54 protein-coding genes, 2 tRNA genes and 1 pseudogene (1 of these 57 only partly in view) are annotated in these 54,972 nt (G+C 66.6%); 29 read left to right on the top strand and 28 right to left on the bottom strand.

Going from position 1 to position 54,972, the window contains the following annotated elements:
• On the bottom strand, positions 1-133 hold the 5' end (the start) of the coding sequence (sdhC, locus tag AM590_RS15540) for a succinate dehydrogenase, cytochrome b556 subunit (RefSeq protein ID WP_004974453.1). 263 nt of this gene lie to the left of the window's left edge; 133 of the gene's 396 nt are visible here — the first part of the coding sequence; its start codon is at positions 131-133; its stop codon lies beyond the left edge, outside the window.
• A gap of 110 nt (positions 134-243) precedes the next feature.
• Positions 244-1,269 (bottom strand): succinylglutamate desuccinylase/aspartoacylase family protein, encoded by a 1,026-nt coding sequence (locus AM590_RS15535; protein ID WP_058828272.1) that lies wholly within the window; start codon positions 1,267-1,269, stop codon positions 244-246.
• A gap of 131 nt (positions 1,270-1,400) precedes the next feature.
• On the opposite strand from AM590_RS15535, the gene AM590_RS15530 reads away from it, so the two are divergent.
• The 6 genes from AM590_RS15530 (at position 1,401) to AM590_RS15505 (ending at position 8,293) form a co-directional block, all read left to right on the top strand.
• Complete coding sequence (locus AM590_RS15530) at positions 1,401-2,762, top strand: RimK/LysX family protein (RefSeq protein ID WP_058828271.1); 1,362 nt, start codon at positions 1,401-1,403, stop codon at positions 2,760-2,762.
• A 108-nt stretch (positions 2,763-2,870) separates the two neighbouring features.
• Positions 2,871-3,452: a DNA-3-methyladenine glycosylase gene (locus AM590_RS15525; protein ID WP_058828270.1), complete on the top strand. Its 582-nt coding sequence runs from the start codon at positions 2,871-2,873 to the stop codon at positions 3,450-3,452.
• 141 nt (positions 3,453-3,593) lie between these two features.
• A complete protein-coding gene (locus tag AM590_RS15520) occupies positions 3,594-5,570 on the top strand; it encodes a 3-hydroxyacyl-CoA dehydrogenase/enoyl-CoA hydratase family protein (protein WP_058828269.1) in 1,977 nt (658 codons plus the stop codon).
• 86 nt (positions 5,571-5,656) lie between these two features.
• Positions 5,657-5,731 (top strand) — tRNA-Glu (locus tag AM590_RS15515).
• A 375-nt stretch (positions 5,732-6,106) separates the two neighbouring features.
• Positions 6,107-7,468 carry an MgtC/SapB family protein gene (locus tag AM590_RS15510; protein ID WP_058828388.1) on the top strand — a complete coding sequence of 454 codons (1,362 nt, stop codon included), beginning with the start codon at positions 6,107-6,109 and terminating at the stop codon, positions 7,466-7,468.
• Between the two features lie 393 nt (positions 7,469-7,861).
• On the top strand, positions 7,862-8,293 hold the full coding sequence (locus AM590_RS15505) for a disulfide bond formation protein B (RefSeq protein WP_058828268.1): 432 nt from the start codon (positions 7,862-7,864) through the stop codon (positions 8,291-8,293).
• Between the two features lie 6 nt (positions 8,294-8,299).
• Here the strand turns inward: AM590_RS15505 and AM590_RS15500 are convergent, their stop codons facing one another.
• The 6 genes from AM590_RS15500 to AM590_RS15475 form a co-directional block, all read right to left on the bottom strand.
• Complete coding sequence (locus AM590_RS15500; RefSeq protein ID WP_058828267.1) at positions 8,300-9,802, bottom strand: DASH family cryptochrome; 1,503 nt, start codon at positions 9,800-9,802, stop codon at positions 8,300-8,302.
• 89 nt (positions 9,803-9,891) lie between these two features.
• The gene (locus AM590_RS15495) at positions 9,892-10,434 is read right to left on the bottom strand and encodes a hypothetical protein (protein ID WP_058828266.1); all 543 of its coding nucleotides are present in this window, start codon (positions 10,432-10,434) and stop codon (positions 9,892-9,894) included.
• A gap of 8 nt (positions 10,435-10,442) precedes the next feature.
• Positions 10,443-12,452, bottom strand: coding sequence for a SpoVR family protein (locus AM590_RS15490; RefSeq protein WP_058828265.1), 2,010 nt, complete (start codon positions 12,450-12,452; stop codon positions 10,443-10,445).
• Positions 12,449-13,768, bottom strand: coding sequence for a YeaH/YhbH family protein (locus AM590_RS15485; RefSeq protein ID WP_058828264.1), 1,320 nt, complete (start codon positions 13,766-13,768; stop codon positions 12,449-12,451). Before AM590_RS15485 ends, AM590_RS15490 begins: the two co-directional genes overlap by 4 nt.
• Positions 13,759-16,038: a kinase anchor protein gene (locus AM590_RS15480; protein WP_172795820.1), complete on the bottom strand. Its 2,280-nt coding sequence runs from the start codon at positions 16,036-16,038 to the stop codon at positions 13,759-13,761. Before AM590_RS15480 ends, AM590_RS15485 begins: the two co-directional genes overlap by 10 nt.
• A complete protein-coding gene (locus tag AM590_RS15475; RefSeq protein ID WP_058828262.1) occupies positions 16,035-18,107 on the bottom strand; it encodes a PrkA family serine protein kinase in 2,073 nt (690 codons plus the stop codon). Before AM590_RS15475 ends, AM590_RS15480 begins: the two co-directional genes overlap by 4 nt.
• A gap of 533 nt (positions 18,108-18,640) precedes the next feature.
• Between AM590_RS15475 and AM590_RS15470 the strand changes: the two genes are divergently transcribed.
• The 3 genes from AM590_RS15470 to AM590_RS15460 are packed head-to-tail and all read left to right on the top strand — an operon-like array spanning position 18,641 to position 20,200.
• Positions 18,641-19,021: a DUF5820 family protein gene (locus AM590_RS15470; protein WP_042661742.1), complete on the top strand. Its 381-nt coding sequence runs from the start codon at positions 18,641-18,643 to the stop codon at positions 19,019-19,021.
• Between the two features lie 24 nt (positions 19,022-19,045).
• Positions 19,046-19,495: a UPF0179 family protein gene (locus AM590_RS15465; protein ID WP_042661741.1), complete on the top strand. Its 450-nt coding sequence runs from the start codon at positions 19,046-19,048 to the stop codon at positions 19,493-19,495.
• 33 nt (positions 19,496-19,528) lie between these two features.
• Positions 19,529-20,200 carry an HAD family hydrolase gene (locus tag AM590_RS15460; RefSeq protein ID WP_058828261.1) on the top strand — a complete coding sequence of 224 codons (672 nt, stop codon included), beginning with the start codon at positions 19,529-19,531 and terminating at the stop codon, positions 20,198-20,200.
• A 27-nt stretch (positions 20,201-20,227) separates the two neighbouring features.
• On the opposite strand, the gene AM590_RS15455 is transcribed toward AM590_RS15460, so the two are convergent.
• Both AM590_RS15455 and AM590_RS15450 read right to left on the bottom strand, forming a co-directional pair.
• Entirely contained in the window at positions 20,228-21,094 is an 867-nt protein-coding gene (locus AM590_RS15455; protein WP_058828260.1) for a succinylglutamate desuccinylase/aspartoacylase family protein, read from the bottom strand.
• A gap of 120 nt (positions 21,095-21,214) precedes the next feature.
• Complete coding sequence (locus AM590_RS15450) at positions 21,215-21,700, bottom strand: DUF309 domain-containing protein (RefSeq protein WP_058828259.1); 486 nt, start codon at positions 21,698-21,700, stop codon at positions 21,215-21,217.
• Between the two features lie 89 nt (positions 21,701-21,789).
• Between AM590_RS15450 and AM590_RS15445 the strand changes: the two genes are divergently transcribed.
• The 3 genes from AM590_RS15445 (at position 21,790) to AM590_RS15435 (ending at position 22,836) form a co-directional block, all read left to right on the top strand.
• The gene (locus AM590_RS15445; protein WP_058828258.1) at positions 21,790-21,978 is read left to right on the top strand and encodes a hypothetical protein; all 189 of its coding nucleotides are present in this window, start codon (positions 21,790-21,792) and stop codon (positions 21,976-21,978) included.
• A 69-nt stretch (positions 21,979-22,047) separates the two neighbouring features.
• Positions 22,048-22,707, top strand: a complete 660-nt coding sequence (locus tag AM590_RS15440) for a high-affinity nickel-transporter protein (RefSeq protein WP_058828257.1) — start codon at positions 22,048-22,050, stop codon at positions 22,705-22,707.
• A gap of 45 nt (positions 22,708-22,752) precedes the next feature.
• Positions 22,753-22,836: transfer RNA gene (locus AM590_RS15435), tRNA-Leu, on the top strand.
• 781 nt (positions 22,837-23,617) lie between these two features.
• Here AM590_RS15435 and AM590_RS15430 read toward each other — a convergent pair.
• The gene (locus tag AM590_RS15430; protein WP_058828256.1) at positions 23,618-23,887 is read right to left on the bottom strand and encodes a hypothetical protein; all 270 of its coding nucleotides are present in this window, start codon (positions 23,885-23,887) and stop codon (positions 23,618-23,620) included.
• Positions 23,888-23,978: 91 nt separating this feature from the next.
• Here AM590_RS15430 and AM590_RS15425 point away from each other — a divergent pair, with 91 nt between their 5' ends.
• The 3 genes from AM590_RS15425 to AM590_RS15415 all read left to right on the top strand — a co-directional run bounded on the left by AM590_RS15425 (position 23,979) and on the right by AM590_RS15415 (position 26,596).
• Positions 23,979-24,776: an inositol monophosphatase gene (locus AM590_RS15425; RefSeq protein WP_058828255.1), complete on the top strand. Its 798-nt coding sequence runs from the start codon at positions 23,979-23,981 to the stop codon at positions 24,774-24,776.
• A gap of 94 nt (positions 24,777-24,870) precedes the next feature.
• Entirely contained in the window at positions 24,871-25,341 is a 471-nt protein-coding gene (locus AM590_RS15420) for an Lrp/AsnC family transcriptional regulator (protein ID WP_058828254.1), read from the top strand.
• A gap of 136 nt (positions 25,342-25,477) precedes the next feature.
• Entirely contained in the window at positions 25,478-26,596 is a 1,119-nt protein-coding gene (locus AM590_RS15415; RefSeq protein WP_172795824.1) for a DUF63 family protein, read from the top strand.
• Between the two features lie 228 nt (positions 26,597-26,824).
• Here the strand turns inward: AM590_RS15415 and AM590_RS15410 are convergent, their stop codons facing one another.
• Together AM590_RS15410 and tbsP are read right to left on the bottom strand one after the other, a co-directional pair.
• Positions 26,825-28,513, bottom strand: a complete 1,689-nt coding sequence (locus AM590_RS15410) for a YcaO-like family protein (protein WP_058828252.1) — start codon at positions 28,511-28,513, stop codon at positions 26,825-26,827.
• Between the two features lie 49 nt (positions 28,514-28,562).
• Entirely contained in the window at positions 28,563-29,390 is an 828-nt protein-coding gene (gene tbsP, locus AM590_RS15405; RefSeq protein ID WP_058828251.1) for a transcriptional regulator TbsP, read from the bottom strand.
• Between the two features lie 367 nt (positions 29,391-29,757).
• Between tbsP and glyA the strand changes: the two genes are divergently transcribed.
• From glyA to AM590_RS15380, 5 genes are all read left to right on the top strand, one after another.
• Entirely contained in the window at positions 29,758-31,005 is a 1,248-nt protein-coding gene (gene glyA / locus AM590_RS15400) for a serine hydroxymethyltransferase (protein WP_058568956.1), read from the top strand.
• A gap of 95 nt (positions 31,006-31,100) precedes the next feature.
• Positions 31,101-31,400 (top strand): DUF211 domain-containing protein, encoded by a 300-nt coding sequence (locus AM590_RS15395; RefSeq protein ID WP_008094865.1) that lies wholly within the window; start codon positions 31,101-31,103, stop codon positions 31,398-31,400.
• On the top strand, positions 31,400-31,969 hold the full coding sequence (locus AM590_RS15390) for a VIT1/CCC1 transporter family protein (protein WP_058828250.1): 570 nt from the start codon (positions 31,400-31,402) through the stop codon (positions 31,967-31,969). Before AM590_RS15395 ends, AM590_RS15390 begins: the two co-directional genes overlap by 1 nt.
• 98 nt (positions 31,970-32,067) lie before the next feature.
• Entirely contained in the window at positions 32,068-32,961 is an 894-nt protein-coding gene (gene folD, locus AM590_RS15385) for a bifunctional methylenetetrahydrofolate dehydrogenase/methenyltetrahydrofolate cyclohydrolase FolD (protein ID WP_004044681.1), read from the top strand.
• A gap of 15 nt (positions 32,962-32,976) precedes the next feature.
• Positions 32,977-33,483, top strand: a complete 507-nt coding sequence (locus AM590_RS15380; protein ID WP_058828249.1) for an NUDIX domain-containing protein — start codon at positions 32,977-32,979, stop codon at positions 33,481-33,483.
• A 24-nt stretch (positions 33,484-33,507) separates the two neighbouring features.
• On the opposite strand, the gene AM590_RS15375 is transcribed toward AM590_RS15380, so the two are convergent.
• Both AM590_RS15375 and AM590_RS15370 read right to left on the bottom strand, forming a co-directional pair.
• A complete protein-coding gene (locus AM590_RS15375) occupies positions 33,508-33,741 on the bottom strand; it encodes a hypothetical protein (RefSeq protein WP_058828248.1) in 234 nt (77 codons plus the stop codon).
• 59 nt (positions 33,742-33,800) lie between these two features.
• Positions 33,801-34,505, bottom strand: a complete 705-nt coding sequence (locus AM590_RS15370) for a hypothetical protein (RefSeq protein ID WP_058828247.1) — start codon at positions 34,503-34,505, stop codon at positions 33,801-33,803.
• Positions 34,506-34,647: 142 nt separating this feature from the next.
• Between AM590_RS15370 and AM590_RS20945 the strand changes: the two genes are divergently transcribed.
• Positions 34,648-34,794, top strand: coding sequence for a hypothetical protein (locus AM590_RS20945; RefSeq protein WP_172795819.1), 147 nt, complete (start codon positions 34,648-34,650; stop codon positions 34,792-34,794).
• A gap of 672 nt (positions 34,795-35,466) precedes the next feature.
• Positions 35,467-35,754, top strand: a complete 288-nt coding sequence (locus AM590_RS15365) for a PadR family transcriptional regulator (protein WP_004044685.1) — start codon at positions 35,467-35,469, stop codon at positions 35,752-35,754.
• Between the two features lie 14 nt (positions 35,755-35,768).
• Here the strand turns inward: AM590_RS15365 and AM590_RS15360 are convergent, their stop codons facing one another.
• On the bottom strand, positions 35,769-37,034 hold the full coding sequence (locus tag AM590_RS15360) for an AI-2E family transporter (protein WP_058828387.1): 1,266 nt from the start codon (positions 37,032-37,034) through the stop codon (positions 35,769-35,771).
• Between the two features lie 221 nt (positions 37,035-37,255).
• Here AM590_RS15360 and AM590_RS15355 point away from each other — a divergent pair, with 221 nt between their 5' ends.
• Positions 37,256-38,608, top strand: a complete 1,353-nt coding sequence (locus AM590_RS15355) for an aspartate aminotransferase family protein (protein WP_058828246.1) — start codon at positions 37,256-37,258, stop codon at positions 38,606-38,608.
• A 32-nt stretch (positions 38,609-38,640) separates the two neighbouring features.
• Here the strand turns inward: AM590_RS15355 and AM590_RS15350 are convergent, their stop codons facing one another.
• The 3 genes from AM590_RS15350 to AM590_RS15340 form a co-directional block, all read right to left on the bottom strand.
• Positions 38,641-40,008: a hypothetical protein gene (locus tag AM590_RS15350; RefSeq protein WP_058828245.1), complete on the bottom strand. Its 1,368-nt coding sequence runs from the start codon at positions 40,006-40,008 to the stop codon at positions 38,641-38,643.
• A 66-nt stretch (positions 40,009-40,074) separates the two neighbouring features.
• On the bottom strand, positions 40,075-41,055 hold the full coding sequence (gene fen, locus AM590_RS15345) for a flap endonuclease-1 (RefSeq protein ID WP_058828244.1): 981 nt from the start codon (positions 41,053-41,055) through the stop codon (positions 40,075-40,077).
• Positions 41,056-41,082: 27 nt separating this feature from the next.
• Positions 41,083-41,703, bottom strand: a complete 621-nt coding sequence (locus AM590_RS15340; RefSeq protein WP_058828243.1) for a GNAT family N-acetyltransferase — start codon at positions 41,701-41,703, stop codon at positions 41,083-41,085.
• Between the two features lie 58 nt (positions 41,704-41,761).
• Here AM590_RS15340 and AM590_RS15335 point away from each other — a divergent pair, with 58 nt between their 5' ends.
• Entirely contained in the window at positions 41,762-42,343 is a 582-nt protein-coding gene (locus AM590_RS15335) for a class I SAM-dependent methyltransferase (RefSeq protein WP_058828386.1), read from the top strand.
• A 21-nt stretch (positions 42,344-42,364) separates the two neighbouring features.
• A complete protein-coding gene (locus AM590_RS15330; RefSeq protein WP_058828242.1) occupies positions 42,365-42,781 on the top strand; it encodes a DUF3054 domain-containing protein in 417 nt (138 codons plus the stop codon).
• 60 nt (positions 42,782-42,841) lie between these two features.
• On the opposite strand, the gene AM590_RS15325 is transcribed toward AM590_RS15330, so the two are convergent.
• Positions 42,842-44,212: an MFS transporter gene (locus AM590_RS15325; protein WP_058828241.1), complete on the bottom strand. Its 1,371-nt coding sequence runs from the start codon at positions 44,210-44,212 to the stop codon at positions 42,842-42,844.
• Positions 44,213-44,440: 228 nt separating this feature from the next.
• Between AM590_RS15325 and AM590_RS15320 the strand changes: the two genes are divergently transcribed.
• Positions 44,441-44,689, top strand: coding sequence for a hypothetical protein (locus AM590_RS15320; protein WP_058828240.1), 249 nt, complete (start codon positions 44,441-44,443; stop codon positions 44,687-44,689).
• 72 nt (positions 44,690-44,761) lie between these two features.
• On the top strand, positions 44,762-45,760 hold the full coding sequence (locus AM590_RS15315) for an ornithine cyclodeaminase family protein (RefSeq protein ID WP_058828239.1): 999 nt from the start codon (positions 44,762-44,764) through the stop codon (positions 45,758-45,760).
• A gap of 97 nt (positions 45,761-45,857) precedes the next feature.
• Here the strand turns inward: AM590_RS15315 and AM590_RS15310 are convergent, their stop codons facing one another.
• From AM590_RS15310 to rqcH, 6 genes are all read right to left on the bottom strand, one after another.
• Complete coding sequence (locus AM590_RS15310) at positions 45,858-46,409, bottom strand: hypothetical protein (RefSeq protein ID WP_058828238.1); 552 nt, start codon at positions 46,407-46,409, stop codon at positions 45,858-45,860.
• 167 nt (positions 46,410-46,576) lie between these two features.
• Entirely contained in the window at positions 46,577-47,011 is a 435-nt protein-coding gene (locus AM590_RS15305) for a hypothetical protein (protein WP_058828237.1), read from the bottom strand.
• A gap of 62 nt (positions 47,012-47,073) precedes the next feature.
• Positions 47,074-48,144, bottom strand: coding sequence for an mRNA surveillance protein pelota (locus AM590_RS15300; protein ID WP_058828236.1), 1,071 nt, complete (start codon positions 48,142-48,144; stop codon positions 47,074-47,076).
• Between the two features lie 107 nt (positions 48,145-48,251).
• Positions 48,252-48,956: a DUF4013 domain-containing protein gene (locus AM590_RS15295; protein ID WP_058828235.1), complete on the bottom strand. Its 705-nt coding sequence runs from the start codon at positions 48,954-48,956 to the stop codon at positions 48,252-48,254.
• A gap of 67 nt (positions 48,957-49,023) precedes the next feature.
• Entirely contained in the window at positions 49,024-49,731 is a 708-nt protein-coding gene (locus AM590_RS15290) for a DUF4013 domain-containing protein (protein ID WP_058828234.1), read from the bottom strand.
• Between the two features lie 182 nt (positions 49,732-49,913).
• A complete protein-coding gene (rqcH, locus tag AM590_RS15285) occupies positions 49,914-52,019 on the bottom strand; it encodes a ribosome rescue protein RqcH (RefSeq protein WP_058828233.1) in 2,106 nt (701 codons plus the stop codon).
• 108 nt (positions 52,020-52,127) lie between these two features.
• Between rqcH and AM590_RS15280 the strand changes: the two genes are divergently transcribed.
• Positions 52,128-53,474 carry a hypothetical protein gene (locus AM590_RS15280; RefSeq protein ID WP_058828232.1) on the top strand — a complete coding sequence of 449 codons (1,347 nt, stop codon included), beginning with the start codon at positions 52,128-52,130 and terminating at the stop codon, positions 53,472-53,474.
• Here AM590_RS15280 and AM590_RS15275 read toward each other — a convergent pair.
• Entirely contained in the window at positions 53,441-53,857 is a 417-nt protein-coding gene (locus tag AM590_RS15275; protein WP_058828231.1) for a hypothetical protein, read from the bottom strand. The genes AM590_RS15280 and AM590_RS15275 overlap by 34 nt on opposite strands.
• A gap of 74 nt (positions 53,858-53,931) precedes the next feature.
• Between AM590_RS15275 and AM590_RS15270 the strand changes: the two genes are divergently transcribed.
• Entirely contained in the window at positions 53,932-54,375 is a 444-nt protein-coding gene (locus AM590_RS15270; RefSeq protein ID WP_058828230.1) for a GNAT family N-acetyltransferase, read from the top strand.
• Between the two features lie 7 nt (positions 54,376-54,382).
• Here AM590_RS15270 and AM590_RS15265 read toward each other — a convergent pair.
• A pseudogene (locus tag AM590_RS15265) lies at positions 54,383-54,883 on the bottom strand (mechanosensitive ion channel family protein); the annotation flags it as partial.
• Positions 54,884-54,972: the final 89 nt, after the last annotated feature.

Genomic DNA, 54,972 nt, shown 5'->3' with positions numbered 1-54,972 from the left:
CGATGTGGGTGAAGAGATAGCCCACAAGCACCCAGCCGGTGAACTTGTGGAATATCCAGGCCCACATGCCGGCCGAGAACTCCCGCCATCTGCTGAAGTCCTCGATGAGGCCCCGATTGTAAGACTGACTCATGCTCTTGTGAGTGTCGGGAAGGGGAGGGTATAGAACTTACGTGTATGGAGTTTCGTGAGGGTTGGCAAAAGTCGCCGGCCCCCGAATATCTCGGGGCGGGACGGCCGGTCTCAGAGCGTCGGCTCGGGGGTGCCGGACTGCTCGCGCTCGACGACGCGCCGCACCTTGTCTTTCAGTTCGACGAGATGGCAAAGCGGGTTCCCGGGGTAGACGACCGGATTCTCGAGGACGCCGACGAGCAGGCCCGTGAAGGGGGCGACGACGGTGACGTTGTCGTCCTTGAACGGGTTCGTAATCGTGCAGATGCGGTCGCCCTCGTGGACGAGCGCGCCGCGGTCGTGGTGCATGTCGACGATGCCGCCCGCGTCGGCGCGGAGCCACGTCTTCTCGTTTTCGTCCGAGATGACGGTCCGCCAGCCCGGCCAGTTGACCGTCGAGGTCTCTCGGAGGCCGTACTCGGCGAAGACGCTCTCGACGCCCGCGAGCGCCTCGTCGATGAGTTCGCGCTGGAAGCGGTGGGCCTCGCCCATCTCGACGGTGATAGCCGGCGTCCCGTTCGCCGACGACTCCGTTCGGAGCATCCCGCTGGACCCGGAACTGTCGATGATGACGTGCGAACCGAAGGCGTTGGCGAGTCGCGCGACCGCGGGGTCGGACATGTCCGCGCGGACGTGGAGCATGTTGGTCCGGCCCCGCGTCGACGTGTGGAAGTCGATGCCGAGGTCGCAGGGTGCGATGAAGTTCTGGTAGATGCGGTGGGCCATCCGCTTGGCCCCCGTGGAGGTCTCGGAGCCCGGGAACGACCGGTTCAGGTCGCGGTCGTAGATAGGGAGGTACCGCTGTTGGGCGAGGAACGCAGGGACGTTCATCACCGGCATGCAGACGAGCGTGCCCGCGAGGTCCGCGAGGTCCCACTCGTAGGCCACCTCGCGGACGACCTCGATACCGTTCAGTTCGTCGCCGTGGGCGGCGGCGGAGAGGAACACGGTCGGCCCCGGCTGCTCCCCGTTGATGATGGTGACGGGGATGCGAACCGGGTCGCCGAGATACGTCTCGGAGATGCCGTACCGGATGTCCTGTGTCTCGCCCGGCTCGACCTTCCCGCCGTTGTAGGTGAAGGCCTCGTTGTCGGCCATGTGATGCGATGGGAGGGCCGGGGTTATAAACGGTCGCGACGGACCGCCCGACGCCGCCCTCGCGGCCGCGAACCGCGGGCGGCCGGCTCTCGACCGTCATGTCTTTGAAACCGGGAGGATATCAACTGAGTATGTCCACCACAGACGACGCCGTGCGTGTCGGCGTGCTTTCTCTGCACAACAGTAAGGAGACGAAGGCAATCCTCAACGCGGTCGAAGACCTCGGTCACGAGCCGGTGTGGCTCCGTCGGGAGAACGCGGCGGTCAGCATCGAAGACGGCGAGGTGACAGTCGAGCCTGAGGTGGACATCATCGCGAACCGACTGCTCCTGTCGAACACCGAAGAGCCCGCCGAACTCCTCGGGCTGGCGACGACGTTCAACCGCATCCGGCCGATGCTCAACGAGCCGAACGCGGTCCTCGCGGCCATCCACAAGTTCGCCACCGCCGCGACGCTCGCCAACTGGAACATCCAGGTGCCCGACGCGCTGCTCGCGCTCTCGAACGACCGGCTGAACAAGGGCCGCGAGCGCTTCGGCGACGTCGGCGTCTACAAGTCGGCCATCGGCACCCACGGCGGCGGGACGTGGAAGGTCGACCTGACCGAGCCCGTGAACCCGAAGGTCGGTAACCGACAGGCGTTCCTGCAGAAGCTCATCGACCGCGACGGCGACCGCCACCGCGACCTGCGCGTCTACATCGTCGACGGCGAAATCATCGGTGCGATGTACCGCTACGCCCCGGACGGCGACTGGCGGACCAACGTCGCCCTCGGCGGCGACGTGCTCAACGCGACCGACGAGATGCCCGAGGAAGCGCGGGAAACTGCGCTCTACACGGCCGAAGTGATGGAGATGGACTACGTCGGCGTCGACCTCGTCGAGGGCGAAGACGGCTGGTTCGTCCTCGAAGCCAACCCGACGGCCGGCTTCAAGGGCCTGTATCAGGCGACGGGCAAGAGCCCCGCGCCGCACATCGCGAAGCTCGCAATCGAGCGCGCGGGCGGCGAGGTCGACGAGACGCGCGTCGAGGAACTCTCGGCGACGCTCGACGACTCCGTCCCCTCGTGTGCCCCCAACGAATCGCCCATCATCGACGGTGAAGCGCCCATCATCGGCTACATCGAGGAGGTCGTCGTCAACGGGACCAGCGGCTCCCAGCAGACCCTCGCCAAGTCCGACACCGGCGCGACCCGGACGAGCATCGACACGAGCCTCGCCGCCGAAATCGGCGCGGGGCCAATCAAGAGCATGACGCGCGTGAAGTCCGGGAGCCTCAAGGGCGGGAAGGCCCGCCCCGTGGTCGACCTCGTCATCGGTATCGGCGGCACCCAGCACACCGTGACCGCCAGCGTCGAAGACCGCTCGCACATGGACTACCCGCTGCTGCTCGGCCGCGACATCCTCGAACACTACCGCGTGGACGTGCGCCGCCGCGCCAACGCCGACCGCAACGACAGCGACGACGAGGAAGAAGAACTCCTCGAAGAGTAAGTCGGCCCGCCACACCACGGCCACCGGCGCGCTCGCCATCGGCGTGACGACCGACGGCCGCACCCGAGACACGCGCACTTTTCTCTTCGACGCCCCAACCACGAGTCGATGAGCGACGACGCCTACCGCGAACTCCGGGCGGATCCGCACCTCGGCGATGTGGTCGACGAACACGGCCCGCTCTCGCTCGACCCCGCCGACGACCCCTTCGAGCGACTGGTCGTCTCGATTGTCAACCAACAGCTCTCGACGACCGCGGCGGCGACGATTCGGGACCGCCTGTTCGACCACGTCGAAATCACCCCGGAAGGGATACTCGCCGCCGACGAGGACGTCCTGCGCGACTGCGGCCTCTCGAACCAGAAGGTCGGCTACGTCCGCAACGTCGCCGACGCGTTCCAAGACGGTCTGTCGGCCGAATCCCTCCGGGCGATGGACGACGACGAGGTGGTCGCGGCGCTCACCGAGATTCGCGGCGTCGGCGACTGGACCGCGAAGATGTTCCTCATCTTCGTGCTCGCCCGCGAGGACGTGTTCCCGGTCGAAGACCTCGGGATTCGACGCGGCATGGAACACGTCTTCGGGTTCGAACGTGACGCCGTCTCCCGCGGCGAGATGCGCGAACGCGCCGAGCGATGGGCCCCCTATCGAAGCTACGCCAGCCGGTATCTCTGGCGGTGTGTGGACTAACGCCGTCAGGGTGGAAAGCAACTGGGGGACGAATAATCGACAGACTGCGGCGATGTGTTCTGTCGATTGAATAAACGCCTGTTTCGTTTATATTTCATGCGAGGGAAACGTTGAAACCGCCGCGCACTATAACGTTCGTCCATGAACGTAGATGACGTCACCAGTATCACCGTTCTCGGAGCGGGCAACATGGGCCACGGCATCGCGGAGGTCGCGGCCCTCGCCGGCTACGACGTCGTGCTGCGCGACATCAAAGACGAGTTCGTTCAGAAGGGCTACGACCAAATCGAGTGGTCGCTGAACAAACTCGCCGAGAAGGACCGACTGTCGCAGGACGACGCCGACGCCGCGCTCGCCCGCGTCTCGACCGCAGTGGACCTCGGCGAGGCCGTCGCCGACGCCGACGTCGTCATCGAGGCCGTCCCCGAGAAGATGTCCATCAAAAAGGAGGTGTACACCGAGCTGGAGGAACACGCACCCGACAACACGGTGTTCGCCACCAACACCTCCAGTCTCTCTATCACCGAACTCTCCGAAGTGACGGAGCGACCCGAGCGCTTCTGCGGAATGCACTTTTTCAACCCGCCGGTCCGCATGGACCTCGTCGAGGTCATCTCCGGCGCACACACCGCCGACGAGACGCTCGAACTCGTCGAGGACCTCGCCGAGGCGATGGGCAAGACGCCCGTCCGCGTCCGCAAGGACAGCCCTGGTTTCATCGTGAACCGCATCCTTGTCCCCCTGATGAACGAGGCCGCGTGGATCGTCCACTCCGGCGACGCGACGATGGCCGAAGTCGACTCCACGACGAAGTACGACATGGGCCTCCCGATGGGGAGCTTCGAACTCGCCGACTACGTCGGCATCGACGTGGGCTATCACGTCCTCGAATACATGCACGAGGTGCTCGGCGACGCCTACGAACCCTGTCCGCTTCTCTCCGAGAAGGTCGAGGAGGGCGACCTCGGCCAAAAGACCGGCAAGGGCTTCTACGACTACGAAGACGGCGAGGGCGCCGAGGTCCCCCACGACGAGGGGAGCGAAGCGGTCAGGAACCGCCTGCTCGGCGTCATGGCGAACGAGGTCGCCGGCCTCGTCGGCAACGACGTGGCCGACCCGGCCGCCATCGACCGCGCGGTCAAACTGGGCGGGCGCTTCCCCGACGGCCCGGCGAAGATGGCCGACAACGCAGGCATCGCAACCCTCGTCGGCGCGCTCGACAACCTCCACGACGAGACCGGTGAGGAGCGCTACGAGGCCGTGCAGTACCTCCGCGACCTCGCCCAGTCCGGCGAGGGCTTCTACGGCGGCGAGGAGGAATCCGACGAGGCTCCCGCGTTCGACGACATCTCTGTCGAGGTGCGCGACGGCATCGGCCACATCACCCTCGACCGCCCGCACCGCCTCAACACCATCAGCATCGAACTGATGGACGAACTCTCCGAAGCGCTCGACGACCTCGCCGAGGACGACGAGGTCCGCGCCGTGCTCCTCACGGGGGCCGGCGACCGCGCGTTCTCCGCCGGGGCCGACGTGACGAGCATCGCCGCGGGCGGCGGCGACGCCGTCTCGGGCGTCGAAATCTCCCGGAAGGGCCAACAGACGTTCGGAAAGCTCGAAGAACTCGACAAGCCGGTCATCGCCGGCATCGACGGCTTCTGTCTCGGCGGCGGGATGGAACTCGCCATGTGCGCCGACCTCCGAATCGCCACGGAGCGGTCCGAACTCGGCCAGCCAGAGCACAACCTCGGGCTCCTCCCCGGCTGGGGCGGTACGGTCCGCCTCCAGCGCATCGTCGGCACCGGCCGCGCGAAGGAGATTATCTTCAGCGCCGACCGCTACGACGCCGAGACGATGGCTGACTACGGCTTCATCAACGAGGTCGTCGAGAACGACGACTTCGAAGAACAGGCCTTCGAGTACGCGAAGCGGTTCGCACAGGGCCCGCCGGTCGCCCAGCGCTATACCAAGCGCGCCATGCACAACGGCTGGGAAGACACCGACTCCGGGCTGGAAGTCGAAGCACAGGCGTTCGGCCTGCTGTTTACCACCTCGGATCTGATGGAGGGCATCGCAGCCTTCACGAGCGACCGCGACCCCGAGTTCACGGGCGAGTAAGCCGCCGTCGTGGGTGGGTTCCTCTCACTCACCCACGATGGAACGCAACGCTTAAAATAGTCCAACGACCACTCGTGAATGCAGACGCTCGGTTGGTGTAGTCCGGCCAATCATCTTGGCCTTTCGAGCCGAGGACCAGGGTTCAAATCCCTGACCGAGCACTTCTGTCGAACACAAATCTCCGAGAGACCTCCGTGTCTCTCAGTCTTGTGAGACTGGATGCACGACGGAGGATTTGAAACAGGGAGCGAACAGAGTGAGCGACTGAGGTTCAAATCCCCTCCCGAGCACTTCTGTCGAACACAAACCCCCGAGAGACCTCCGTGTCTCTCGGTCTTGTGAGACTGAATGCACGACGGGGGATTTGAAGCAGGGAGCGAACAGCGTGAGCGACTGAGGTTCAAATCCCCTCCCGAGCACTTCTCTCAACCCCGGCCGACTCGACTCCCGCCCACAGCAGTTAGCTTACACGTTTTTAACGATAGCAATTAAACTATACACGAGAGAATGGAACACGGACGTTCAGGGGTTCGATGATGCTCGAAGAGTTCGTCTCGCAAATCGACCCCGTCGTGGTCCGCCTGTTCGTCGCGGCGGCGTTGGGGATGTTCCTCGGGTTGGAGCGCGAGCGGTCGAAAAAGAGCGCCGGCGTGCGGACGTTCACGCTGACGAGCCTCCTCGGGGGCGTCGCCGTCGCGGTCGGGAGCGACATCCTCCTCGCAGTCGGCGGATTGTTGGTCGTCACGCAAGCGGTGTTGCTCGGGGGTCGCGGACTCGTCGAACGCGGGTCGCGCGAAAGCGAGGACGACCGAACCGAGTCGCAACTTGACTTCGACGCGGACGCTGACGCCGAAGCCAGCGACGGCCGCCGCGGTGACACTGAGGCCGCGCGGTTGGACGACCTCGGGGTGAGCCTCTCGCTCACCACGTCTACGTCGCTGTTAGTCGCCTACGCGGTCGGTGCGGCGGTGGTGAGCGGCTTCGTCATCGAGGGCGTCGTCGTCGCGCTCACGTCGTCGCTCTTGTTGGTCCTGCGGCGCGAACTCCACGGGTTCGCCCGGCGACTCACGACCGACGAGGTTCGGAGTGCCGTTGAGTTCGCCATCATCGCGTTCGTTGTCTACCCGTTGCTCACCGAGGGGCGAATCGGCCCCTGGGACGCCGTCAACCCCCGGACAGTCTGGTTGCTCGTCGTCGCGGTGAGCGCAATCGGCTTCGTCAACTACGTCATCATCCGGCGGTACGGCGAACGCGGCATCGCCATCACGGGCTTTTTCGGCGGGCTGGTGAACTCGACGGCCGTCATCGGCGAGATAGCCGGCCGGACCAGCCGGAACCCGTCGATTCGACCGCTCGCGGCCGGCGCGATTCTGATGGCCGACGCGGCGATGGCGCTCCGAAACCTCTCGCTCGTCGTCGTGTTCGTTCCGGAACTCGCGGTCGAGGTGGGGGTTCCCCTCGGACTCATCGCACTCGTGGGGATGAGCTACGCGCTGCACTCTCGCGAGTGGGGCGTCGACCTCGACGTGGCGTTCGAGTCGCCGTTCAGCCTCGAAAGCGCCCTCCGGTTCGGCGTGTTCTTCCTCCTCGTGTTGCTCGCCTCCGCGGCCGCACAGGAGTACTTCGGCGCGACCGGGTTCATCGTGACGAGTTTCATCGGCGGACTCGTGTCGAGCGGGTCGGTCGTCACGACCACCGTCACGCTCTACGGCGGCGGCAACATCAGTGGAACGACTGCCGTCGTCGGCGTCCTCGCCGGAACCGCCGCGAGCATCGGGGTCAAGGTCGCGCTTGCGACGAGCGTTGACCGCGAACTCTTCGGCCCGGTGGCCCGCCGAAGCGCGCTCCTCGTGGCCGCCGGCGTCGTCGGCGTCGTCATCGTCGTCTTTCGGCCGTGAGACGGGTGGTACGGAGCCCCGCGCCCGCGGAATCACCGCAACCGACACAACAGTCAGCGACACAACATTGATAACACCGTGCCGCGGCAATCAAATCGCACTGGTTCGGCGCGTAGCCCGTGACCGAACGACCCACGAAGAGTCGCCCGTCGGTCGTCCCCCGACGGGCGAGGGTCATTCCGCGTATCCGACGCTTCTGAGCGACTGCACTCGTCTAACTCGAGCGCCGAGCCGATGGCTTGAGGTTCACCGCCGTCTATCGTGGCTCCACGTCCAACAAGCGATGATACGCGACCCGACCCGACGAGACGGTGGTGCCGAACCGCACGCGGAGCGACAGCAGGTGAACGTGGTGCCGAACCGGACGAGAAACACCCATAGGAGCGCCTGACCGTGTCGGCCACGACGCGCGCCGCACTCGCCGCCGGAACGCTCGTCGCCCTCGCCGCGACGAGCGGGAGCCTCTACTTCAGCCTCGGCCTCGGACTGACGCCCTGCGACCTCTGTTGGTACCAGCGCATCCTGATGTACCCGCTCGTCGTGGTGCTCGGGGTCGCCGCGATCGAGGACCGACCCGGCGTCTGGAAGTCGGTGCTCCCCCTCTCGCTGGGTGGGCTCGCTCTCTCGGGCTACCACTCGTACCTGCAGGTCGCCCCGGGTGCGACCTGTACCGTCGGCGGCCCGTGTACGTCCATCCAGTATTCCATGCTCGGCGGCCTCCTGACGATTCCGCGACTCGCGTTCATCGGATTCGCGCTCGTGACGGTCCTCGCGCTCGCCGCCGCCCGCCTCGGCGGGTCGGCCGACGACGCGTGGGGGATGTAATCGCGGCTACTCGCTCGAACCGCCGAGTTCGACCATCGGTTCGGGGTAGTTCACGCCCAACTCGACCCCGTAGGTCGCCTGTTCTTCGTCGCTGAGTTTCCACGGTTCGTGGGCGTACTCGGCGGGCAAGGCGTCGAGTTCGGGGAGCCACGTCTTCACGTACTCGGCGTCCTCGTCGTAGCGGTTCGCCTGCCAGCGCACGTCGAACGAGCGGTCCCGCGAGTCGTTGCCGACGCCCGCGATGTAGGCCCAGTTGCCGTAGTTCGACGCGGGGTCGTAGTCGACGAGTCGCGTCTCGAAGTACGCCGCGCCGCGTCGCCAGTCCAGTCTGAGGTCGTTGGCGAGGAACGACGCCGCGTTCTGCCGCCCGCGGTTCGACATGTACCCCGTCGCGTTCAACTCCCGCATGTTCGCGTCGACGAAGGGGATGCCCGTTTTCCCCGCCGCCCAGCGCTCGAACTGCGCGTCGTCGGCCCGCCAGTCGATGTCGGTCCGCTCCCGGATGCCCTCGCGGCGGAAGAAGTCGCTCCCGTGTTTGGCGAACTGGAACTGGAAGAAGTCGCGCCAGCGGAGTTCGAAGACGAGCCAGTACGTCGAATCGTTTGCGACCCGCCGGTCCTCGTAGCGGTCCACCTCGGCCTTGACGTACCGCGGCGAGAGACAGCCCTCGTTCAGCCACGGCGAGAACTTCGAGGAGTAGTCGGCGCCGAGCAGTCCGTTTCGCATCTGCTTGTACTCGCGGAGGTGGTCGCCCACCCAGATGTACGACTCCACGCGGTCGAGCGCGGCCGTCTCGCCGCCATCGAAAGGGAGGACGCCGCGTTCGTCCGGGGCGCTCTGGGACTCGGCATCCGGGTTCCCGACGAGGTCGGAAACCGCGGGGAGGTCGCCCGCGTCGGGCGTGTCTCCGGGAAGCGGCGGGACGGTCGGTTCGAGAAGCGGGTCGCGACCGGCGGGGTCGCTGCCCACACCTACATCTCCCTGTTCGGTGCTTTCGGCGGCCGATTCGACCGCCTTCCGGAACGTCGTGTAGGTGTCTGGGAGTTCCGAGAGCGCCATCGGGAGGTCGTCGAGGTGGGTGAGCGTGTGGCCCCAGAAGCGACGGAGTTCGACGCCGCCGTCTCGAAGCGCTCGCTCGACCGCCGACTCGACGCTCGACTCCTCGGGGGTCGGTCGCGTGTGGACCGTCACGAAGTCGGCGTCAACGGTCGCCGCCAGCTCCGGGAGGACGGATTCGGGCCTCCCCTCACGAACGACGAGGTCGCTCCCGCGGTCGCGGAGCGACGATCGCAGGTCGGACAGCGATTCGAGGCGGAAGCGAGCGCGGTGCGCGCCGGTCTTCTCGAAGTCGAAGGAGTCGGGGCCGCCGAACGGTCGGTCGCCGTACTCGCGGGGGTCCACGCAGTAGACGGGAACCACGCGGTCGGCGTCGCAGGCGGCCGCGAACGCCTCGTTGTCGTGCAGGCGGAGGTCGCGGCGGAACCACGCGAGCGAAGTTGGCTCGGACATCGTCGGCGGCGCTTAGGATGGGGGTGACTTGAGTCGAACGGCGGATTCGGGGTGACACAATAGGTCGACACCCGGCCGCGCCGCCCGACCTACGTCCGGCTTCGCGTCTGCAACCGGAGTTCCGCGCCGGCGACGACGGCGACGACGGTGAGCGCGAGTCCGGCGACGAGCCGCGGGTCCACGCGGTCGATGACGGGGACGCCCATCCAGCCGGCGAAGAGGAGCGCGAGTCCGGCCAGACAGGTCGCAAGCGTCAGGAGCGCGAGGGGGGCCTGCGTCGGTTCGGCGGCGGCCAAGAAGTGGTCAAGCTCCGCCGCGCTCGACCCGAGCGAGACGGTCTTCGCCCGCGAGTCGTACGCGACGATGCTGAGTGAGTCGAGTTTAGGGAGGTGAGTCTGGTGAAGCGAGATGTAGACGCTCTGGCGAACGTTCTTCGGGGGCGGCGACTCGCCGGACTCTATCTCGGCGATGTGCTCCGCGAGGTCGCCGACCGACTCCGGCCCGTCCCCGTCGCGCAGTCGTTCGAGTGCGAGCCGCCGCCGCTCGTTTCTGAGCACGTCGTGGATGTCGGCCTCATCGAGCGAGCCGTCCGCCTGCTCGCCGGAGACGGTCGGCGAGTCAGGCTCGGCCATCGCCCCGTTCAGAGCCAATCATCGGGCTTCGTGTCGTAGTCGATCTCGCCGGCGGCGATGCGAGCTTCCAGTTCGGCGTCGAGGTCGTGTTCCTCGAACGACTCGCCGTCGTAGCGGATGCGGATGGCTCGCTCTTCGGGCGTCGGCTCTCGGCCCCGCCGCCGGGCGACTTCGACCTCGTGCTCGTCGAACTCCTTCGTGATGGTCATCAGGTTCACCGGGCGGCCCCAGAGGTGGTAGACGCGCTCCAAGACGCCCTTCGCCTGCTTCATGTCGAGGATGACGCCGTTGTACTGGTGGCCCAAGAGGAGCTCCCCGCGGTTGTCGAAGTTCCCGTCGTACACCGCGATAGTCGGCTTCCCGAAGTTGGTGAACTGGAACAGGAGCTTCTTTTTCACGTCCCGGTACGCCGACGAGGAGACGCGGAACTGCTGGGACGACTGGGAGTACTCGTAGGCGAAGTAGTGGTTTGAGCGGACGAACTCCTCGGAGAGGAACGCGTCGAGGAACGTCACGTCGTTGTGACTCTCGCGAATCTCGCGCATCCGGTCCCAGCCGGCAGACTTGTCCACGTCGGCGACGGCCGCCTCGACACTGTCGTACACCTCGTCGTCGAACATGTACCGCGAGAGCTGTTCGAGTTCCGAGCGCCGAATCCGACTGAGGAACCCGCGGTTCTGCGCCTTGACGAGCGAGTAGTGTCGCTCCGCGAGCCCCTCGTAGGTGAGGAGCTTCCACGGGTACGCTTCGAGGTCGAGCGACTCGTCGCCCGACAGCGCCCTGTCGAGGGTCTCGTGGTCGACTCTGGGGTCGTCGGGACCGAGTTCGGACAGTTCGTCGAGGGAGTCGGCGCTGACGCCGTCGATAGCTGGGTCCGCCCGGAGGAGCGTCTGCACCTCGTCGAAGTCGACCGTCTCGTGGAAGTTGCGCCACGTGACGCCCTTCACGCGCAGGAGCTTGTCGGCGACCTCCGCGCGGTTCGTCGAGTTCTCGATGTACTCCCACAGCTCCTTGCCGAGCTTGTAGGGGTTGAGCCCGGGCGACCCGAGGACGCGCGACTGGTGGTCGGCGTAGGTGATGAACTCGTCCGTGCCCGCGAAGCGCTCGTCGCCCATCATGAGCGACTCCCAGTAGGCCGCCCAGCCCTCGTTCATCACCTTCGTCATCTTCTGGGCGGCGAAGTAGTACGCCTCCTCGCGGAGCATGTCGAGGACGTCCTTCTGCCACGGCTCCATCTCTTCGGCCTTGCCCGTCTCCTCGTCGTACCGCATCCCGTGTTCGCGGACGTACGCGAGCACGTCCTTCCGGGGGTCGGTGAGCTTCGCGGCCTCGCGTTCGGCCTCTTCGACCTGCTCGAGCCACGCGTCGTCGAACACCTCACGGCGCACGTCGTCGGAGATGTCGAGGCTGTCCAACTGCGCGCGGATGTCCTCGGGGATGCGGCCGTCCTCGTCGGCGGCGGCCTCGCGGATGGTCCGGTGCTGGTCGATGGTGTCTTCCAGACAGAGGACGGCGTCGATGAACTTCTCCACGTCGTCCCGGCTGATTTCGGGGTTCTGGACGTACCGGTCGATGGTCTGGGCGTGCTGTTCGAGCATCGCCGCGGCGGCGAACTGCCCCTCGTCGGAGAACAGCCCGAACCACTGGTTGTTCTTGAAGAAGTCCGAGTGCGCCTCGACGTGGGTGATGACGGCCTTCTGGTCGGCCAGCGAGTTCGACTCCTGAAGGAAGGCGTTCGCCGGGTCGTCGTTGTTGACGATTTCGAACGCCTTGCCCATGCCGAACTGGTCGGTCTTCCGCTGGCGGTCGTAGGTCATCCCCCACCGCCAGTGCGGGTAGCGCTCTTGGAACCCGCCGTAGGCGATGAGCTGGTTCATCTCGTCGTAGTTGACTACCCAGTAGTTCACCGGGTAGGGATCGAGTCCGAGCTTCTTCGCGAGCGCGCCGGCCTCCCGGACGGGCTCATCGAGTCTGGCGGCCTCGCGCTGTGCGTCTCTGCGGTGTCGTCTGAAACTCATTCTGCTGTCGCCTCCGTGCTGAGGATGGTGTAGATGGCGTCGATGACGTCGTCGGGCTCCGAGACGTACGCGACCACGACGTTACCCTGCTCGCCGAGGCTCCGTTCGACCTCTTCTGCGTGGGTGGCGTTGATGGCGGTCCCGCCGGGCTGGGTCTCCACGTAGGCGTGGAGGTTCGCGTCTATCTCCTGCATGAGCGGGACGACCCGCTCTTTGGTGTCGTTCGAGGAGTTCTCGGAGTCGCCCGCGGCGAAGACGTAGCGGTTCCACTCGCGCCACGGGTAGCGCTCGTCCAAGACCTCCTTCGCCAGTTCGTAGGCGGACGAGATTCGCGTCCCGCCGCCCGAACGGATGCCGAAGAACTCGTCGCGTTCGACCTCCCACGCCTCGGCGTCGTGGGCGATGTAGACGAACTCGGCGTGGTCGTACTTGCCCGTGAGATACCAGTCCAGCGGGGTGAAGGTGCGCTCGACGAGTTCGCGCTTCGTCTCCCGCATCGACCCCGACACGTCGCGGATGTTGACGACCACGACGTTCGACTGCTTCTTCTCGATGACTTCCGGGTGGCGGTAGCGCTCGTCCTCGCGGCGGAACGGAATCTCGCGGAGCCCCTCGCGGCGGATGCGCTGGATGGCCGTCGTCCGCTCGACGTTCTCTTCCATCTCCTCGAAGGAGGCCCACGTCCCGCGTTCGTCGTCCGGGATGCGGCTCCACTCGTCTTCGATCCACGCCATCGAGACGAGGATGTTGTTCTCGCGGCACCACCGGAACACCTCGCGGGCCGAGGTGCCGTCGACTTTCATCGCCTCGCGGACGAACTCCTCGTCGAAGTCCATCGCGAGCTTGCGCTTCAGGCCCTCCTTGAACAGGCGCTCGAAGTCGAGGGTGCTGTGGGGGCCGCTCCGGGTGATGTCGGTGAAGTCACCTTCGACCTCCTCGATGACCTCCTTGCCCTTCGGTTCGAGTTCGAGGCCGAGTTCCTCGTCCAACGCCTCGGCGAACTGCTCGGGGTCCATCTCGTAGTACTCGTGTTCGGCTCCCTCCTCGCCGGGTTCGCCGTCTTCGCCCTCGCCGTCACCGGGCTCGGGCTGGCCGAGCGGCTGGCCCACGTCAGGCGTGCCGCCTTTGCCCTGTCCGACGCCGCCCATGTCGAGGCGGTCGTACTTGAACTCCGGCAGGTCCACGACCTTGATGGGTATCTTGATGTCTTTCGAGCCGGACGCGCCGAGGTCGCCGTAGGAGATGAACTCCTTGAGGTCTTCGCGGCGCTCTTCGCCCACTTCGCGGAATCGTTCGAGGTCGTCTCTCAGTCCCATGTGTGGCTCACCTCCTTCATCACGGCACGGCTGGTCAGTTCGGCCGACGCGGCGGTGTAGCCGCGGTCGACCAGTTCGTCGATGGTGCGCGCTTTCACGCGCGCCGTCTCGGTGTTCGCCGGCGGGTCGTCCCACTGGCGGGGGTCGAGGTCGGAGAACAGCCGGCGCACGTCCTCCCAGTCGTGGGTTTCGAGCACCGTCCGGATGACCGGAATCTCGGTGAGGTCCACGTCGGAGACGGTAAAGCCCTCGTCGCGGTTCTCCCACGCGTAGCGGTTGAGCGCGGTGATGACCTTCTCGTTGCGGAAGTCTTCGACCGTCTCGGAGGGGTCGTTGCCCTCGTAGTCGTCCGGCGAGAAGCGCCCGAGGTGCTCGGTCTCGAACAGCTTCATGAGAAGCGGGTCGGGGTCAATCGGCCCGCGCTCGGTCTCTATCTGCCCGTCGGACGCCCACGCGTAGACGTGTTCGACGTACTCCTCGACTGTCTCGCGCTCGACGCCCTTGTCGGCGAGGAGCGCGTCGAGCACGTCCGCCTCCTGCTGGTCGAAGATGTACGCTTTGACGATGGCGATGCGGCCTTCGTACTCCGAGGACTCCGCCCGCGAGAACACGGGCGCGTCCGACAGTTCGGCGACCATCTCGTCGAGCACGTCGGTCGGCATCACCACCGACGACACGTCGAGGTCGGGGTGTCTGCGGTCGATGCGGTCGTGCAGCAGGTCCGCGATGACGTCGCGGGTGAACGTCACGGGAATCCCGTGGGTCCCCTCCGAGTCCCCGACGAACTCGAACGCCGACACCTCGCGGCGCTGGTCGCCGACCTGCAGGTAGCCGCGGTCGAACAGCAGCGCCTTGTCGACGAGGTTGAACTCGATATCCGGGTCGCGCGGCACGTCCTCGCCGTCGAGGCGGGTCACGACGCTGTAGAGCGCCGCGGCCTCGACGGCGTGGGGCGCGAGTTCGCGGGTGCGAACCTCGCCCGGTCCCTCGCGGACGTCCAGCGAGACGGCCTCGGCGACGCGTTCGGCCATCGTCTCGGGGTCGTCGGTCCAGACGCTCGTCTCGTTTGTCAGCTCTCGGCGGATGAGTTCGGCCTCGAGCGAGAGGTTCGTCAGGTAACGGAACTCGTGTTTGTTGAGCCGGCGCTTGAGCGCCTTCAGCGGGTCGCGGCCGTTCCTGTCGGCGTACTTGTCGAGTTCGGCGTCGAGGTCCGGGTTCGAGATGATGACGAGCTGGGTGTCGATATCCATCCCGATTCCCTTGTCTAGTTTGACGTGCCCCTCGTCGGGGACGTTCAGGAGCTTCTGGAGCAGGTCAGCGTGCTGGGTGGCGTCCTCGACGATGGTGAGAAGGCCGTTGCCCTGCGAGAGCACCCCGTCGTAACTGAACGCCTGCGGGTTCTTGCGCCCCCGGGAGTTCAGTTCGCGGAGCATGCTCGGCATCCACGACCCGACCAGTCGCTCCTTTGGCGAGCCGTCGTCCTCCGAGTGGAGGACGCCGACGCCGCGGCCGACGTCGACGACGTAGTTCTTCACCCGGAGGTGTTTCGGGTCGGTGACGGCGCTGAAGAGGTCTTGCTTGCCCGCTCTGCGGAACTCCTCTTCGAGGTAGGTGTACGCCTCCAGACAGAACGGGTCGAGGTCCTCGTCGACGTCGACGGGGATGTGGTCACCGTTCCTGCTGTTGAGGTCGGCGAGCAGTCGCTTGCGAACCTCCGCGGGGAACACCGAAAGCGGGTGCGACTGGACGGGGCTTTCGTACCAGTCTTCGTCGGCGGCGTCGACCTCGCCGCCGTAGGACAGCCCGCGGGTGTCGTCGGCGTTGGCGACGTTCCACTCGACGGTGTAGCGCCGCCCCGCGTCGGTCTTCGAGTACTCCCGAAGCCCGTTGATGAGACAGCGTTTCAACTCGGATTTCCCCGTGGCAGTCGGGCCGTCGAACCAGACGATTTTCTCGGCTTTGCCGCGGTCGGCGGCGATGGTCCGCAGGTCGTCGACGAAGGCGTTCAGCACCTCCGTGTTGCCGAGGACCGCGTGCTCGCCGTCGTTGGCGGGGTCGTCGAAAAAGCAGTAGCGCTGTTTTTCCTCGCCCTGTTCGACCACCTGTCTGGTCCCCATCGACTCGATGGCTTCCAAGAGGTACTTCGACGCGTGGGAGGCGATAGAGGGCGACTCGAACGCGGCGTCGACGTACTCGCCGAGACTCATCGGCTCCTCGTAGGTGCCGCGGAGCGCCTCGTCCGCCTCGCGGATGTAGTCTCGCATGGTCACCCTTCGAGCTCGGTCTTCGCCACCTCCGCACCGGCGAACTCGAGCACCTCCCGTGCGCCGTCGCGCGAGTAGCCCTGGTCGACGAGCGCGTCTATCCACGCGTTGCGTTCGTCGTCGTCAAGCTCGTTCGCGCTCACGAGCGCCGAGAAGTTGATGTTGTGTTTCTTGTCCTCCCAAAGTTTGCGTTCGAGCGCGCGGCGGAGGCGGTCGTTGTCCTGCGGGTTGAACGACGTCCCCTCGCGGGCGCGCCGGGAGACCCAGTTAGAGACCTCCTGTCGGAAGTCGTCCTTGCGGTCCTCGGGGATGTTGAGTTTCTCCTCGACGGCGCGGAGGAACTTCTCGTCGGGGTCTTGGTCGCGACCCGTCAGTTCGTCTTCGACCGTCGCGTCGTCGATGTAGGCCATGACGTGGTCCATGTACTTCTCGCCCTGCCGACGAATCTCGTCGATGTCGTAGGCGAGGGCGTGGCGCACGTCTTCGATGGCGCGCTCTTTGTACTCCTCGCGGACCATCTCGAGGTAGCGGTGGTAGCGTTCGAGGTTCTCCTCGGGAATCGACCCGTGGTTCTCGAGGTTCTCTTCGAGGTGAGTGAACGAGGACAGCGGCGAGAGGTAGCCGCGGCCGCGGTGGGTCGCGTCCATGATGGCCTCGGCGATTTCGTCGCCGATGAACCGGGCGGAGACGCCGTCCATGCCCTCGGCGATGTCGGCTTTCTTCTCGCCCTCCTCGCGGAGTTTGCGCACGTCCACGTCGTCGCCGTCGTCCAACTCGCCGTTGTAGGCCTTCGCCTTCTGGACGAGCGAGATGGTGTCGGAGTCGGGTTCGACGATGCGGGTCAGGACGCCGAACAGCCCGGACATCTCCAGCGTGTGCGGCTCGACGTGGATGTCTGGCACGTCGGCGTTCCGGAGCATCTTCCGGTAGATTTCGGCCTCCTGTTCGTATTCGAGGACGTACGGGAAGTCGATGCGCTTCGTCCGGTCGTTGAACGCCTCCATCTTCTCGTCGCCCTTCTTCTCGCGGTATTCGGGCATGTTCGTCCGCCCGACGATGACCTGGTCGATGTCGATTCGGGGGTTGTTCTTCGGCTTGATTGTCTGTTCCTGCGAGGCGTGCAGGAAGTCGTAGAGGAACTCCCGTTGGAGCTTCAGCAGTTCCTCGCCGGAGAAGATGCCGCGGTTTGCGTTACAGAACGCGCCGGCGTAGTCGAACGCCCGCGGGTCGGACTCGCCGTACACCGCGAGCTTCGAGTAGTTGACGTCGCCGGTGAGTTCGGTCTCGTCTTGGTTCTTCTTGTCCTTCGGCTCGAACGTCTCGATACACTGGCGTTTGTTCTCGGAGGCGACGAGTCGGATGACCTCGATGTGGTTCGCCACGACCTCCTCTAAGTCGTCGTCGTAGTGGGCCAGCAGCCGGTCCATGTAGAACTCCGAGGCGGGGTCTAACGCCTGGTCGTTCCGGATGGTGTACGGCGCGTCGAGGTTCTCGTTCAACTGCTCGATGACCACGTCGCGCTGTTCCTGCGGGAGCAACACGAGCGGGTCCTGATTCATCGGCGACTTGACCACGTCGTCGGAGGGGTCTTGGTCGCGGATGACGTCGCCGAGGTTCGTCCACCGGAAGGTGTACATCCGCCCCTCGTCGGACATCGTGTAGTCCTCGAAGTAGCGACGGGAGATCCAGTCGAAGTGGGACTTCCCGGAGCCGACGGGGCCCAAGAGGAGTTTGATGCGTTTTTCGGGACCGAGGCCGCGAGCCCCCGATTTCACCTTGTTGACGAACTCGTGAATCGACTCGTGAACTTCGCGGCCGTAGAAGACGTTTTCACCGTCGTGAAGGGGGTCTTCGGAGGCCATGAGGTACTCCACGACGCCCGCGTCCTCGTCGTAACGGGTGCCGTAGAAGTCGAACATGTCCGCCACGCGTTGGTGGGCGTTGCGAGCGATCTTTGGGTGAGCGTAGACCTCTTCCAAGTACCACTCGAAGCTCTTCGCCTCGCGGAGGTCCGCGGGCACGGAGTCTTTGTAGTGCTTGCTCAGGTCTGCGAGTGTTTCAATTTCGCCGGTCATTGTTCGTGGAGCCTCGTCGGACCAGCCGTCCGGAGACGACCGAGGGCGACGCGCCCGCGTTCGCGGGTCGCAGACGACACACCGCGAGCCACGGACCCGCGGCGACAGACCGCGGGCGGTGAATCGAAATGCGTCGCCGCCGCTGCGCGCTCACGACGGGTCGGCGACTGGCGACAGAATCGGCGATTGGCAAACGATGCGCGACGGCTCGCTCGGCCCGGGGACCGAGACTACCAATCAATGAGAGACGTTAACATATAACGCTTTCTCTGAAAGTAGTCAATAGATTGTCTTGAATGTCGACCAATCCAGATACGTACCACGTCGTGTGAACCTCCAATCGACCGACGTGTGTCGGTTTAATCGGCGATTCAGTCAGTTGGTGGTCCCGTTAATCGGGTCGGATGAGATTCATGTCGTCCCCGACCGGTCAGTTTCGAGGGGCGAACCACGGCCTCCGAGCCGGCGTCACGGCGACCGGCGGTGGCGGCGGAAGCGGGAAGGCTTAGGACGCGCGGCGGACTAGCACGCCCATGACCGACCTGCCCGACGGGTGGACCCTCTGGAACGACGAGCACGAGGGCCGGCGCATCCTCGCGTTTCGGCCCGACGTGTTCAACGAGAGCGCCTTTCCCGCCGAGTGCATGCCGACCGTCTTCGTGTGGAACGGGTCGCGGGCGAACCGTCCGGGCGCGACGCAGATTCGAACCGAGACATGGCACGCCGTGCTCTATCTCGAACCCGAAATCGAAGTCGTCGTCGAGGAGTTCGACTCCCGCGAAGCGGCCGTCGAGGGCGCGACCGACATCGCCGGACGCTTTTCCGACGGCGAGATAGACTACCGGAGCGCCTACCAAGTCCCCCGCGAGGAGTACTTCGAGAAGCTCGACGAACTGACCGGGCGGGAGCCTTAACCACCTCGCAGGAGAACCACCGCTATGACCTCCGTTACGCTTGTCGGTGCCCGCCTGACCGACCCCGGCACCGAGTTCGTCTACCACGGTGAATCGAGCGCCTGCGAGGGCTGTCCGTACCGCCGGCAGTGTCTCAACCTCACCGAAGGCGTCCGTTACCGGGTCCTCGGCGTGCGCGAGAACACGCAGGTCCTCGACTGCGCAGTCCACGACGAGGGCGTCCGCGCCGTCGAGGTCGAACCGGCCCCGGTCACGGCGAACGTCCCCTCGAAGGGCGCGTACGCCGGAAGCAAAGCCAGCCTGCAGGGCCCGTGTCCGCACACCGAGTGCCCCAGCCACGAGTACTGTGTCCCCGAGGGTGCCGAGTTCGACCAGGAGTACCGCATCAGCGACGTGCTCGGCAACCCGCCGCACGACCACTGCCACCTCGACCGGAACCTGACGCTCGTCGAGTTCGAACCCGCCGACGAGTAGGGATTTTTGTGGTTCCCGGCCGCTGGCCCTGATATGACGACCGCCGTCTTCTTCGACCTCGACCTGACGCTCCTCCGCTACACCGCCGACTTCGAGACTATCTTCGACCGCGCGGTCCCGGACGCACCCGAAGGTGCCTACGACCGGTATCTCTCCGTCTTCTTCGACGCGTTCGAGGACCTCGCCGTGGACCCCTACGCGGTCGGCTTCGAGGTAATCACCGACGAGTTCGACATCGACGACGACCCGGAGGCGATCGTGGCGCGCTACGCGGAGGCCGAACTCGCCGCCACGACGGTTCCCGCGTCGGCCCGCGAGGCGCTCGTCCGCGTCGCCGACCGACGACCGACGGGGATTCTCACGAACGGCGCGCCGGCGGTCCAGCGGGCGAAGCTCGAACGCCACGACCTCGTGGACCTCGTCGACGCCGTCGTCGTCTCGAACGACCCCACCGTCGCCTCGCGGAAGCCCGACGCGGGCATCTTCGAGGCCGCGGAGACCGCGCTCCCGGCGGACGACTACGTCTACGTCGGCGACACCTACGACGAGGACGTGGTCGGAGCGAGAAACGCCGGGTGGGAGGCGTATCACGTCGGTGACGAGGGGTCCAGCGGCGACCCAACCGATGACGCCCCCGACGACCCGGCGGCGGTCGAATCGGTCGCCGACGCGGTAGCTCGAATCCTCGGCGAGGACGGCGAGTAGCGCGAGAGAGACGAGACAGTCTGCCGACTACGGGAGCGTGCCGACCTTCTCGCCGGCGTAGCCGAAGATGTCCGCGTAGCCGTACGCGGAGAGGAGAATGGGGTAGAAGTCGCGGTCGGCGACGAACTGCTCGGCGTCGGCGCGGGCGAACGTCTCGCCGGCGGCGACGGGTTCGAAGTTGGTCGCGTGGACCTCGTATTGGTCCGCCGTCGGCTTGGGAAGCCGTTCCAGCAGGCGGAACACGTCGATGCTGTTCTCCTCGGGAATCGCGAGTTTCAGGCGGTCATCTTCGGTCTGCGAGTCGGCTTCGTCGGGGTCGGCGCCCTCGCTTCCTCCATCGCTCGCGACGGCGGGGGCGGGGAGAACGTTGGTTGCGGTGAGGAACGCCCGGATGAGCCAGTAGGCGTTGTCGGCCGCCTCGTCGGACTTCTGGAGGCCGGCTTCGACCTCGATGGTGTGGGCGTGCTCGATGAGCCGGCCCTCCGCGAAGTGATTCGTCTCGACGGCCACGTCGACCGGGAGCCGGGGGAGAATCGACCGGGAGATGGCGTCGACCGTGTCCACGATGGCGAACGGTTCGGCGTACGACTGGGTGGAGTGAAGCGAGAAGGCGGTGGTGCCGCGGACCTCGCGGCCGAGGTCGTGAGCGAGGCGTCGCTCGTGGCTCTCGGCGTTGGGATCGCCCGGAAACGCCCGGTTGAGGTCCTCGTCGAGGTAGCGCTCGTCCGCCGCCAGCGCCTCCTCGTTGGCGACGATGAGCTTCACCGGGCGCTCGACGTCGGGGTCCTCCGCGACGAACCGCTCGATGGCGCGAGCGCCGCACGGTTCGTCGCCGTGGATCGACCCGACGACCGACACTTCGGGCGTGCCGTCACCGAGTTCGTAGATTCGCATTGCCGATTCCTAGAACTGGACGCTAAAGGACTTTTAGATTCTCCCGGTTCACGCCGCTTTCGCTGACGTGTCAGCAGGAACTACTGATTCGGCGGGCGGGAAACCGCGGGTCAGACGCGATTAGTGGTCGAGCCCTTCGACGTACTCGTAGTCGGCGGGGTAGGCGGTCGCTCGGTGGCCGTCGAGTTCGATTTGCCAGCCGTGAAGCGCCGTCGGGTCGTCCAACGCCGCCCGGAGGGTCTCGCGCACGTCGTCCACGTCGACGCCGTAGAAGTCGCTCGGAACGCCACGGATATACTCCAGCGCCGTCTCGAACAGCGACCGCATCCCCGCGTCGTTCTCAAAGTCGAAGTGCTTGTACGCGCCGGCGGCGACCTGCACCATTCCGTGAAGGAAGGCGCTTTCCGCGGTCCCTGCACCGTAGTTGTACCACTCGTCTTCGAAGCAGTCGTGGCTCTCGTGGAAGTCGCCGGCGTTGAACAGGCGGACGCCGTGTTCGACCGCCCGGCGGAGCGTCGCGTGCTCCCACAGCCGAAGGTCGTCGTTCCACCCCGTCGGGTTGCCGAGCGGCGGGGCGACGCTCGGGTCGCGGGTGTGTTCGTCCATGTGAGTCAGGGCGACCGGAAGGCCGGTAACTCCATCGGTGGCGACACTGGCCGCGCAGTTTTTTCGTGCGAGCGCGACAATGGTCGGATGTGACGGACACGATAGAATGTACCTACTGCGGGAGCGACGTTCGGCGTCACGACCCCGTCTTCGTGGAGGAGCTCGAAGCCGGCGAGCGCGTGCCGGCGGGCGCGTTCTGCAACTACGCGTGCCTTTCGTCGCACATCGACGCGGCGGGGCTGACGACCGGCGCATCCTGCGAGTGGCGGCCGGAGTAGGCACCGACCGTGGTCGGAGTACCCGCCCGGACCCCTGACCTATTTACTGCGATTCGTCCTTTCGAGCGTATGGCACTCGCATCAGCACTCGTGGCCGGCGGGGTTATCGGAATCCGGCACGCGCTGGAAGCCGACCACCTCGCCGCCGTCGCGACGATGGTCGAAGACGACGACCGACCGAGCATCGTCGGCGCCTCGTGGGGCGTCGGGCACTCGATTCCGATTGCCGTCGTCGGCCTCCTGTTCGTCGCGCTCGGCGTCCGCCTGCCCGAGTCGGTGACGCACTTCTTCGAAGTCGTCGTCGGTGCGATACTCGTCCTCCTCGGGGCGCGGATGCTCCTTCGGGCCGCCGGCGTCTCCGTGCCGACGCTCCGGGACCACGACCACGACAGCGGCGTTCACCGGCACCTCTCGCTCGGGAACGTCGCGTTCGGAACGAAACACACGCACGTCCACGACGAGTCGTTCGGCGTCGGCGTTCTCCACGGCTTCGCCGGGAGTGGCGCGCTCGTCATCGCGATGGTCTCGACCGCGCCCGCGATGGGGCAGGCCGTCGCGTTCCTCGCGGCGTTCAGCCTCCTGACTATCGCCACGATGGCGACCGTCTCCTTCCTCTGGGGGCGCTCGATGGCGGTCGGCGGGACGCGCGTCCTCCGCGCCGCGGCCGGTGTCGTCGGCATCGCCGTCGGCGGCCTCCTCGTCGTCGAGCAGTTCGGCGGCCTCGTCTGACGTTTCGCAACGTTTTAGCGGTCCCCCTGTCGTACTTGAGTACGCGCGAGGGTAGCTAAGTCAGGAAAAAGCGGCGGACTCAAGATCCGCTCCCGTAGGGGTCCGTGGGTTCAAATCCCTCCCCTCGCACTTATCGCGAGAAACGACGTGATGAGCGGCAAGTGCAGCTCGGCCTGCGGCGAGAAGCGAGCACCGAAGCGGCCCGCCACCCTGTTATAAACCAGGTCGCTCGATGGCGGACGCGTTCGCTTCTGTCCCCCGCTGTTCACCCGGTTACGATGCCACCACAGCACCGCCGCCAGTATCCCGAACAATTCATCATGAACAGACCACGTTTCCGATGAAAACCGCCGGAAATAGTCCGAACGGGGATGACGTTCGGCGACAACCGCGACTAACCCGTCCGTCGGCCGGACTATCAGTTTCTCCGGACAGTACAGAATTTGTCAGAAACGTTCATTATGTTATCGGGCCTACTGTAGTGTTGCCGGAAGCGCAAGGACGCACCGGATGACCAAACCGAATCTGTCGGGCGACGTGAAAGGCGTCGACGACGGTACGCATCGCAAGACGCGGAGGAATGGAATCGACACGAACACCGAGTCTTTCGTAACAGGAAGACGAGGTCAAAGTGCCGAAGAGGAACCGAAACAGCCCCGTAAACCGCTCTGCGAGCGAGTGGCGGGAAGACCAAGTACCGGACCACGAGGAATCGGAGTTCGGGAAGTCGGCGCAAGCCGAAAAAGGTCGTGAGGGCTGCGGAAAACGTCTTCCGTCCGGGTTCTAATTGCGGATTCTGGCTTTTCTGTTATTCGCCCTTCGAGCGGGCGAGCCGTCTCGTGCGGTGCAGTTCACGACGCGACACGACGACGCATCGCGTTCGCGGTGTGGGTGCGACGTACCGGCCGGGTTACGGCCGGATCAACTGACTCATCAGCCGGAGGTATTCCGACGCGACGAGCGGTTCGTCGGCCGCGGTCCGCTCGACGGCTGCCACGCCGTGCCGGAGTTTCTCCTTGAGCGGGCTCGGCGGAACCTTGTGGCCGAGCACGCGGGACGCCGTCTCGACGTGTTCCAGCGCGGTTTCGGCGTCGCCGGCTCTGACCGCCGCTCTGGCGTCGTCGAAGGACGCCGCGAGCGACTCGCGGACCCGCACCGGGAGGTCGATAGCGTCTGACACGCCACGAGATAAACTGTCCATCGACATAAGCCACCGGGCCGCGTCGGCGTCGGGTCGGTGGATATAGGCACGTCCCCGTCCTGTCACGCCTATGAACGAACTCGACGCCCGGGCGGACCGGGCACAGCGCGCGGCCCGCGACGGCGGCGCAGTCGCGCGACGCGCCTTCAGAACCGGCATCTCCGTCGAGACGAAAGATGGAAAGACGGACGTGGTCACGCAGGCCGACAAGGACGCCCAGCGCCGCGTCGTCGAGCGAATCCGCGGGGCGTTTCCCGACGACCCAATCGTCGGCGAGGAGGACGACGAACTCAAGTCGGTTCCCGACTCGGGGGCGGCGTGGGTCGTCGACCCCATCGATGGAACGAACAACTTCGTGCGCAACGTGCCGGTCTGGGCGACTGCGGTCGCCGCCGTCCGCGACGGCGATCCCGTCGCGGCGACAAACTACCTGCCCGCACTCGACGACTGCTACGCGGCCGACGACGAGGCGGCCTACCGCAACGGCGAGGAGATTTCGGTGAGCCAGCGCGACGACCCCGAGACGTGTACGGTCTGTCCGACGTTCTGGTGGGATTACGACGCCCGCGACGAGTACGCCGCCGCGGCCCGGGCCATCGTCACGCGCTTCGGCGACATGCGGCGCTACGGGAGCATGCAGGTCGTGCTCTCGTACGTCGCCGACGGCTCGCTCGACGGCGTCATCACGAACAAGCGGGCGAACCCGTGGGACTCGGTCGCCGGCGTACACCTCATTCGGATGGCCGGGGGGACGGTCACAGACCTCGACGGGAACGAGTGGCGACACGATTCGGAGGGCCTCGTCGCCTCGAACGGGCGCGTCCACGACGTCGTGCTGGAGGCGGCCCGCGAAATCGACGAGCGGTAGACGGACGAAAACCGGAACCGGACGGCGCTCGCCGCGGGCGCGGGCGTGCCTCCCATCCGCAAGTGCGAAGTCACCCCCCATCAGAAAGGATAGCATGGACCTCGACGCGACGGACCGGGCGATTCTCCGGATTCTGATGGAAGACGCGCGGACCCCGTTCAGCGAAATCGCCCGCAGAATCGACATGTCGAGCGCGACGGTTCACGACCGGGTCGGTCGGATGGAAGACGCCGGCGTCATCGAGGGCTACCACGCCCACGTCGACCCGCGGGAGGTCGGGCTGGGAACCTCCGCGCTGGTCGGCTTCCGGGTCAAACAGGGCCGCGAAAAGGAGGCGCTCCAACAGCTTCGAGACATCGAGGGCGTCCAAGAAATCGACCTCACCACCGGCGAGTGGGACGTGATGCTCCGGGTGTACGCCGAGGACACCGACGCTCTGCGCGAGCTCATGTTCGACCACATCGCCGAGCTCGACGGCTTCTCGCGGTCTCAGACGATGGTCATCCTCGGGACTGAGTACGACGACCCGGTGTTGCCGATTCGCGAACCGGACGACGAGGACTGAGCCACGCCCGCCGCTGAACGCCACCTCGTTGCGACGCCGACCCGCCGCGCCGAGGCGCGCGGGGAGGATGCGAGAGACCGGAACCCTCAACAGGCCCGCCGTCGGGGTATCGCCTATGGCAACGGTAGCAGAGCGAATGGGTCTCGACCCCGAGCGCCTCTGGGGGCTCGGCGTCGCGGCCATCCTCGTCGCCCTCGTCGGCGGGTCGCTCGCGTTCCCTCGCGTCGTCTACGACGGATTCATCTGGCACTACTTCTGGGGCCCCGTCCAAGCCGACGCGAACTCGGCCGTCTGTGCGGTTCGGGCGAACGGCGTCACGCAGTACCTCGACACGGCGTCGGCCTGCGCCGCCGCGGCCGAACCCGTCGCGTACCCCGGCTACACGCTCGTCTCCGAGGTCGGCTACATGGTCACGCTCGTCATCGCTCTCTCGGGCGTCGTGTTCCTCCTCCGCCGCCTCGACATCGGCGAGAGCCCGCGGTTCTTCTACGCGCTCTTCCCGTTCATGCTGTTCGGCGGCGCGTTCCGCGTGATCGAGGACGCTAACGACTCGCCCGGCGTCGCCGACGCGCTCATCAGCTATCCGCTGAACACGCTCGTCATCAGCCCGGTTATCTACGTGACCGTCTTCGCAATCACCCTCGTCGCCGTCGTCGGGAGCGTCTTCGCCGAACGGCGGGGGCTCGTCGACGACTACGTGAAACCGCTGTTCGGGGCCGGCCTCGCGGTGCTCGCAGTCGCGATCGGTTACCTCCTGTGGGCCGGCCTCACCGGCGCGCAGGGCGCGACGTTCTACCCGCAGGTGCTCGTCGTCATCCTCGTCGGTGCGACGCTCGCCGCCGCCGCGACGTGGTGGCTCGTCGAGCGCTTCGCCCCCGAGGTCAACGAGGGTACCGGCTACATCGGTCTCGTCGTCATCTGGGGCCACGCCGTCGACGGCGTGGCGAACGTCATCGGCCTCAACTGGATGGTCGCGCTCGGCGCGGGCAACAACCTCGTCCCGAAGCACCCGGTGAATCAGGCAGTCGTCGACTTCACCGCCTCCACGCTCCCCGAGTCGGTGCTGGCCGTCACGGGCGACGCGTGGCCGTTCCTGCTCGTCAAACTCGTGGCCGCGACGGCCGTCGTCTGGGTGTTCGACGAGCAGATATTCGAGGACAGCCCGCGCTACGCGATTTTGCTTCTCATCGCCGTCCTCGCGGTCGGTCTCGGGCCGGGGAGCCGCGACATGCTCCGTGCGACGTTCGGCGTCTAATCGGCCTGCAGTCTCCCGCTTTCCGACCTCTCGTTCCCGCGCTCCCGACGAAGCTTCAAGTACCGAGCCGCGGCCAACGTCGCTATTCTGTGACTCACGCCGCGCGTCGGCTCGCGGGTGTCCGGCACACCGCCGCGCGGACTCGATTCGGCCCACCTGCCACGCGGCCGCCTGTGCCGGCTGTCAGCCACGACGCCCACGAACCCAACGAATCCCGAGACCCGCCAGCTACGGGAACGGGTGGAACTCCCGGTCCAGTCGCGGTTCGAAGCCGAGGTCCCGCGGCACTGACTCGGCGCGGTCGGCGAAGTACGGCTCGCCGATGAAAAGCGGCTGTGCGTCCGGGAGGAGTACCCGGACCGCCTCGAAGCCGAGTCGCTCCACGTCGCGCGGGGTGGTCCGCGCCGCGTACGCGTCGAGGCCGGCGTCGGCGACCGCCGAGACGACCGCGTCGAGTTCGGCCGCGCCCTCGGGTACCTCGTCGGGGCCGACCGAGTCAGCGGGGATGGTCGCGTCCGGCGAGACGAACGTCTGTGCGGGCTTCGGGAAGTCGGCGTAGGTCGCAATCGCGCCGCCCTGCGTCGCGGCCTGGTCCGGTCCCATGGCGCGCAGTTCGGTCCAGTTTTGGAGCGCCTCGGCCAGCGCGGAGCGAGCGGCGCGGTTCGCGTCGAGGTCCGCGCCGGATCCCATGGCGAACTTCGGCCACTCACCGTCGCGATGGACGGCCACCGCCACGACCGGCACGTCCACGTCCTGCGTCACGAGGAGCGCAGTCACCTCTAGGGACTCCGAGCGGGCGCGGGCCGCCAGCGTCTCGAACGTCTCGTCGCTCACGTCCAGTCCGAGCGGGTCGAACGTCGAGTACCACGCGAGCATCGTCGCGTCGCGCTCGACGACCTCGTAGAGCCCCGAGAAAATCGCCTCGGTCCCGGAGTTGCCGAGGCCGAGGCCGGTCGTAATCGACGGCTTGTGTCGCTCCGACGGCGGCGGGTAGTGGACGAACTCCGCCGGGAGCGAGACGGTTGCCCCGGTCGCGAGGTTCTCGCCTTCCACCCACTGAATCGGCTCCTCGGGGTCGGGGTCGCGAACGGAGTCGGGTCTGACGAAGCGACTCGGCGGCACCGCGGCCGGTCGGGACGCCGCGGGCGCGACGGCGAACTCGCTGGAGCGGTAGACGCCCGCCGAGTAGCGTTCGAGCGCCTCGCCGAGCGCCTTCATGTAGGCCTCGTCCCAGCCGGCGGCCGCGCCACCGGCGAGTTCGGCCGCCCGAGCGTCGGCGTAGACCGTGGTGTCCGCCGTCTGCGCGACGTAGTACGGAAGCGGGAACGACTCGCGCTCGCCGACCTGCGTGACGATGCCGACGCGGTCGTCCACGGCCGACTCGGCCCGCGCGAGCGCGTCGTCTAACTCGACGGCGCGGAAGTCGCGCTTGAGGGTCCGGTCCCGTTCCGTCGGCGACGGGGTCGGGAGAAACGATCGCTCGGGGCCCGGGACTTCGACGACGGTCCCGGCCACGTCGTCGCCCGAGAGGAGCGCGATGCCGCGTCGCCCGGCCACCGCGCCGGCGAGTCGGACGGCCGCGCGGTCACCGCCGGGGCGACCCTCCGACTCCGTGGTGGACGCGACGCGCGCCCGGAGGTCCGCGAAGTCAGCGCTGGCGGGGTCGAACGCCGACACGGCCGCGTCCAGGTCGTCCACGGAGTGACCGCCGATACCGCCGACTTCGACCGCGAGCCATCTCGAAGCGGCGTCGTCGGCCGCGTCGAAGGCGTCGCTGCCGGCCGCGGCGACGACGAAGCCGAGGTCGAACGAACCGAGCGAGTCGGGGGCCGTCTCAGCGACCGTTGCGTCGATGTCGGCGCACGCCGCGCGAATCGATTCGGCGGCGGGACCGCTCCCGACGAGTCCGATGTTCATGCGCGCGACGAGGTGCGGCGGCGGGAAAAAGCGAGGGGGTCGCGGTCGGTTACGCGTCGAGCAGTTTCTGAGCCTCGTCGGCCAGTTCGTCCGCGCTGGCGGCGACGAGTGCGTCCGCGCCGAGCTTCAGGCGGAGCCGCGGGCGACCGACGTCGATGGGTACTTTCTCGGTGTCGATGAGGCCGAGTTCTTCGAGCTTCGTTTTCGTCCGGGAGAAGGTCGCCTTGCTGGCGATACCCACGTCTTCGCCCCACTTCGAGATGTCGTAGAGGAGAACCTCGTTGCGGGCGGCGACGAGAAGCGAGATAGTCACCTCGTCAAGGCCGTCGCCGTCGCCGCGAGCCGACGACAGCGAAGCGAGCACGGCGTCGAAGTCGGCGAGCGTCTCTTCGCCGATATCCTCACCGAGCGTTTCGCGGACGCGCGAGAGCGGCGGGGTCCGGAGCTTGAACTCGGGTGCATCCGCCCAGTGGGCCTGATGGGCCTCGAACGCCGTCTCGACGAACGCCTCGTCGTCGGTGACGAGGCCGGCGACCTTGTCACCGGCGGCGACGAGCGCGACGACCGAGTTCGGCGTAACGAACAGCGTGTTCTCGACTTCGTCGTCGGCGGTCCGCATCGAGAGCACGCCGTCGGCGACGAGGTTCGCGGCGTTCGCGGCGACGATGAAGTCGTCGAGCACGTCCTTCAGGACGCTCTCGTCGGCGACGAGACGGATTTCCGGCAGGTCGCCGTCGATGTCGGTCGCCACGGCGACGAGTCCCTCGATGACCTCGGCGGTCGGGTTCGCGACCAACACCTCGTCTTCCGACGAGGAGAGGACGGACTCGATGATGTCTCCTACCCCCTCAGCGAGTAGATTAGAACGAATAGCCATAGCTTGAATATCGCCAGTAATATATTTAATATTAACGCAAGACGACCGGCAGAACGTATTCGAAATCGAGTTGTACCAACGCTGTATCGCGCGAATTGAGCATTTCGTTTCAGAAATTTTACTCCTACCGATGAGCGGGAAAACCGAGGGCGAACCGGGAGCCCTGTCCGTCCGGGAGTTGTCGCCCACGGTGGTCGGCCTCGGCAGTCAGTTCGGCTCGGGGACACGTCGGAGACGTTCGGTATCGCGCGTTCGTGTATCTTGTTCACGATAGCACAACACAGAATATACACGGGTGTGCAACACAACACCGGCAGGCGTAGCCAAATGGGACACATTTATGCCGTAATTGGACCCGATACTACGTATGGACTACAGCCACGTCCGCGACGTCGACCCCGCCGTGGCAGACGCCCTCGACGGCGAGGTCGAACGCCAGCGCGACACGCTCGCGATGATCGCCTCGGAGAACCACGTCAGCGAAGCGGTCCTCGAAGCGCAGGGGAGCGCGCTGACGAACAAGTACGCCGAAGGCTATCCCGGCAAGCGCTACTACGCTGGCTGTGAGTACGCCGACGACGTGGAGAACCTCGCCGTCGAGCGCGCGAAGGAACTCTGGGGCGCAGAGCACGTCAACGTCCAGCCCCACTCCGGCACGCAGGCCAACATGGGCGTCTACCTCGCCATGCTCGAACCCGGCGACAAGATTCTCTCGCTCGACCTGACCCACGGCGGCCACTTGAGCCACGGCCACCCCGCGAACTTCACGGGCAAGCTCTACGACGTCGAACAGTACGAAGTCGACGCCGAAAGCGGTTACATCGACTACGACCAGCTCGCGGAGAAGGCCGCGGAGTTCGAGCCGGACATCATCGTCTCCGGCTACTCTGCGTACCCGCGCGCCGTCGAGTGGGAGACGATTCAGGAGGTCGCCGACGACGTGGACGCGCTCCATCTCGCCGACATCGCCCACATCACGGGCCTCGTCGCCGCCGGCGTCCACCCCTCGCCGGTCGGCGTCGCCGACTTCGTCACCGGCTCGACCCACAAGACCATCCGCGCCGGCCGCGGCGGCATCATCATGTGCGACGAGGAGTACGCCTCCGACATCGACAGTGCCGTGTTCCCCGGTGCGCAGGGCGGTCCCCTCATGCACAACATCGCCGGCAAGGCCGTCGGCTTCAAGGAAGCGCTCCAGCCCGAGTTCGAGGAGTACGCTCAGCAGGTCGTCGACAACGCGAAGGTGCTCGCCGAGACGTTCCAGGACCACGGTCTCAGCGTCGTCTCCGGCGGCACCGACACGCATCTCGTGCTCGTTGACCTCCGCGACTCGCATCCCGATCTCACCGGCGGCACCGCCGAGGAGGCCCTCGAATCGACGGGTATCGTGCTGAACGCGAACACCGTCCCCGGCGAGACGCGCTCGGCGTTCAACCCCAGCGGTATCCGCGCCGGCACGCCCGGGCTCACCACCCGCGGTTTCGGCGAAGACGAGATTCGCGAAGTCGGCGAACTCATCGTGAAGGTCGTCGACGCCCCCGAGGACGACGACGTGCTCGCGGAAGTCTCCGAGCGCGTGCAGGAACTCTGCGACGCGAACCCGCTGTACGAGTAAGGGTCCAGACGGGGCTATCACGGTCCCGCTCGCCCGGTTCTCAAACCCCTCTCCCAAGTAACACTATTAGCCGCGCCGCCGTATCGCCACTCGACATGGCTCCGATTCGTCGGCTCGTTCTCGACGTGTTGAAACCCCACTCGCCGTCGACGGTTGAGTTCGCCCGCGAGGTCGCCGACGCGGCCGGCGTGGCCGGCGTGAACGCGACCCTCCTCGAAACCGACCGCGAGGTCCAGAACCTCAGACTCGTCGTGGAGGGCGAGGCTGTCGACGACGACGAGGTGGAACGACGGATTCGCGACCTCGGCGGGACGGTCCACTCCGTCGACGAAGTGGTTGCGGGCGAGACGCTGGTTGCGTACCGGGACCAGCCGCAGGACCCGTCGTCGTCGTGATGTCGGCTCGTCTCGCTTCGCTCCTGCGCGACGACCGCGTCCGCGCCATCTCCCGCCGGTACTTCGTCTCGAACGGCTTCGACGGGGCGCTGACCTGCATCGGTCTCGTCATCGGCGCGTACCTCACCGGCGTCACGGAGGGGCTGACGGTCGTGAAAATCGGCGTCGGCGCGGCGGTGGGCCTGACCACCTCCGGCGTCTGGAGCGTCTGGGAGATAGAGCGCGCCGAGAAGCGAGCCGAGTTGGGCCGCATCGAAGAGGCCATGCTAACCGACCTCGGCGGGACCGCGGTCGAACGCGACAAGGTCGCGGCGCGAGGAATCAACGCGGCCGCCAGCGGACTCGGCCCGTTGGTCGGCATCGTCGTACCACTGCTTCCGTTTCTCGCGGTTGGCACGCTGCTGTCGATGGCGTGGGCGACGCTCGCCTCGGTCGGCCTCGGGACGGGTATCCTCTTTTCGTTCGGCGCGTACATGGGGTCGATATCGGACCAGCGATGGTACGTCGCCGGCCTGCGGATGGCGCTCGCGGGCGTCGCGGTGGCCGCCGTGAACCTGCTGTTCGGGTGACTGTTTTAGCCATCTTCGTGCATATTTTGGACTCCTCGAAGCCCAGAATACGCACGAATCCGAATCCTTGAAATGGTCGGGGTGCGCTGTCTGAGACAATGACGACCATCATCGACGGCAACGCCGTCGCCGAAGAGATTCGAGACGGGTTGGCCGACGCCATCGACGCGCTCGACGAGGCCGGTGTGAAGCCGGGTCTCGCCACCGTGCTGATGAGCGACGACCCCGCCAGCGAAACGTACGTCTCGATGAAGCAGCGCGACTGCGAGGAGGTCGGCATCGAGGCGTTCGACTACGAACTCGACCCCGAGACGCCCGCCGACGAACTCTACTCGCTCGTCGACGACCTCAACGACGACGACGAGGTCCATGGTATCCTCGTCCAGATGCCCGTCCCCGACCACGTCGACGACCGGACGGTCCTCCGCCGTATCGACCCCGCCAAGGACGTGGACGGCTTCCACCCCGAGAACGTTGGCCGCCTCGTCGCCGGCGACGCCCGCTTCAAACCCTGTACGCCCCACGGCGTCCAGAAGCTTCTCGCCGCCGCCGACGTGGAGACCGAAGGCGCTGACGTGGTCGTCGTCGGCCGCTCGGACATCGTCGGCAAGCCGATGGCGAACCTGCTCATCCAGAAGGCCGAAGGCGGCAACGCCACGGTCACGGTCTGCCACTCGCGCACCGACGACCTCGCCGCGAAGACCCGCGAGGCCGACATCGTCGTCGCGGCCGCGGGCGTCCCCGAACTCGTCACCGGCGACATGCTCTCCGAGGGCGTCGTCGTCATCGACGTGGGTGTCAACCGCGTCGACGCGGACAACGAGAAGGGCTACGAACTCGTCGGCGACGTCGAGTTCGACTCCGCGAAGGAGAAGGCCAGCGCCATCACGCCCGTCCCCGGCGGCGTCGGCCCGATGACCCGCGCGATGCTCCTCTGGAACACCGTGAAGGCCGCCGCCGAGGCCGAGGGCGTCGACGTGGACCTCCCCTGAATCGGGTCGAGAACCGTGAGTCCCCCGTCAGACGCCGACATCGACGGCGAGTGGACGTACGACGTGGACGGCGTCATCCGGCGTCGGAACCGCCACGACCTCGACGCCGAGGCGTTCTCCCGCGCCGTCGAGCGCATCGAGGGCGGCCTCGACTGGGGTGTCGGCGCGCTCTGCGAGCGCGACGGTGCGGTGCTTCTCGTCCGACAGGACGGCCAGTGGGTCCTCCCCGGCGGCGGCGTCGAAGCCGGCGAGACGAGACGGGAGGCGTTGGTCCGCGAGGTCGCCGAGGAGACCGGCCTCGACGCCGACGTGGGCGCGCTTCGAGTCGTCACGGAGCAGTCGTTTCACCACGGCGACGACGCCGCGAGCTTTCGGTTCGCGATTTACGAGGCGACCGTCGCGGGAGACCTCACCGACGACCCCGGTCTCGAAGACGAGGCCATCGCCGACGTGGCGTGGTTTGAGACGCTCCCCGACGACACGCTGGACCGCGGGCTGATTCGGTTTCTTCTCGGGCGCTGACGCCCGTTCGACAGCGGTCTTTTCTCACTCGTGAGTCGCCACGAGTAGTCGGTCGTTGTCCCGCCGGACGCAAAAGCGGGTGTCGGCGTCCACGTCGAAGCTGTGCGCGTCCCGGTCGGAGATGAGCAGTTGCGAGAAGTCGTCACCGCAGGCCGGACAGGCCACGCCGTCGCGGTTCTCGACGAGCATCGTGTCGCCGTCGTCGCGGAGCAGTTTCACCCGGTGGCGCACCTCGTGGATGTCGAATCCGGCAGTCATCGTCAGCGAAGGGTCGCCACGAGGCAAAAACGTTCGGTGAGCGCGGTGGTCGGGCGGCCTCAGAACAGCGCCGCGAGCGTGTCGCGGGCCGACGCGAGCGCGTCGAGGTCGTCGTCGACGAGCGCGGTGTGTAGCTCGCGGGCGGCCTCGACGAGCGCCTCGGACTCCGCAAGCGAGACGGCTCCGTCGAGCGCCTCGACGCGCTTGCGGTGGTTCGAGAGGGTTTCGAGCGTCGTCCTGACCTCGGGGTTCGGGTTGTCGTCGAGCCACGTCGAGAGGTCGCGGCAGTAGGCGTCGATGGCCTCGGCGTAGGCGAGGCCGCGGGCGTCGGCCATCGAGTCGGGCACGGCGTCGGGGCGCTCTCCCTCGTCGGCGCGTCGGAGCAGGGTGATGACGTAGAGTTGTTCGTCGTCCGTGGGGCGGTTCGACCGGGCGACCACGTCGACCGCGTGGAGGAGTTCGTGGGCCGCGAGCGGGGTATCTTCGAGGGGGAGCAGTTCTCCCCCGCGGATGTAGCCCGTCTTCCGGATGTAGTCGCGGAGGTCGGACTTCAACGCCGGGGCGGCGTCTCGAATCGAGCCGTCGCCGACTGCGGAGCGGTGCGCCGAGAGGTCGAGGTCGGCCTGCATGGCGGTGTGGCGTTCCCTGTCGCCGACGCCGACGCTCCGGAGGCTCCCGCACTGCGGGCACGATACGCTTCCCGTCTCGTAGTACGACCATCGGTGGTCGCACTCCTTGCACTCGCGCTCGCCGCGTATCTCCATGCGACTGGGTTCGCCCCGACGGCGCAAAAGCACGGCGACCCGGCGCGGGGGAGTCTGGCACGAAGCGAGTCGCCCCCGCCGCGGTCGGTCGCTACCCGAGCGACCGCCGGGCTACATAGGTCCGGCGACCCACCATCGACGTATGCGAAGCGAATCCGAGGTCCGAGAGCAGTACGAGTTCCTGAAGGACGAACTCGAATCCGAGGAGATGCGACACGAAGGGGTCAGAAAACTCATGACGCACTACAAGCGGGCGCTCGGCTGGGTGCTGGAAGAGGAACACATGTGATTACAGTAACATAAATCTTTTAGCAGGGTGGAACCGCATCGTTTCCGGAATTCGGCGCGTGCGTGCCACTCAGCCGGACAGTTAGCCGCGTTGTCAATGTTTGGCACGCGTCGTTATCTTTAAGTAAAACCGAACAGTAGCCGATAGTGACGCTTCGCTTTGGAGGGCCGAAGCGTCAGCGGGGACCAATTCAGGGCGGCATGCCGTGCCGGAGATTTCCGGCACGGCTTGCTTTCCTTCTGCACGAAGCTACGACCCACGAGCGACTGTTCCACCCGCGCTTCGTTCGAGTGCATCCGAGTTCCGACCCCGACCGTTCTCGGTGGTCATCCGACTCGTCAACTCGACCTTATCACACAAGCTAGGTGTTCGACCCGCCGCCGGCTGCTCCGAGAGAGTGGTGACGCTGTCACCTCATCTCGGATTTCTGTTTTGGATAGTCGAGGAGTTGTCCATTGATAACAATTAACAATCTGCTCGCTTAATTTGCCCGAGCCGTCCAGTTGTGGACATATCCGGACATCGAAACGGCAACTTCGGAAAATTAGTAATTTGGACTACATGATTGCTGGCGGAGTATCTCGGAGACTAGCGGGTTTTCGAGGGGGAATCGTCGGTCGAGGCCGATATGCTTATCTGAATTAGACAGTAACATACGAGTCGAATTTACCGATGTACGACCTGACAGGATTCCAGCGAGACCTGCTGTACGTCATCGCGGGTCTCGAAGAGCCGCACGGACTCGCCATCAAAGAAGAACTCGAAGCCTACTACGAAAAGGAGATTCACCACGGGCGGCTCTACCCCAACCTCGACACGCTCGTCGAGAAGGGGCTGGTCGACAAGGGCCAGCGCGACCGCCGGACCAACTACTACACGCTCACCCGCCGCGGTCGCCGCGAGATAAAGGCCCGCGACGAGTGGGAAGCGGAGTACGTCCCCGAAGACTTCGAAGCGTGAGCGGGCGACTCGGACTACCCGTCCACGCCGGCGTCGGACGGCGACCGTGAGTCACGACTCGATTTCTCGTCTCGGTCGGTAAACGTCTCTAGCTCGTCCGATTCGCTCTCTCCCGGCTGGTCGGTCGCGGCTGTTTCTCGCGGTGCGTCGTCCGCCTCGTCGACGGTCAACTCGTCGACTGGCGGGCCGTCGACCAGATATGCGGGGTCGACCATGTACGGCCGAATCGGCTTCCCCGCCAAGAGCTCCGGCAGAACGAGCCGGACGAAATTCACGAACAGCACGAGTATCATCGGCATGAGGAAGATGCCGTACCAGCCGAACAGGAGCGGACCGAACGTGTAGGCAAGCATCACGGCCCCGACGTGGAGGCTCCGTCCGGAGACGTACGGCCGGAGTACGAGGTCGGGAATCGTATCCACGATGACGAACGAGACGGCAGCGAAAAGCAGGACGAACCAGAACCCGGGAGGGTTGGCAATCGTCGCTTCGAGAGCCATGTAGGCCGCGACGGGGACGTAGACGAGCTTCATCCCGACGACGGGAATGAGGCTCGCGACCCCAGCGAGCAGGCCGATAAGCGCCGGTGCGGGGATGTGGACGCCCACGGGCGCAATGACGTTCAAAAGCGAGTACGCGATGACGCCGATGGTGCCCGTGAGGATGGCGTTCAGGATGTTGCCGAAGAAGATGTTGTTGAAATCGCGGTCCACGCCGCGCATGTAGGCCTCGAGGATGCCGTGGTCGTCGGCGAACATCGACTGGCCCCACCGGCGGAGTCGGTGGCCGTCGCGGAGGAGGTAGAACGCGAACGCGATCATGACGAACAGGTGAATCGCGCCGATACCGAGGAACGCGAAGGTGTTGGCGGCGACGCTCAGCGAATCGAACACCGAGCTAATCGCCTCGGGCGTCAACACCGACCGGAAGTCGTACTCCAACAGCGCCTGCGGGCTGGCGATTCCCTCCAACAGCATGGGGTCGATGCCGTAGGCTTCGAGGTCGATGGGTACCTCGTCGGAGGAGAGTTGGTCGGCGTATTTCAGGAACTCGCGGAGGGCGATGGTCGCGGCGTAGGCGACGAGTCCGAGCGCGGGGAGCGCGAGGGCGAAAAGCGCCACAGCCGCCGCGAGGCTCGGGGGCTTTACCCGCCTCCGAATCCGCCGGTAGATGGGCCGCGTAGCGTAGTAGATGAAGAGACCGAAGACGAACGTCCCGATGAAAGAGTAGACGACGTAGGCGAGCGCGCCCGCGAGGACCAACGCGAGCGCCCACCACATCGCCCGGGAGCGCTGAATGTCACGGAGAGCCATACCCAACCACGGACGCGGAGGCGTCAAAAGCCTATCGCGGGAGCGACAGGTCACGACGCGCTACCGTCACGTTCGGTCGCCGAACCCTTCCGTTCGCGGGGTAAAACCGACAGACTGGACCGCGGCCCGGCTGATATTGCACCATTAATAACGAATATCTTAACACACGGGTCTTCGTACCGAGGCGCATGGACCGAGAGACGGCGGTGCCACGCGTCGATTCGATGCCCGGCGAGAAAGCGCGCGAGTGGGTCGAGTACCACCACGAACACGCCGCGCCGAGCACGTACGTCTACGACTTCGTCTGGGACATCACGGCGGAGTCCGAAGGGCCCTTCTGCACCGACGTCGACGGCAACGTCCTCCTCGATTTCACGAGCCACGTCGCGGCCGCCCCGCTCGGCTACAACAACCCGAAGCTCATGGACCGCATGGCCGAGTTCGACCTCGTCGACCCGACGAAAATCGCCGGCCAGGACTTCTACGTCAGCGATGGCTCCGCACCCGGCGAGGAGCGGCTTCCCGGCCCCGCCGCGCTCATGGACAAACTGACCGACCTCACGAGCCACTACGGGATGGACACGGTGTTCCTGTCGAACTCCGGAGCCGAGGCCGTCGAGAACGCCATCAAAATCGCCTACGACCACGCCGACGGCGCGAAGTATGGCGTCACCTTCGAGGGCGCGTTCCACGGCCGCACTCTCGGCGCGCTCTCGCTCAACCGCTCGAAGTCGGTCTACCGCCGCAAGTTCCCCGAGATTTCGGGCGTCCTCGACGTGCCGTTCTGCGACGACCGGACCTGCTCGCCCGAGACGTGTTCCTGCGGCTTCTTCCCCGACGCCGACGCCGCCGTCTCCAAACTCCGACAGAAGCTCCACCCGAAGAAGGGCCACATCGACGCTGACGAGGTCGCCTACGTCATCGTCGAACCGATACAGGGGGAGGGCGGCTACCGTTTCCCGTCGGACGCCTTCGCCGAGGAACTCGCCGCCGTCGTCGACGACTACGACCTGACGCTCATCGCCGACGAGATTCAGACCGGCGTCGGCCGCACCGGCGAGATGTGGGGCTCCGACCACTACCCGCTTGAGCCCGACATCATCACCGGCGCGAAGGGCCTCCGCGTCGGCGCGACTATCTCGAACGACGAGATATTCCCCGACGAGACCTCGCGGCTCTCCTCGACGTGGGGCGCGGGCGACATCGTCTCGTCGATGCAGGGCGTGTTCACGCTCGAAGCCATCGAAGAGTACGACCTGCTCGACAACGCCGTCGCCCGCGGCCGACAGTTCATCGAGCGGATGCGCGACGACGCGCCCGACACCGTCGTGGACGTGCGCGGCAAGGGCCTGCTTCTCGGCGTCGAGTTCGACACCAAAGAACGCCGCGACGCCGTGCAGGAAGCCGCCCTCAAACGCGGTCTCCTCACCCTCTCGTGCGGCTACAAGGTGCTCCGAATCCTCCCGCCGCTCGACGTGACCGCCCGCGAAATCGACCTCGGCGCGACGATGCTGCTGGACGCTATCGAGGACGTGTCGTAGGCCGATTAACCGAATCTCCGCCCTGCCGTTGCTCAGGAGTCGTCGATAACCGTCCCGTACACCTCGCCGAGCGTTCGCATCTCGCCTTCGGCGACGAGGTAGTACGTCGTCGCTTCCACTCGGGTTCGCCACATCGGGAACGTCCCGTCAGCCAACTCGATGCCGACTTCGCCGGCGTGAATCAGGTTCGCCGCCTCCTGTGCGAGCACGCCCGCGAACGGCGAGTCGTATGTTTCTCTGACCGACCGGAACCGACGGACTGCGCTTCGCTTCGCTCGGAACGTCCGACCGGAGTCGTGACCGGTGTCGCCGGGTGAGACGCCGAGTTCGTCGAGGGCGAACTCGTGGCCGCGCCTGTCGAGGAGGGCGGTCGCCGACTCGACGACCTGCTGGACGGTGTGGCCGTGTCGGTGCCCGTCGGGTCCGTAGTTGAGCCGGTAGTCGCTGTCGAAACATATCGTGAGGAGTTCCCAGCGCGCCGCGCCGTACGGCGTCTGCTGGCCGAGGTCGCGCTCATCGCTGATTCGGTCCCGCATCTCGTTCGCCGCCGGAAACGTCGCTATCGCCTCGGTGAGCGTCGTCAGCGCGGCATCGAGCGCGTTCGCGTACGAGCGCGTCTCGTCGTCGAGACCCTCGCGGTAGCGGTCGCGGTAGTACCGCGCGTTGGCGAGGCGCTGTTCGGCCTGTAGGTAGGACGCGTACGCGTCCGCGACCGCGCCGCCCGTGAAGTCGTCGCTGGCGGTCGTCGTCTCGCCGGCGAACCGCTTTCGGTACCGGGACTCGAACCGGGCGAACGCGAGTTCGCGCTCGACGAAATAGAGATGTGCGAGGTCCCGCGAGGGGTCCGAGACTTCGTAATCACCGACGGAGTCGAGGACGGCTTCGGCGCTCGACTGGATGGTCCTCCCGCGTTCGGTCAGTCGCTCCGGGTCGGCCTCGTCGAGGACGAACTTCGCGGCACCGACGGCTTCGCCCGCGAAGGACAGGCCGACCGTGGCGTACCGCAGTCGCTCGTACGCGTCGGACACCGATTTGGCCGACTCCAACCACCCGCCGGAGGGGTCGCCGTGGTCGAGCGAGAACTCCAGTTCCCGCGGGACCGAGTCGAGATCGACCCGCTCTTTGAGCCTCTGCGCCTGCTCGACGGTCCGTTCGAGTCGAGCGACTGCTTCGTCGGCGTGCGCATCGGAGACTTCCGGTCGCCAAACGTTTGCCGGCGGATTGGGATACAGCGTCGTCAGCCAGTCCGTAATCGGGTCGGGGAGCCACGTCGGCCTGAACCAACCGATACCGCCGACCGCGCCCGCGCCGCCGACGAGGCCAAGGAGTTGGCGACGCGAGATCGAGGAGGGGTCGTCTGCGGGAGGGTCGTCTGCGGGAGGGGCGTCGTCGGGGGACACACGCCGGAGTTCCGAATCAGCCCGTGTAAACGTGTCGGCGGGCTGTTGTCTCGATGCGAACGCGCCCTACGTCCAGCGGTCGAGGCCGGTCTGCGTGACCGACTCCTCGATGCGCTCGAAGCCGCGGCGGACCTCCTCGGGGTCGACTTCCCACGTCTCGGTGACGAACTCGCGGGCGGCGGCCACGTCCGGGTCGATGTCGGTGTCGTAGTCGTAGTCGTCGGTGACCGGCGGGTCCAAAAAGAACTCGCGCACCCGGTCGGCGTTGGGGATGGTGTCGCCGCGGGCTTCGAGGACTGACCAGAGGTCGCCGTGTTCCGTGACGACTTTCACGGCCGTCTTCGGGCCGATTCCCGTGATGCCCTCGTTGAAGTCGGTCCCGCAGAGCATGGCGATGTCGACGAGTTGCTCGTAGGTGATGTCGTGTTTGTCGAGCGTCGCGTCGAGATCCATCAGCTCGGGGTTCCCCTTGCTCGTGAGCTGTCGGAGCGTGTAGGGCGCGCCGAACAGGAGTGTGTCGTAGTCCTCGCTGCCCACGTAGTCGGCGTCGCCCTTACGGGCCATGTAGGACGCCTGTGCCTCACCTTCGGCGGGCGCTTCGACCACCGGTACGTCCAGAAGCGAGAGGAGTTCGCGGCTGGTGTCCTGAATCGTCTCGGTGAGCCGCTGGGTGCGCGCTTCCATCCGGGCGGCCTCGACCGCGTCACCGGCTTCGCGAGCCTCTTCGAGCCGTTCTTCGGCCTTCTCGCGCTGTTCGCGGCGCTTCGCCACCTCGTCGTCTTTCATCTCCGTGACGCCGCCGTCGAAGACGAAGACGGGCGTCAGGTCGTGTTCGAAGAACTTGGGGAGCCCCTGGACGATGCCGACGAGGTTGGCGACCTCTTTTCCCTCGCTCGTCGTGTACTTCTCCGAACTCGTCCACTTGACCGTCGTCGTGAGATACCGGTACAGCCAGTTGTGGGCGTCGACGGCGACGACGCTCCCGGCCACCTCGTCGAACGACACCTCGGAGAGCGCGGCGAGCGTCCGCAGGTCTGCGTTTCCCATTTGCTCGGCCTTCGAGGGCCGAGGGTTTCAATCGTCCGAGTGAACACCGTCGAGTTCGGGCGGTGCCGCGCCCTCGCGCGCCGCGAGGAACGATCGCTCCGGGTCGCCGAGGTCGCGGGCGCGGTAACGGTCGAGGCCGGACTGGTACGTCTCGCGGGAAACCGCCGCGGGCGCGTCGGCGGGCCGCTCCAGCACCAACTCGGCGACGCCCGTCTCGCGGCCCGTGAAGCCGAACCCAGCCTTGTGGCACGCCTCGTAGGCGAAGGGGTTGTTCGCGGCGATGCGGACCGTCTCGTAGCCGCGGTCGGCGGCGGCCTCGCAGGTCCGACGGAGGAGGTCGGGGCCGAGTCCGTCACCCCGGCGGTCCTGCCGGACCGTGACGTACCGGAGCCAGAGCGTCGTCGGGTCGGTCCGGTCCTCGTTGAACGCGACGGCGGCGACCACGTCCTCGGCTACCGGCGGCAGGGAGTCGGGGCCGCCACTCGGCGCGGGCCGGTCGTCGTCGAGGGGTGGGAGCGGCTCGTCGGGGTCACGGAGCACCGTCTTTCCCGTCGCCGCGGTGACGAACTTCCCCGCGTAGGCGAACCGCCGGTAGTCGAGGCGGAGCCGCGGCCCGTCTTCGGGCCACCCGAGCAGGTCGAACTCCATGGCCGAGATGGGACCGCCGCGCGCAAGAACCTTCCCCGGCGGGAGCGTGGAGTCGGGCATGCACGGCGCAGGCGACGTTCGGTTCTTCGACCGCTTCGCACCCGTCTACGACCTCGTGATGCCGCCCGCCGACCCCGGCGCGCTCGGCACGGCTCTCGACCGCGCCGACCGCCCCGTCGAGCGCGTCGTCGACATCGGCGGCGGCTCCGGGCGGGCGACCCTCGCGCTCGACGTTCCCGAACGAATCGTCCTCGACCGCTCGGCCGGGATGCTCCGCCGGGCGCGCGAACGGGGTCTCGACTGCGTCCGCGGCGACGCCCGAGGGCTTCCCTTCGCCGACGGCTCCCTCGACGCCGTGACCGTCGTCGACGCCTTCCACCACATGCCGAACCAGCGGGGCGTCGCCGAGGAGGTCTTCCGCGTCCTCGCGCCCGGCGGGGTGTTCGCCGTCAACGAGTTCGACCCCGAAACGCTCCTCGGCCGTGGGCTGGTCGCCACCGAGCGGGTCGTCGGCTTCGGGTCCACGTTCGCTACGCCCGACGAACTCGTCCGGTTCCTCGAACGCGTCGGGTTCGATGCCGACGTGGTCGAACGGGGCTTCGAGTACACGGTGGTCGGAAAAAAGCGGGAAAGCCATTAGGGGGGCGACGAATCCTCGCCTATGGCAACCTCGACTTCGTTCTTAGAGGATCGACTCGATGCCGGGGCGTTACCCATCGCCGTGGGCGACGTGCTCGCCATCTTCCTCCTCGTCACCGTCGGCGTGGTCCAGCACAACGGGGTGTCGTACCTCTCGGCCGACCCGGTCGGGTGGGTACTCACCGCGGTCCCGTTCCTCATCGGATGGCTCGTCACCGCCCCGCTGTTGGGCGCGTACTCGCCGGGCGCGGCCGAGTCGGCGAAGTCGGCCGTTCCGCTCGGCATTCGCTCGTGGCTCGCGGCGACCGTCATCGGCATGGCGATTCGCTGGACGCCGCTTTTCGAAGGCGGCGTCGAACTCACGTTCGTCGCGGTCATGCTGGTGCTCGGCTCCGTCGCGCTCGGGGTCTGGCGGACGTTGTACTTTAAACTCGTCTGAGGCGCGGAGACCGGACCGAATTCACCCGTCAAAAACTGTTTTTCGGCCGATTGACCGCTCTCAGGCGGGCGTCGGCCGCCGTCGCAACAGCGTCACGCCGAGAAGCGTCGCCGCCGCCGCGAACCCGGCGAGGACCACGAACAGCGCCGTCGAGTCGGCGACGGTGAGGATGTAGCCGGCGATGGCACCGCCGAGCGCGCCGACGCCGAACACGCCGAGATAGGTAAACCCGTACGAGAGTCCCCGTAGACCGGCGGGCGTGTACTCCGCGACGGTCGCCTGGTAGAACGGCTGGACCATGAACAGGAAGAAGCCGAGGAGCGCACAGATTGCGAGAAGCGGGCCGACACCGAGGCTCGCCACGGGGAGAAAGGCGATGGCGATGACGGCGAGCGCGACGAAGCCGGCGACGATGCCGCGTTCGGTCCTGATGCGGTCGGTGAGCTTGCCGCCGACGTACTGTCCGAAGACCCCGACCGTCAGGAGGCCGGCGTAGACGAACAGTTCCACGTCGAGCGTCGGCGCGCCCCCGGCCGACCCGGACGCGAGGGCGGCGGGCAGGAGTTCGGAGACCGGAATCGGCTCGATGCCGATGACGGAGCCGAGGAGGTCCGGCAGGAACGTCGTGACGCCGCGGTAGTAGAGCCCGGAGAACATCACGAGCGCGAAGACGAGCGCGAACCCGCCGGCGAAGAGGTGCTTCGACTGCGAGACCAGTTCCGCGAACGAGGAGACGCCCGTGCCGGCCTTGCCGTCGCCCCCGGTGTCATCATCGTCGTCGGTGTCGCCCGTCTCACCGCCGTCGGTCGCGGCGACCGCGGCCTGCTCTTCGAAGTTGGCGCGGGTCGCGAGCGCGGCGGCCACGAGCGCCGGGAGCGCGAGCACGGCGGCGACGAGGTGCCAGTCGAAGAACAACAAGAGGAGCGCGGTGAGGAAGGGGCCGAAACCGATGCCGAGGTTCCCGGCGATGCCGTGGTAGGCGAAGCCGGTTCCGCGTTCCTCGACGCCGGTGCTGATGAGTCGGAGTCCGGCGGGGTGGTAGACGCTGGCCGCGGTACCCCAGACGACGAGCGCGAGGGCGACGACGACGAGGTTCGGCGACAGCGCAAGCAAGACGAACGACCCGGCCATGCCGAGGAGACAGGCGACGATGAGGCGCTTGGAGCCGACGCGGTCGACGAGGATGCCGCCGGGGAGCGCCCCGAGGCCGAACAGCGCGAAGCCGAGGCCGGTCATCACGCCCAACGAGGCGGTCGTGACGGGAACCGTCGCGAGGCCGAGGTCGATGCTCGCGAACTCCCCGAGCCAGATGGCCACGAAGATGGGGATGGACAGTTCGTACGTGTGGACCATCCCGTGGGCGAGCATCACCAACGCGACGATTGAGCGGTCGTTGCGGTTCACGTCTCCGGCCACGGCACCGACTCCCATAACCGTGTGGAGTTCCGGCAGACGACGCGAGCCACAGACCGACTGTTCGGGCGAGAGGCACAATCCACAGTATCGAATTTGTGATGTTCTCTTGGGAATACGGACCCTCCGCAGTCTTGCGATTATCGAGCCATAAGTTATGGAAAAGTTATCCGAAGGCCACAAAAACAGTATCAGTCATCTATGGGAAAGAACTATACCACTTACGTCCGTAGTATACTATATATTATGACCGGATATTACGACTACATTCTTGGGCTCATTCCGCTCACACTCCTCGGCATCACCGGCACGCTTACCGTCGCCGGGTTGCAGTTGACCACGGCAGTGCCGATGGCCGCGGGCATGGCCGCGCTCCTCACCGGCCACGCGCTCTTCGTGAACGGGCCCTCGTCGCCGTCCTCCGCCCACCTCGACGAACACGCCGGTCCCAACGCCGCTGACGCGCCTTCTCCTTCGGTCCTCGACGCAGACTAACCCCCAACCCGCGCCCGTTCGGTCGGTTCGCCGGCCCGCAGGGTTTTGACCGAAGGTCTCGTTTTTCCGACCATGACAGCGACGTTGTTCCTCACGAGCGACGAGGTTAGTGGACTGGCAACCCCGGCCGAGTACGTCGCGGCCGTCCGCGAGGGCTACAGACAGCGCGGGGAGGGCGCGCCGGCCGAGCCGCGGACGAAGCTGTTCAACCGCGAGCCGCCGGGCATGCTCACCTCCTACGCGGCCGTGCTCCCCGAGACGGGCGCGATGGGCGGCTACATGTACTCCGCCGGCTTCGGTGCGGAGGACGCGTGGTTCATGACGCCGCTTTTCGACGCGGAGAGCGGCGAGCCACTGGCGCTCCTCGACGGCGCGAGCATGAACCCCTTCAAGACCGGCGCGGCCGGCGGGGTCGCCATCGACGCCCTCGCCCGAGACGACGCCTCGACGCTCGCGCTCATCGGAAGCGGCGCGCAGGCCCGCGGACAGCTCCGGGCCGCCGCGACCGTCCGTGACCTCGACACCGTCTGGGTCTACTCGCCGACGAAGGAGAGTCGCGAGTCGTTCGCGGGCGAGATGGACCGCGCGCTCGACGCCAGCGTCGCCGCCGTCGCCTCCAGCGCCGCGGCCGTCGAGGGCGCGGACATCGTCGTCACGGCCACGACTGCCACGGACCCGGTGTTCGACGGCGACCTGCTCGAACCCGGCACGCACGTCACCGCGATGGGCCAGTACCACCCCGAAAAGCGCGAACTCGACGAGACGACCATCGAGCGCGCGACGTACGTCCCCGACCTCCGCGAGCGCGCCACGATGGACGCCGGGTCGTTCCTCGCCGCCGTGGAGGCCGGCGTCGTGGACGAAGACCACATCCACGCCGAACTCGGCGAGGTCATCGCCGGCGTCGCCGCCGGGCGCGAGGACGACGAGGAGATAACCGTCTTCGACAGCGGCGGCACGGGCATCGAGACGGTCGCCGCGGCGCACATGCTCTACGAGAAGGCGCGCGAGGAGGGACTCGGGACGACTATCGACTTCTCGCCGGCGAGCGAGTCGCTCACGGGGGAGTAGAACGGACGGAGGGGTTTCGATAGACGCGCGGAGCCTCAGCGAGACGGTTGTCGCGGCGTCGTGGTAAAAAACGACCGTCACCGGCGTTCGTGCTCGCTCAGAACGTCGTCGGCCACGGACGGGGGAACGCCTCCGGCAGTTCGGTGTTTCCGGGTGCGTCTGCGACGCGTTCCGGAACGATTGGACACAGGACGACGACGCCGGGTTTCGATATCGTAACCAGTCCGGCGTCCGCCGCCGCTCGAACGTCTTCGACGTCGTCGAACAGCGCCTCGGGATAGTGGTCCGAGACGTACGGCGACCCGACGATGTCGGCCACCGTCTTCCCCGCCGCCGTGTTGACGAGGTTGACGTTCCAGTGGGGCGAGTACCCAGACTCTCCGGGGACGAACTCGACGACCTGCGCCTGTAACGTCCTGTCGCCGCCGATGAGGTAGATGTCGTTTTCTCCGCGTTCCGTCACTCCCTCCTCCACCCCGTGAGCGACGTAGTATATCTCTTCTTCTTCGTACCACCCGTTTGCGACCGAGACCCCCGCCGCGACGGTTCCAGTCGCGCCGACGCCGAGGGCGAGTCCGCCCGCGAGCAGTCCGGTCGTTCGGAGGAACCGGCGACGGGTCGGGCCGTCGCGAGTTGCTGTGTTTGTCATAGTCGTTCTCCTTCGAAATCGGCGAGTCGGGGGCGGTTCCACCCGGCTCGGCGATTCGACTGAACGAGGGGCGAGAGAACAGATAGCGGTTTTTCGATATCTCACACCAGTCTGTGCCGGGTCTCTTCCAAATCTGGTGTGAATGTCGCCCCACTACCGATATCGCGTCACAGCGTCACTCGCGCGACCCGCTCGGTCCCGACGAGGACGACCGGCACGAGCGCCAGCGCGCCGACGCCGACGACCGCCGGGACGACGATACCCGGCCAGAACGCACCCAGTTCGGTCTGTGCAAACGCGCCGAGCAGGGCCGTACCGCCGACGACGAGACTGTAGTAGGCTGAGCGAATCGGGAGCGTCGGCAGGTGACCGGGCCGCGGCCACGACCCGGTTCCGACGTAGCCGCCGCGGAAGGTCCCGACGGCGACGGCGCTCGCCGCGAGAGCGGTGAGGCCGGACAGCGACACCTCGGCTCTGGGCGTCGCGAAAAGCAGGAACCAGAGGGTCGGAATCGCCAGCACCGACACCTCCCACGCGGCGAAAAACACCTGGTCGAGCCAGCGGTCGACCCGTTTCGTCGTCTCCAAGAGCGCCCCCCGCATCACGACTAGACGTAGGTTTCGGGCGGTTAAACGGTTTCTCCGGCGGTGGCGGCGAAGGCGGTCTACTGCAGTCGGTATCGGAGGACCGCCGCGATGCCCCCGAGGTTCTTCAACTGCTCGCCGGGTTGGAACTCCGCGGAGAACACGGTGACCTCGCCGCCCTTCTGTTCGACCGAGTCGATGATGTCGTTCACGTCAACGTCCCAGTCGCCGTCGCCCTGTCGCTCCGCGCGGAGCCGGGAGTCGAGGAGAAGCAGGTGTTCGACCGCGCCGAAATCGGCGGCTTCGGCGACCTGTTCGACGCCGTAGGCCGCCTTCGCGCCCGTCGAGATGTTCTCCATCAGTTCGTCGATGAGGTTGGCCTCCTCGGCGATTCGGGTCTGTTTCTGCACGTCGTCGACCGCGCCGCGCTTGAGCACCTCGTGGACGCCGCGGTCGCCGACGCCGGCGGTGTCGACGGTCGTGACGATGGTCTCTGCGACCGCGGGGAAGTTGTTCTCGAAGTAGTCCATCGCGTCGTTCTTCGTGAAGCCCGGCCCGGCGAGGATGATGGCGTCCACTTCGAGGTGCGACAGCGCGGACCCGAGTTCGTCGAACAGTTCGGACCGCGGGCGGGCGTACTCGCCCTTCCCCGTTGGCTTCGTGAGCGAGGCGTACTCCTCGGTGCCGTACTGGGCGACGGTGTGGATGTAGGCCGCGCCCTCCTCGACGGTCGCGATGGCCACGTCGGGATTCTCGGCGGCCTGTTCGGCCGTCTCGATGCGGTCTATCTGGTCGGCCTTGAAGTGCTTCTCGATGGTTATCTCGGCGCGCTCTTCGACGTTGAGCGTGTGGTGGTGGCCGAGTTGGTCCTCGCGGGAACAGGAGACGATGACGCCGCCGACGCGGAGGCGGTTGGCGAAGCGGGCGAACTCCACGTCGTCGACCTTGATGGTGACGTTGAGGTGCTCGCGCTCGCCGCCGGTGTCCCGCATCTGCTCGTCGTCGCGCTGGATGCGGCGGGTGGTGTCGCCGGAGACGAGGTCACCCGGTTCGAGGACGTACGAGAGGTGCCAGAGGTCGTCGACGTTCTCGGGGACGAGCGTGATTCGCTCGCGCCCCTCCTCGCCGCGACCGCGGCTCGAAATGCGCATACACGTCCGGTCGTCGGGGAACGGAAAAGAGTCCTGCTATCGCGGTCACCCGGCGCGAGTCGGCGTCGCGGATGCCAACGCGGCCGCCGCCTGCCGCCCTGCGCCGCTCACCAGCCAGTCGACTGCGTCGACTGCTGGCCCTTCCCGGTTGCGTCGGCGAAGCCGCGCGCCCACAGGTAGTACGTAATTACCTGTACGTAGAACAGGACGAAGAGCCCGACGACGATGACCGAAAGGAGACCCCCGATGAAGCCGAGCACGACTGCGACGACGAGCGCGAGCAACCACGCGACGGCGTACTCGCCGGTGAACGCGCCCGAGAGGATAGTGCGCACGTCGAAGCCGGCAGCGAGATTCCCCTCGATGGCGAAGTTCGCTCCGGCGGCCGGCCCGAGGTAGGCCACGAGCAGGCTGAGCACGAACACGAGGAGGCCGAGGACGACCGAGACGATACCGAGCCCGACGCCGCCCGCAGAGGACGCCGCCGCGCTCCCCGTCGTCGCCTCGGAGACGGTGAAGGTGCCGATGCCGATGATGACCGAGAGCAGCATCGACGGGACGATTGCCACTAACGCCCAGACGAACGTCACCACGAACAGCTTCAGGCCGTCGACGAACAGTCCGCCCCAGTCCGTGAACGAGGGCGCGGCCTGCTCGCCGTTCGCGGCCGCCTGCATCGCCCTGACGAAGTAGCCCTGCAGGATAATCCCCGGGAGTATCAGTACAGAAAGCAGCGAGAGAACCCCGCCGATAATCGTCGTCGCAACCCAGTCGTCGCTTCGCTTGAGAAACCACAGCGCGTCGGAGAGCATACCGTTGAGGTGTCGCGCCGCTAGCGGCTTAGATATTCCGTCGAAAATTCGGGTTTTCGCTGACAGTTCAGACGGCGGGCTGTTCGCCCGGCGTCTCGCCCTCGTCCATCATCTCGATGTCGTGGAGTTCGCCCCACGTCTTGCCGATGATGTAGTAAGCGGCGACGGCCGCGTAGAACGTCACGAACGCCCCGACGACGAAGCCGAGAAGCGGGATGACGTTCAGGACGCCGACCACGATGGACGACGCGAACAGCACCGCGAAGGCCATGAGCCACGCGGTGGCGTACTTGCCCGAGGTCAGGATGGGTCGGAGCGTGCCGAAGTCGAACGCCGCGCCCATGCGGTCGGTCTCGGCGTAGTTCGACAGCGCCGCCGGGATGAGGTACGCGGCAAGCAGGCCGAGGACGAACGCGAGCAGGAGGCCCACGAGCGCCACGATGCCGCCGACTGCGCCCGCAGCGTCGGAGCCACCGGCCGCCGCGCCGACGATGCCGGCGAAGCCGAACACGCCCGCGATGATGGCCGGGACGAGCGCGTAGACGAACGCGATAGCGAAGCCTTTCACGCCGTCTATCGCCATGTCGCCCCAGTCGTCGAACTCCGGGGGCACCTCGTCGCCCTTCATGGTCGCGCGAACGACCCGAAGGAGATAGCCGATGACGAGGAACGTCGGGACGATGAGGAAGCTCAACAGGCCGAGGACGCCGCCGATGAGGACCGTCTTTACCCAGTCCTCGCCGTTTCGAAGGTAATTGAGTGATTCTGAAATCATGATGTTTCACCGAGCGCCACCACCCACCCACCGGCCGTTCGGCCGAATGTGAGATTCGCGGGTTGACACGCACGCTCGACTCAACATTACGACGAGAAAGTATATAATCTTGTACCCGACGCGCCCGAATAATTGAATATTAAGCCGTCTAGCGTCTGGTTACCTGAAGACGACGTCGACATTTACTCGTCGACGATGTCGCTCCCGCCCGGCGGGAGGAACTCCTGAATCTGGTCGGGTGATGCGATTTTTCTGACGAACGACTTGTCGGCGAAGCGCTCGCGGAGCCGGCGATAACACAGTTTCGCGGCGTCGTTCTGAGCGTACTGGCCCGGCGTGAGCGTCAGCGTCGTCTCCGCACGCGCCTCGATTGCCGACGGCGGCCCGCCGATGACGCGCGTCTCGTCCTCGCATTGGATGCCGACCGCGACCTTCGCGGCCACGTCCTCGAAGTACTCGCGGTCGCCGCGGATGACGAAGCTCCCCTTTTCGATGTACTCGCCCGATTCGGGCGTCTTCGACACCTGCGAGGGTTCGACCATGTAGGCGTCGTCGGCGAAGCGGCCCTCCTTCCAGATGGAGGAGTACGAGACGGCGAACTGCGCGGCCTCGCGGAGCGTCTCGTCGGAGAAGTCCACCGCCTGCGCGGGCTCGCTCGGCCCCGTCGCCTTCAGGAGCGTGACCGGGCCGCCGTGGGCCTGCGTGTGGAAGAAGCGGTCGTGCTTGCTCATGTACTTCTTCACTAACTCCTCGTTTTGGTCGGCGTTGCGGCCGCCGACGACGAGGTAGCCGCTAGAGGTGTAGAACCAGCGGAACCGCTCGAACCAGTGTTCCGTGGACTTGACGGGCACCGAGTCGAGCGCGAGCCAGTCGGTCTCCTCCGGCTCTTCGTCCTCGTCTTCATCGTCGTCCTCGTCGTCGGCCTCCCACTCGTCGCGGCGCTTCTTTACGGCCGCTAACTCCTCGCGGGTGTCCTCGATGGCGGCCAGCGCGCCCTCCTTTTTCTCCTGGATGCGCTTGGCCTCGGTGTAGAGGCGGTCGGCGTTCTTCTCGACGCCCATCGACACGTCGAGGGTGACGGTCGCGTCGTCGAGTTCGATGGTGACCGTGCCGTTCGCGCCGTCGACGTTCGTGACGGCCTCGGCCTCGGGGATGCCCTGTTCGGCACCCTCCTCCAGCGTCGCGGCGATGTCGTCCCACGGAACGCCCTCCTCGCGCGCGCCGCGGACGGTCGACAGCACGTCGTCGGCGAGGTCGTAGTTGGCGTACAGCAGTTCGGCGCGCTCGCGCTCGTCTTCGGCCTGCTGTTCGAAGCCCTCGATTGCGCCCTCCTGCTGGTCGATGATGCGCTGTTGTTTGGCGATTTGCTCCTCGAAGTCCGGGCGGTCGGAGGTCGCCTCCTGCTCGTCGGCAGTCAGGTCGAGCCGGAAGAAGTACTCGTCGAGGGCGTCGTTGAACGTGTCGTAGGCCTCCTCGTCGAGCCCGGCGTTCTGGTGTTCGCGCAGCGGGAAGGGCGTCACGTCCACGACTTCGCCGTCGTCGTCGAGGTAGAGCCGCGGGTCGAACTCCCCGGAGCGCACCTGCTGGCGGAGGTCGACGATGGCGTCGTAGATGGCGTCGTAGTCGTCGTCGGTTGCGTCGGCGATATCGAGCGTCTTCTCCACGCCGGCGCGGGTACACAGCTCCTCGGCGTAGAGGCCGCCGAGGTTCAACTGGGTGGCGAGCGTCCGCACCACGTCGGTGTCGGACTGCTCCATGTTCCGGCCGAGGGCGTCGCGGCTGACGGTGAGGGGGTCGAGCCGCGAGGCGGGGTACTCGTACTGCGACCCCGGCGCGACCGTCCGCGACTTGAGCCGCACCGTCTCCAGACTGCGGACGACTTCGCCCGTCTCGTCGAGCACCGCGATGTTGCCCTGTCCGAACAGCTCGACGACGATTTTCGTGTTCTCGTCGCCGCGCTCGAACGTGAACGTGAGGATGCGGTCGAACTCGTACTGCTCGACGCCCGCGAAGTCGGCCCCGTTGAGCCGGTTTCTGAGCATCATCGCGAAGTTCGGCGGCCGACCGGGGGCGTCCGGCACGTGCTCCTGTGCGGCGAGGTGCGCGCGCTTTATCTCGCCCACTTCGAGGAGGAGTTCGAGCCGACCGCGGTCGAAGTCCCGCATCTTGAGGCGAAGCAGGTCGTCGCCGTAGAGGTACGCCTTGTCGACCTTCGCGCCCTCGTACCGGTTCAACTCGGTGACGAGGGCCGCGAGGTCGACGCTCGTGAGTTCCCGCTTCGGGTCCATGGACTCGCTTTTTGTCGGCGAACGAAAAGGGGTGTCGTTTCCACAGATGCGACGCCCACCCGAATCGGGGAGAAGATACTTATCAGCCAGCCTGAATGTATTCGGTGAATGCGTCCTCGCACCCTCGTTCTCGCCACCGTCGCCCTCCTCGTCGCGCTGGCCGCGCTCCCCATCGGGAGCGTCCCGGCCGAAGCACGACCACCGCCAGAGGCCGTCTGCGGTGTCTGCGGTGAGACATTCGAAAAAGCAGGAGACGACGCCGGCGTCCCGCTCACCGTCGAATCGAGCACGCTCCGAGTCCGCGTCGGCGACGACGGCGTCGGCACGTGGACCGCCCGCGTCGAACTCGACAGCGAGTCGGCCGCGACGTTCCGCGAGAACCCCGAACGGCTCGACAGCGTCGTCCGCCAGACGTTCGACGACTACCGCGTGTTCACCGACGACCGCAGACGCCTCGAAACCCGGATGGACGGCGACACCGCGGTCGTGACCTTCGAGGTGCCCGAGATGGCGTACCGCGGCTACGGCGACGTGCTCGTCGTGGACTACTTCCACGACGATGGGGTCAGGGGTACCGTCTACGTCGATGCCGACCGGTTCGTCGTGACCGGTCCCGAGGGGTCATCGCTCCTCACCGCGCCCACAGAAGTTCAGACCACCGAGACGGCCGCCGTCTGGAGCGACGACGACGAGGCCGCATCAAGCGTCGGGAGCCAGACGTACCTCACGTTCGGCCCCGACGCGGGACTCGCGACCACGGCCGCGGCCTACGCCAGTCTCGCCGCCGACTCGGGACCCGGCATCCTCACGAACCTCGCGTGGGTCGCGTTCGTCCCGACGCTCGTGCTCACCATCGGCGTCCTCCTCATCCGGCACTTCGACCGCCGGTTCGGCGGCCGGGGGGTACGACGCTTCGGCCCCGCCGTCGCGGGACTCGGTGTCATGTGGGGCCTCTGTCTCCTCGTCGTCCGGGCGTTCTCCGGGAGCGTCGCCGCGATGGCGTGGCTCCTCGCCCTCCAACTGGTCGCGGTCGGCGTCGTCTCGGCGGTCCGGCCCGAGGCGCTCGGATTCCGTCGCCTCGTCGCCGCGACCGTGGGGCCGCAGGTCGCGCTCGCGGTCGCCACCGCGATTGCGATGCCGGGCCCGAACCCGTGGTTCTCGCTCAGCGCGCTCGCGTTAGCGGCCGCAGTCGTGCTGTTTCTGCCTCTCGGCTACGCGGCCCGTCGCGACGAAGGCACGCGCCCCCTGTCGCTCGCCATCGTCGCCGCGCCCGTGGCCTTCGCGCTTCCGCTGGTTCCCTTCGGCGGCTACGGCGTCCTGTTCGTCGGCCTTCTGCTCGTCGTCTGGGTGCTGGTGACGCTCGCGGCCGGGGCGCTCGTCTACCGACTCGGTTGGGCGCTCGGCGGCGAGTCGACGCGAGGTCAGCCAGACGACGGAACGCGGGCGACGGCGTAGCACCCACCGAAGCCGAGCGCGAACCCGAGGCTCGCGAGGAGTCCGCCGGCGACGAGACCGGTCGCGACTCCCTGCCAGAGCCCCATGCTCGGCGTCGTCAACTCGGCCGCGCCGAGCGCCGTGAAAAAGCCGAGCACCGGACCGACACCGAGCGGGAGCGCCCCGAAGACGCCGTCACCCCGGAGCGCACCGACAGCGCCGCCACCGAGACCGAGGCCCGCGATGGTCCACAACCGGAGGCCGAACGGGTACGACAGCGGGCCGACCGCGTCCGGCGGGAGGTGCGTGACGAACACGAGCGCAAAGAGGGCGATGCCGCCCAGTCGGTGCTGGCGGGTGGGCGCGCCCTCGCGGCCGACGAAGAATCGGTCGAGCGTGCTCACGCGATTCGATCAGTCGGGAGACATGATAAACCTCGCTCCGCAATCGTCAGGTAGCCGCCTGCGGAACTGCTCTCATGAGCGAAACCGAGGTCCGCGTCGCGGTCACCGAGGGCGAGCGCGACGACGCCTTCGCCGTCCGCAAGGCCGTCTTCGTGGACGAACAGGGCGTCGACGAGGAACTGGAGTGGGACGAACACGACGACCCCGACGCCGAGGCGGTCCACTTCGTCGCCTACCGCAGCGGCGACCCGGTCGGCGCGGCCCGCCTGCGCGAGTACGAACCCGGCGTCGGCAAGGTCGAGCGCGTCGCCGTCCTCGAATCGGCCCGCGGCGAGGGCTGGGGGCGACGACTCATGGACGCGCTCGAAACAGAGGCGCGCGAGCGCGGGTTCGATTCGCTTCTCCTCCACGGCCAGACGACCGCGGAGGGATTCTACCACGGCCTCGACTACGAGACGACGAGCGACGAGTTCGACGAGGCCGGCATCCCGCACGTCGAGATGCGGAAGTCGCTGTAGCCGATGTCTAGTCCTCCGAGACCGACTTCTCCACCGGCCGACTGCGACGGTCCTCCCGGAGCTGGAAGCCGTCGGCCTCCTCGCGGGCGAGCAGTTCGCGCTGGGGGTAGGGAATCTTGATTCCCTCGCGGTCGAACGCGAGTTTCACGCTCCGAAGCACCTCGGCTTTCGCCTGCGCCCGACGCGGGGCCGAGGGGTTCGTAATCCAAAAGCGGAGTTGGAGCCCGATGGCGGAGTCGCCGAACGTCGTCGGCATCACTTGCGGCTTCGGCACGTCCTCGACGAACTGGAGGTCCGAAAGCGCCTCCTCGGCCACCGACTCGGCGTGTTCGATGTCGGCCTCGTAGTCGATACCCACGTCGAGACGGAGGCGGAGGCGGTTGCGCTTCGTCCGGTTGGTTATCTTCGCGTTCGTCACGCGGTCGTTGGGGAAGACGACCGTCTCGCCGTCGGCGTTGCTCAGCCGGGTGTTGATGATGGTGATGTCGGTGACGATTCCCTCGGCGTCGAGGGTGTCATAGAACGATTAGCACACCAAAGAGCAGGGTGAATGCTGAGGTGGAATGAGCTCAGCGACCCTGCAAGATGATCCTTCGG

It is taken from the genome of Haloferax sp. Q22 (assembly GCF_001482285.1).
In the GTDB taxonomy this organism is placed as follows: Archaea; Halobacteriota; Halobacteria; order Halobacteriales; family Haloferacaceae; genus Haloferax.
Note: the sequence above shows the minus strand (reverse complement) of the source record. Positions and strands in the feature narration are given on the sequence as shown.

What these genes read in the sequence shown, in the direction of transcription:
- AM590_RS15535 (WP_058828272.1), bottom strand. Translation starts at nt 1,269, where the DNA reads ATGGCCGACAACGAGGCCTTCACCTACAACGGCGGGAAGGTCGAGCCG.
- AM590_RS15530 (WP_058828271.1), top strand. Translation starts at nt 1,401, where the DNA reads ATGTCCACCACAGACGACGCCGTGCGTGTCGGCGTGCTTTCTCTGCAC.
- AM590_RS15525 (WP_058828270.1), top strand. Translation starts at nt 2,871, where the DNA reads ATGAGCGACGACGCCTACCGCGAACTCCGGGCGGATCCGCACCTCGGC.
- AM590_RS15520 (WP_058828269.1), top strand. Translation starts at nt 3,594, where the DNA reads ATGAACGTAGATGACGTCACCAGTATCACCGTTCTCGGAGCGGGCAAC.
- AM590_RS15510 (WP_058828388.1), top strand. Translation starts at nt 6,107, where the DNA reads ATGCTCGAAGAGTTCGTCTCGCAAATCGACCCCGTCGTGGTCCGCCTG.
- AM590_RS15500 (WP_058828267.1), bottom strand. Translation starts at nt 9,802, where the DNA reads ATGTCCGAGCCAACTTCGCTCGCGTGGTTCCGCCGCGACCTCCGCCTG.
- AM590_RS15495 (WP_058828266.1), bottom strand. Translation starts at nt 10,434, where the DNA reads ATGGCCGAGCCTGACTCGCCGACCGTCTCCGGCGAGCAGGCGGACGGC.
- AM590_RS15490 (WP_058828265.1), bottom strand. Translation starts at nt 12,452, where the DNA reads ATGAGTTTCAGACGACACCGCAGAGACGCACAGCGCGAGGCCGCCAGA.
- AM590_RS15485 (WP_058828264.1), bottom strand. Translation starts at nt 13,768, where the DNA reads ATGGGACTGAGAGACGACCTCGAACGATTCCGCGAAGTGGGCGAAGAG.
- AM590_RS15475 (WP_058828262.1), bottom strand. Translation starts at nt 18,107, where the DNA reads ATGACCGGCGAAATTGAAACACTCGCAGACCTGAGCAAGCACTACAAA.
- AM590_RS15470 (WP_042661742.1), top strand. Translation starts at nt 18,641, where the DNA reads ATGACCGACCTGCCCGACGGGTGGACCCTCTGGAACGACGAGCACGAG.
- AM590_RS15465 (WP_042661741.1), top strand. Translation starts at nt 19,046, where the DNA reads ATGACCTCCGTTACGCTTGTCGGTGCCCGCCTGACCGACCCCGGCACC.
- AM590_RS15460 (WP_058828261.1), top strand. Translation starts at nt 19,529, where the DNA reads ATGACGACCGCCGTCTTCTTCGACCTCGACCTGACGCTCCTCCGCTAC.
- AM590_RS15455 (WP_058828260.1), bottom strand. Translation starts at nt 21,094, where the DNA reads ATGCGAATCTACGAACTCGGTGACGGCACGCCCGAAGTGTCGGTCGTC.
- AM590_RS15450 (WP_058828259.1), bottom strand. Translation starts at nt 21,700, where the DNA reads ATGGACGAACACACCCGCGACCCGAGCGTCGCCCCGCCGCTCGGCAAC.
- AM590_RS15440 (WP_058828257.1), top strand. Translation starts at nt 22,048, where the DNA reads ATGGCACTCGCATCAGCACTCGTGGCCGGCGGGGTTATCGGAATCCGG.
- AM590_RS15425 (WP_058828255.1), top strand. Translation starts at nt 23,979, where the DNA reads ATGAACGAACTCGACGCCCGGGCGGACCGGGCACAGCGCGCGGCCCGC.
- AM590_RS15420 (WP_058828254.1), top strand. Translation starts at nt 24,871, where the DNA reads ATGGACCTCGACGCGACGGACCGGGCGATTCTCCGGATTCTGATGGAA.
- AM590_RS15415 (WP_172795824.1), top strand. Translation starts at nt 25,478, where the DNA reads ATGGGTCTCGACCCCGAGCGCCTCTGGGGGCTCGGCGTCGCGGCCATC.
- AM590_RS15410 (WP_058828252.1), bottom strand. Translation starts at nt 28,513, where the DNA reads ATGAACATCGGACTCGTCGGGAGCGGTCCCGCCGCCGAATCGATTCGC.
- tbsP (WP_058828251.1), bottom strand. Translation starts at nt 29,390, where the DNA reads ATGGCTATTCGTTCTAATCTACTCGCTGAGGGGGTAGGAGACATCATC.
- glyA (WP_058568956.1), top strand. Translation starts at nt 29,758, where the DNA reads ATGGACTACAGCCACGTCCGCGACGTCGACCCCGCCGTGGCAGACGCC.
- AM590_RS15395 (WP_008094865.1), top strand. Translation starts at nt 31,101, where the DNA reads ATGGCTCCGATTCGTCGGCTCGTTCTCGACGTGTTGAAACCCCACTCG.
- AM590_RS15390 (WP_058828250.1), top strand. Translation starts at nt 31,400, where the DNA reads ATGTCGGCTCGTCTCGCTTCGCTCCTGCGCGACGACCGCGTCCGCGCC.
- folD (WP_004044681.1), top strand. Translation starts at nt 32,068, where the DNA reads ATGACGACCATCATCGACGGCAACGCCGTCGCCGAAGAGATTCGAGAC.
- AM590_RS15375 (WP_058828248.1), bottom strand. Translation starts at nt 33,741, where the DNA reads ATGACTGCCGGATTCGACATCCACGAGGTGCGCCACCGGGTGAAACTG.
- AM590_RS15370 (WP_058828247.1), bottom strand. Translation starts at nt 34,505, where the DNA reads ATGGAGATACGCGGCGAGCGCGAGTGCAAGGAGTGCGACCACCGATGG.
- AM590_RS20945 (WP_172795819.1), top strand. Translation starts at nt 34,648, where the DNA reads ATGCGAAGCGAATCCGAGGTCCGAGAGCAGTACGAGTTCCTGAAGGAC.
- AM590_RS15365 (WP_004044685.1), top strand. Translation starts at nt 35,467, where the DNA reads ATGTACGACCTGACAGGATTCCAGCGAGACCTGCTGTACGTCATCGCG.
- AM590_RS15360 (WP_058828387.1), bottom strand. Translation starts at nt 37,034, where the DNA reads ATGTGGTGGGCGCTCGCGTTGGTCCTCGCGGGCGCGCTCGCCTACGTC.
- AM590_RS15355 (WP_058828246.1), top strand. Translation starts at nt 37,256, where the DNA reads ATGGACCGAGAGACGGCGGTGCCACGCGTCGATTCGATGCCCGGCGAG.
- fen (WP_058828244.1), bottom strand. Translation starts at nt 41,055, where the DNA reads ATGGGAAACGCAGACCTGCGGACGCTCGCCGCGCTCTCCGAGGTGTCG.
- AM590_RS15340 (WP_058828243.1), bottom strand. Translation starts at nt 41,703, where the DNA reads ATGGAGTTCGACCTGCTCGGGTGGCCCGAAGACGGGCCGCGGCTCCGC.
- AM590_RS15335 (WP_058828386.1), top strand. Translation starts at nt 41,762, where the DNA reads ATGCACGGCGCAGGCGACGTTCGGTTCTTCGACCGCTTCGCACCCGTC.
- AM590_RS15330 (WP_058828242.1), top strand. Translation starts at nt 42,365, where the DNA reads ATGGCAACCTCGACTTCGTTCTTAGAGGATCGACTCGATGCCGGGGCG.
- AM590_RS15325 (WP_058828241.1), bottom strand. Translation starts at nt 44,212, where the DNA reads ATGGGAGTCGGTGCCGTGGCCGGAGACGTGAACCGCAACGACCGCTCA.
- AM590_RS15320 (WP_058828240.1), top strand. Translation starts at nt 44,441, where the DNA reads ATGACCGGATATTACGACTACATTCTTGGGCTCATTCCGCTCACACTC.
- AM590_RS15315 (WP_058828239.1), top strand. Translation starts at nt 44,762, where the DNA reads ATGACAGCGACGTTGTTCCTCACGAGCGACGAGGTTAGTGGACTGGCA.
- AM590_RS15310 (WP_058828238.1), bottom strand. Translation starts at nt 46,409, where the DNA reads ATGACAAACACAGCAACTCGCGACGGCCCGACCCGTCGCCGGTTCCTC.
- AM590_RS15305 (WP_058828237.1), bottom strand. Translation starts at nt 47,011, where the DNA reads ATGCGGGGGGCGCTCTTGGAGACGACGAAACGGGTCGACCGCTGGCTC.
- AM590_RS15300 (WP_058828236.1), bottom strand. Translation starts at nt 48,144, where the DNA reads ATGCGCATTTCGAGCCGCGGTCGCGGCGAGGAGGGGCGCGAGCGAATC.
- AM590_RS15295 (WP_058828235.1), bottom strand. Translation starts at nt 48,956, where the DNA reads ATGCTCTCCGACGCGCTGTGGTTTCTCAAGCGAAGCGACGACTGGGTT.
- AM590_RS15290 (WP_058828234.1), bottom strand. Translation starts at nt 49,731, where the DNA reads ATGATTTCAGAATCACTCAATTACCTTCGAAACGGCGAGGACTGGGTA.
- rqcH (WP_058828233.1), bottom strand. Translation starts at nt 52,019, where the DNA reads ATGGACCCGAAGCGGGAACTCACGAGCGTCGACCTCGCGGCCCTCGTC.
- AM590_RS15280 (WP_058828232.1), top strand. Translation starts at nt 52,128, where the DNA reads ATGCGTCCTCGCACCCTCGTTCTCGCCACCGTCGCCCTCCTCGTCGCG.
- AM590_RS15270 (WP_058828230.1), top strand. Translation starts at nt 53,932, where the DNA reads ATGAGCGAAACCGAGGTCCGCGTCGCGGTCACCGAGGGCGAGCGCGAC.